Annotated in this window: 49 protein-coding genes and 1 tRNA gene (1 of these 50 running past the window's edge); 30 read left to right on the top strand and 20 right to left on the bottom strand. The window is 48.7% G+C overall.

What is annotated here, in order from left to right; translation table 11 throughout:
* Positions 1-50, top strand: partial view of an AMP-binding protein gene (locus tag ABWW03_RS16930; RefSeq protein ID WP_353410299.1) — the final stretch only. It extends 1534 nt beyond the left edge of the window; only the last 50 of its 1584 coding nucleotides appear in the window; its start codon lies beyond the left edge, outside the window; the stop codon is at positions 48-50.
* Between the two features lie 40 nt (positions 51-90).
* Here the strand turns inward: ABWW03_RS16930 and ABWW03_RS16925 are convergent, their stop codons facing one another.
* A complete protein-coding gene (locus ABWW03_RS16925; RefSeq protein ID WP_353410297.1) occupies positions 91-441 on the bottom strand; it encodes a YggL family protein in 351 nt (116 codons plus the stop codon).
* 251 nt (positions 442-692) lie between these two features.
* Between ABWW03_RS16925 and putP the strand changes: the two genes are divergently transcribed.
* Positions 693-2126, top strand: coding sequence for a sodium/proline symporter PutP (putP, locus tag ABWW03_RS16920; RefSeq protein ID WP_353410295.1), 1434 nt, complete (start codon positions 693-695; stop codon positions 2124-2126).
* A 158-nt stretch (positions 2127-2284) separates the two neighbouring features.
* On the opposite strand, the gene fghA is transcribed toward putP, so the two are convergent.
* The 3 genes from fghA to ABWW03_RS16905 form a co-directional block, all read right to left on the bottom strand.
* Positions 2285-3121: an S-formylglutathione hydrolase gene (fghA, locus tag ABWW03_RS16915; RefSeq protein ID WP_353410293.1), complete on the bottom strand. Its 837-nt coding sequence runs from the start codon at positions 3119-3121 to the stop codon at positions 2285-2287.
* A 12-nt stretch (positions 3122-3133) separates the two neighbouring features.
* The gene (locus tag ABWW03_RS16910) at positions 3134-4240 is read right to left on the bottom strand and encodes an S-(hydroxymethyl)glutathione dehydrogenase/class III alcohol dehydrogenase (RefSeq protein WP_353410291.1); all 1107 of its coding nucleotides are present in this window, start codon (positions 4238-4240) and stop codon (positions 3134-3136) included.
* A 170-nt stretch (positions 4241-4410) separates the two neighbouring features.
* The gene (locus ABWW03_RS16905) at positions 4411-4677 is read right to left on the bottom strand and encodes a c-type cytochrome (RefSeq protein WP_353410289.1); all 267 of its coding nucleotides are present in this window, start codon (positions 4675-4677) and stop codon (positions 4411-4413) included.
* A gap of 535 nt (positions 4678-5212) precedes the next feature.
* Between ABWW03_RS16905 and ABWW03_RS16900 the strand changes: the two genes are divergently transcribed.
* From ABWW03_RS16900 to ABWW03_RS16885, 4 genes are all read left to right on the top strand, one after another.
* Positions 5213-5779, top strand: coding sequence for an RNA polymerase sigma factor (locus ABWW03_RS16900; RefSeq protein WP_353410287.1), 567 nt, complete (start codon positions 5213-5215; stop codon positions 5777-5779).
* A 269-nt stretch (positions 5780-6048) separates the two neighbouring features.
* Positions 6049-7035, top strand: coding sequence for a FecR family protein (locus ABWW03_RS16895; RefSeq protein WP_353410285.1), 987 nt, complete (start codon positions 6049-6051; stop codon positions 7033-7035).
* 178 nt (positions 7036-7213) lie between these two features.
* The gene (locus tag ABWW03_RS16890; protein WP_353410283.1) at positions 7214-10156 is read left to right on the top strand and encodes a TonB-dependent receptor; all 2943 of its coding nucleotides are present in this window, start codon (positions 7214-7216) and stop codon (positions 10154-10156) included.
* A gap of 180 nt (positions 10157-10336) precedes the next feature.
* Positions 10337-10711: a hypothetical protein gene (locus ABWW03_RS16885; protein ID WP_353410281.1), complete on the top strand. Its 375-nt coding sequence runs from the start codon at positions 10337-10339 to the stop codon at positions 10709-10711.
* Positions 10712-10907: 196 nt separating this feature from the next.
* On the opposite strand, the gene ABWW03_RS16880 is transcribed toward ABWW03_RS16885, so the two are convergent.
* Positions 10908-13850 carry a TonB-dependent receptor plug domain-containing protein gene (locus ABWW03_RS16880; protein WP_353410279.1) on the bottom strand — a complete coding sequence of 981 codons (2943 nt, stop codon included), beginning with the start codon at positions 13848-13850 and terminating at the stop codon, positions 10908-10910.
* A 568-nt stretch (positions 13851-14418) separates the two neighbouring features.
* Between ABWW03_RS16880 and ABWW03_RS16875 the strand changes: the two genes are divergently transcribed.
* From ABWW03_RS16875 to ABWW03_RS16855, 5 genes are all read left to right on the top strand, one after another.
* Positions 14419-14712 carry a hypothetical protein gene (locus ABWW03_RS16875; protein ID WP_353410277.1) on the top strand — a complete coding sequence of 98 codons (294 nt, stop codon included), beginning with the start codon at positions 14419-14421 and terminating at the stop codon, positions 14710-14712.
* A gap of 284 nt (positions 14713-14996) precedes the next feature.
* On the top strand, positions 14997-15287 hold the full coding sequence (locus ABWW03_RS16870; protein ID WP_353410275.1) for a hypothetical protein: 291 nt from the start codon (positions 14997-14999) through the stop codon (positions 15285-15287).
* A gap of 252 nt (positions 15288-15539) precedes the next feature.
* The gene (locus ABWW03_RS16865; RefSeq protein WP_353410273.1) at positions 15540-15803 is read left to right on the top strand and encodes a hypothetical protein; all 264 of its coding nucleotides are present in this window, start codon (positions 15540-15542) and stop codon (positions 15801-15803) included.
* A gap of 128 nt (positions 15804-15931) precedes the next feature.
* Complete coding sequence (locus ABWW03_RS16860) at positions 15932-16210, top strand: hypothetical protein (protein WP_353410271.1); 279 nt, start codon at positions 15932-15934, stop codon at positions 16208-16210.
* A 153-nt stretch (positions 16211-16363) separates the two neighbouring features.
* Positions 16364-16648: a hypothetical protein gene (locus tag ABWW03_RS16855; RefSeq protein ID WP_353410269.1), complete on the top strand. Its 285-nt coding sequence runs from the start codon at positions 16364-16366 to the stop codon at positions 16646-16648.
* A 168-nt stretch (positions 16649-16816) separates the two neighbouring features.
* On the opposite strand, the gene ABWW03_RS16850 is transcribed toward ABWW03_RS16855, so the two are convergent.
* Positions 16817-18295 (bottom strand): hypothetical protein, encoded by a 1479-nt coding sequence (locus ABWW03_RS16850; protein WP_353410523.1) that lies wholly within the window; start codon positions 18293-18295, stop codon positions 16817-16819.
* Positions 18296-18633: 338 nt separating this feature from the next.
* Here ABWW03_RS16850 and ABWW03_RS16845 point away from each other — a divergent pair, with 338 nt between their 5' ends.
* The 4 genes from ABWW03_RS16845 (at position 18634) to ABWW03_RS16830 (ending at position 25245) form a co-directional block, all read left to right on the top strand.
* On the top strand, positions 18634-19611 hold the full coding sequence (locus ABWW03_RS16845; RefSeq protein WP_353410267.1) for a dipeptide epimerase: 978 nt from the start codon (positions 18634-18636) through the stop codon (positions 19609-19611).
* A gap of 106 nt (positions 19612-19717) precedes the next feature.
* Positions 19718-20740: a helix-turn-helix transcriptional regulator gene (locus ABWW03_RS16840; protein ID WP_353410265.1), complete on the top strand. Its 1023-nt coding sequence runs from the start codon at positions 19718-19720 to the stop codon at positions 20738-20740.
* A gap of 242 nt (positions 20741-20982) precedes the next feature.
* The gene (locus ABWW03_RS16835; protein WP_353410263.1) at positions 20983-23190 is read left to right on the top strand and encodes a TonB-dependent receptor; all 2208 of its coding nucleotides are present in this window, start codon (positions 20983-20985) and stop codon (positions 23188-23190) included.
* Between the two features lie 150 nt (positions 23191-23340).
* Positions 23341-25245 (top strand): serine hydrolase domain-containing protein, encoded by a 1905-nt coding sequence (locus tag ABWW03_RS16830; RefSeq protein WP_353410261.1) that lies wholly within the window; start codon positions 23341-23343, stop codon positions 25243-25245.
* A gap of 59 nt (positions 25246-25304) precedes the next feature.
* Here the strand turns inward: ABWW03_RS16830 and clpB are convergent, their stop codons facing one another.
* The 3 genes from clpB to rluD all read right to left on the bottom strand — a co-directional run bounded on the left by clpB (position 25305) and on the right by rluD (position 29936).
* Complete coding sequence (gene clpB, locus ABWW03_RS16825) at positions 25305-27938, bottom strand: ATP-dependent chaperone ClpB (protein ID WP_353410259.1); 2634 nt, start codon at positions 27936-27938, stop codon at positions 25305-25307.
* Between the two features lie 158 nt (positions 27939-28096).
* On the bottom strand, positions 28097-28885 hold the full coding sequence (gene pgeF, locus ABWW03_RS16820) for a peptidoglycan editing factor PgeF (RefSeq protein WP_353410257.1): 789 nt from the start codon (positions 28883-28885) through the stop codon (positions 28097-28099).
* 31 nt (positions 28886-28916) lie between these two features.
* The gene (gene rluD / locus ABWW03_RS16815) at positions 28917-29936 is read right to left on the bottom strand and encodes a 23S rRNA pseudouridine(1911/1915/1917) synthase RluD (protein WP_353410255.1); all 1020 of its coding nucleotides are present in this window, start codon (positions 29934-29936) and stop codon (positions 28917-28919) included.
* 390 nt (positions 29937-30326) lie between these two features.
* On the opposite strand from rluD, the gene ABWW03_RS16810 reads away from it, so the two are divergent.
* Positions 30327-31331 (top strand): outer membrane protein assembly factor BamD, encoded by a 1005-nt coding sequence (locus ABWW03_RS16810; protein ID WP_353410253.1) that lies wholly within the window; start codon positions 30327-30329, stop codon positions 31329-31331.
* 96 nt (positions 31332-31427) lie between these two features.
* Here the strand turns inward: ABWW03_RS16810 and ABWW03_RS16805 are convergent, their stop codons facing one another.
* The 4 genes from ABWW03_RS16805 to ABWW03_RS16790 form a co-directional block, all read right to left on the bottom strand.
* Entirely contained in the window at positions 31428-31715 is a 288-nt protein-coding gene (locus ABWW03_RS16805; RefSeq protein WP_353410251.1) for a transcriptional regulator, read from the bottom strand.
* A complete protein-coding gene (locus ABWW03_RS16800) occupies positions 31708-32187 on the bottom strand; it encodes a hypothetical protein (protein WP_353410249.1) in 480 nt (159 codons plus the stop codon). The genes ABWW03_RS16805 and ABWW03_RS16800 overlap by 8 nt, the downstream gene beginning before the upstream one ends.
* Before the next feature lie 285 nt (positions 32188-32472).
* A complete protein-coding gene (locus tag ABWW03_RS16795; protein ID WP_353410247.1) occupies positions 32473-33837 on the bottom strand; it encodes an APC family permease in 1365 nt (454 codons plus the stop codon).
* Positions 33838-34038: 201 nt separating this feature from the next.
* Entirely contained in the window at positions 34039-35400 is a 1362-nt protein-coding gene (locus tag ABWW03_RS16790; RefSeq protein ID WP_353410245.1) for an aspartate aminotransferase family protein, read from the bottom strand.
* A gap of 263 nt (positions 35401-35663) precedes the next feature.
* Here ABWW03_RS16790 and ABWW03_RS16785 point away from each other — a divergent pair, with 263 nt between their 5' ends.
* From ABWW03_RS16785 to ABWW03_RS16775, 3 genes are all read left to right on the top strand, one after another.
* Positions 35664-36566, top strand: coding sequence for a response regulator transcription factor (locus ABWW03_RS16785; protein WP_353410243.1), 903 nt, complete (start codon positions 35664-35666; stop codon positions 36564-36566).
* A 239-nt stretch (positions 36567-36805) separates the two neighbouring features.
* Positions 36806-39124 (top strand): TonB-dependent receptor, encoded by a 2319-nt coding sequence (locus tag ABWW03_RS16780; protein WP_353410241.1) that lies wholly within the window; start codon positions 36806-36808, stop codon positions 39122-39124.
* 68 nt (positions 39125-39192) lie between these two features.
* Positions 39193-40566 carry a glutamine synthetase family protein gene (locus tag ABWW03_RS16775; protein WP_353410239.1) on the top strand — a complete coding sequence of 458 codons (1374 nt, stop codon included), beginning with the start codon at positions 39193-39195 and terminating at the stop codon, positions 40564-40566.
* A gap of 21 nt (positions 40567-40587) precedes the next feature.
* On the opposite strand, the gene ABWW03_RS16770 is transcribed toward ABWW03_RS16775, so the two are convergent.
* A complete protein-coding gene (locus ABWW03_RS16770) occupies positions 40588-40875 on the bottom strand; it encodes a winged helix-turn-helix transcriptional regulator (RefSeq protein ID WP_353410237.1) in 288 nt (95 codons plus the stop codon).
* 114 nt (positions 40876-40989) lie between these two features.
* Here ABWW03_RS16770 and ABWW03_RS16765 point away from each other — a divergent pair, with 114 nt between their 5' ends.
* Complete coding sequence (locus ABWW03_RS16765) at positions 40990-41541, top strand: carboxymuconolactone decarboxylase family protein (RefSeq protein ID WP_353410235.1); 552 nt, start codon at positions 40990-40992, stop codon at positions 41539-41541.
* On the opposite strand, the gene ABWW03_RS16760 is transcribed toward ABWW03_RS16765, so the two are convergent.
* The 4 genes from ABWW03_RS16760 to ABWW03_RS16745 form a co-directional block, all read right to left on the bottom strand.
* Positions 41542-42195, bottom strand: coding sequence for a class I SAM-dependent methyltransferase (locus ABWW03_RS16760; RefSeq protein ID WP_353410233.1), 654 nt, complete (start codon positions 42193-42195; stop codon positions 41542-41544).
* On the bottom strand, positions 42167-44401 hold the full coding sequence (locus tag ABWW03_RS16755) for a putative bifunctional diguanylate cyclase/phosphodiesterase (protein ID WP_353410231.1): 2235 nt from the start codon (positions 44399-44401) through the stop codon (positions 42167-42169). The genes ABWW03_RS16760 and ABWW03_RS16755 overlap by 29 nt, the downstream gene beginning before the upstream one ends.
* 195 nt (positions 44402-44596) lie before the next feature.
* Complete coding sequence (locus ABWW03_RS16750; RefSeq protein ID WP_353410521.1) at positions 44597-46222, bottom strand: peptide MFS transporter; 1626 nt, start codon at positions 46220-46222, stop codon at positions 44597-44599.
* Positions 46223-46416: 194 nt separating this feature from the next.
* Positions 46417-47574 (bottom strand): acyltransferase family protein, encoded by a 1158-nt coding sequence (locus ABWW03_RS16745; RefSeq protein ID WP_353410229.1) that lies wholly within the window; start codon positions 47572-47574, stop codon positions 46417-46419.
* A gap of 193 nt (positions 47575-47767) precedes the next feature.
* Here ABWW03_RS16745 and ychF point away from each other — a divergent pair, with 193 nt between their 5' ends.
* The 5 genes from ychF to ABWW03_RS16720 all read left to right on the top strand — a co-directional run bounded on the left by ychF (position 47768) and on the right by ABWW03_RS16720 (position 52721).
* Positions 47768-48859, top strand: coding sequence for a redox-regulated ATPase YchF (gene ychF, locus ABWW03_RS16740; protein ID WP_353410227.1), 1092 nt, complete (start codon positions 47768-47770; stop codon positions 48857-48859).
* Positions 48860-48862: 3 nt separating this feature from the next.
* The gene (locus ABWW03_RS16735; protein WP_353410225.1) at positions 48863-49804 is read left to right on the top strand and encodes a DMT family transporter; all 942 of its coding nucleotides are present in this window, start codon (positions 48863-48865) and stop codon (positions 49802-49804) included.
* 104 nt (positions 49805-49908) lie between these two features.
* A tRNA-Met gene (locus tag ABWW03_RS16730) sits at positions 49909-49985 on the top strand.
* Between the two features lie 119 nt (positions 49986-50104).
* The gene (locus ABWW03_RS16725) at positions 50105-51820 is read left to right on the top strand and encodes a site-specific integrase (protein WP_353410223.1); all 1716 of its coding nucleotides are present in this window, start codon (positions 50105-50107) and stop codon (positions 51818-51820) included.
* 67 nt (positions 51821-51887) lie between these two features.
* On the top strand, positions 51888-52721 hold the full coding sequence (locus tag ABWW03_RS16720; protein ID WP_353410221.1) for a hypothetical protein: 834 nt from the start codon (positions 51888-51890) through the stop codon (positions 52719-52721).
* Positions 52722-52790: 69 nt separating this feature from the next.
* On the opposite strand, the gene ABWW03_RS16715 is transcribed toward ABWW03_RS16720, so the two are convergent.
* Entirely contained in the window at positions 52791-53285 is a 495-nt protein-coding gene (locus ABWW03_RS16715) for a hypothetical protein (RefSeq protein WP_353410219.1), read from the bottom strand.
* Between the two features lie 216 nt (positions 53286-53501).
* On the opposite strand from ABWW03_RS16715, the gene ABWW03_RS16710 reads away from it, so the two are divergent.
* The 5 genes from ABWW03_RS16710 (at position 53502) to ABWW03_RS16690 (ending at position 57284) form a co-directional block, all read left to right on the top strand.
* A complete protein-coding gene (locus ABWW03_RS16710) occupies positions 53502-53747 on the top strand; it encodes a helix-turn-helix domain-containing protein (RefSeq protein WP_353410217.1) in 246 nt (81 codons plus the stop codon).
* A 176-nt stretch (positions 53748-53923) separates the two neighbouring features.
* Complete coding sequence (locus tag ABWW03_RS16705; RefSeq protein ID WP_353410215.1) at positions 53924-54847, top strand: DNA-processing protein DprA; 924 nt, start codon at positions 53924-53926, stop codon at positions 54845-54847.
* A complete protein-coding gene (locus ABWW03_RS16700; RefSeq protein ID WP_353410213.1) occupies positions 54816-55445 on the top strand; it encodes a hypothetical protein in 630 nt (209 codons plus the stop codon). Before ABWW03_RS16705 ends, ABWW03_RS16700 begins: the two co-directional genes overlap by 32 nt.
* An 11-nt stretch (positions 55446-55456) precedes the next feature.
* Positions 55457-56197: a BRO-N domain-containing protein gene (locus tag ABWW03_RS16695; RefSeq protein ID WP_353410211.1), complete on the top strand. Its 741-nt coding sequence runs from the start codon at positions 55457-55459 to the stop codon at positions 56195-56197.
* A gap of 277 nt (positions 56198-56474) precedes the next feature.
* Positions 56475-57284, top strand: a complete 810-nt coding sequence (locus ABWW03_RS16690; protein WP_353410209.1) for a hypothetical protein — start codon at positions 56475-56477, stop codon at positions 57282-57284.
* A gap of 151 nt (positions 57285-57435) precedes the next feature.
* Here ABWW03_RS16690 and ABWW03_RS16685 read toward each other — a convergent pair.
* A partial coding sequence (locus tag ABWW03_RS16685) for a hypothetical protein (RefSeq protein WP_353410207.1) occupies positions 57436-57671 on the bottom strand: 236 nt, incomplete at its 5' end.

The raw sequence follows: 57671 nt of genomic DNA, 5'->3' as shown, positions 1-57671 counted from the left end.
AAGTACGGAAAGTTGAACTGCGTCAGCAGTATCAGAATCTATTTCAATAATGAATTGGGGTCAGAGCTTTCACTCTGACCCCATCGCTGTCTAGGCCAGCTGACGCTTGCCATAGAACGCATCGATCAGGCTACCCACTTCCACATTTTCCGCAATCGCCTGAGCGTCCAGACTGGCTTTCACGGCGGCAATATCTTCCTCAGTTGCCGAACCATAGCGCTCACCGGACGTCACGATGCCGTAGAAACGACCATCACAGTCGCCCAGATTCACGTACAGATCGCGAGAACCGACCACTTCAACCAGTGCATCAAAGAAATTGTCGTACTCTTCTTGAGACGCTTCCTTGATATCGCAGGCAAATTCAAAGCCTTGAATTGCAAACTCATCCAGGTACAACTTTTTGCGCAAACGGCGATTGCGCTTTTGAGAATCACTCATATTCTAACCTTTTCAGTAAAAACCAAACCCGACATTCAAAATCGCCGCCATTATAACCAAGACCCTCCCAATGTGTTGCTGAATTCCTGAAGGCAACCCTATATTTCACCGTTATCGGCTTGGCCAAGCTTATAAACCGCTTATTTTGACCTCACCGCCCGAAAAATCTCGGGAACTCCCAGATCAAACTGGACTTTTAGGGACTCGACAAGTAAAAAGAGCTCACAATTAAAGCAAAAAGCCATCCTCATATGCTCGAACTCAATTCTGCTGTTATCACCACTTTTGTTCTCTACCTTGCCGTTATCTTGGGCATTGGCATTTACGCCTGGTTACAAACCCGCAATGCCAGCGACTACTTCCTGGGAGGTCGAAACCTGTCCCCGTTTGTCGCCGCCATCAGTGCTGGTGCGTCGGATATGAGCGGTTGGGTACTGCTGGGACTGCCCGGTGCCGCTTATCTGTCCGGATTGGACAATCTATGGATTGCACTCGGCCTCCTGATCGGTGTTGCCGCCAACTGGATGCTCTGTGCCAAACCCTTACGCCAGGCAAGCCAGGAACTGGATGTCGTCACCTTACCCAAGTATTTGCAGAAAAAGTTTGCCCCTCAGGAACGCATACTGCAGGCCATTGCTTCAGTGTTTATTCTGCTGTTCTTTCTCTTTTACGTTGCCGCAGGACTGATTGGCGGCGGCAAATTGTTCGAGGCCGTTTTTGGCCTGGATTACTATTGGGCGGTCATTGTCGGTACCGCTATCGTGATTTTCTATACCTTGTTCGGAGGCTTTCTGGCGGTATCCTGGACGGATGTGTTTCAGGGGTTGCTGATGTCCGCAGCACTGTTGATGGTGCCCATCGCCGTGATGAATCAGGTTGGAGGCATCGATCCCTTCTTCGCCCACATTGAGCATATTAATCCTCACATGCTGAACCCCTGGACCGACAAGAACGGAGACGCCCTCAGCGCCATCGCCATTATCAGCCTTATGGGCTGGGGATTGGGCTATTTCGGACAACCGCATATCCTCGCTCGTTTCAAAGCCATCGCATCAGCTGATCAAGTTAAAAACGCCACTTGGATTGCATTGGTCTGGACCTTTTTTATTTTTGTCGGCGCCATACTGATCGGTCTCGCGGGCAATGTGCAATTTGATCAACCCATTGCCGACAGCGAAAAAATATTTATGGCCTTGGTCAGTGCCCTCTTCCACCCAATTGTGGCGGGTATATTATTAGCGGCCATTCTGGCGGCCATTATGAGCACTGTGGATTCACAATTGCTGGTCAGTTCCTCAGCTCTTGCCGAAGATCTTTATCCCGTAATACGAAAGGAAACCCTGAGTTCGGAACAACGCCTACGCATCGGTCAATATGCGGTCGCGGGCTTATCTATCCTGGCAGTTTTACTGGCAATGGATAAAAACAGTAAAGTGTTGGATGTCGTGTCCTATGCCTGGGCCGGCCTCGGGGCTTCACTTGGCCCTGCTATTTTATTGAGCTTGTACTGGAAAGGTATGAATAAGAACGGCGCGCTGGCCGGAGTAATTGTCGGTGGCGTAACCGTTATTGTTTGGGCGCAATTCAAAGCTGAACTCTGGGGATTGTATGAATTGATTCCAGGTTTCTTCCTCTCGGCCCTGGCAGTTTTACTGGTCAGTAAACTCAGCCCAAGCGATCCTTAAACAGGAAGTTGGGCGGAGTATTAATTCACAGGCCGCCAGGTCAAACCTCAGCGGCCCGGAACTGGAACCGTGAACACATCGTTAGGCAAGGCCAAATACAAAACGGATTCAAAGCCCACGGCGATATCGCCCTTGGGCAAGAAATTTAACGAAAGTATTCAGCGACTCAGATATTCCGAATGAAAGCGCAGATGCGCCTCAATAAAGCTGGCGATAAAGAAGTAGCTGTGATCATAGCCGGCATGCAGAGCATATTCGACATTGACCGATTCCACCTTAGCTGCCGCTAAAAACAGCTCTGGCTTCAGCTGCTCAATCAAGAAAGCATCCGCTTCTCCCTGATCTATTTTAATCGGTAAATCACAGCCTCGCTCCAACAGCAGTGCGGTTGCATCGTATTCTTCCCAGGCTTTCTGATCCACCCCCAGATAACCCGCCAAGGCCTTATGCCCCCACGGACACTGGCTGGGCGCACAAATGGGCGCGAAGGCCGAAACACTGCGATATTGGCTCGGATTTTTGATGGCTATCGTCAACGCGCCATGGCCACCCATTGAATGCCCCATAATGGATGCTCGACTTAAATCCAGTGGGAGCTCAACCAACAGCCTTGGCAATTCGTGGACAATGTAATCGTACATTTTGTAATGCTTATCGAATGGTGATTGAGTGGCGTTCAAGTAAAACCCCGCGCCCAAACCAAAATCGTAAGCGCCACTTGGATCATCCGGCACCTGCTCTCCGCGAGGACTGGTATCCGGGCACACAATGGCCAAGCCCAATTCCGCTGCAATACGTTGAGCACCAGCCTTGGTTACAAAATTTTCATCGGTACAGGTGAGTCCTGATAACCAGAACACCACTGGCACAACTTCTTCTTGAGCTTGTGGCGGGAGATAAACAGAAAATACCATGTCACAATCCAAACAGCTGGACTGGTGTTTATACTGACGCTGCACCCCGGCAAAACTCATTTGCTGATTAAGGAGTTCCATAGCTACGCCTTCCTAGTACAGTATGACCGAACGAATACTTTCACCGTTGTGCATCAAATCAAAAGCCTTATTGATGTCATCCAAGGGCATGGTATGGGTAATCAAATCATCGATATTGATTTTTCCGTCCATATACCAGTCAACAATTTTAGGCACATCGGTTCGCCCTCGGGCACCTCCAAACGCGGTACCTTTCCAAGAACGCCCCGTCACCAATTGAAACGGTCGGGTAGCGATTTCCTGGCCTGCGCCGGCCACACCGATAATAAAAGATTCACCCCAACCTTTGTGACAACACTCCAGCGCCTGCCGCATGGTATTTACATTACCAATACATTCAAAACTGTAATCCGCACCACCGTCGGTTAACTGAACAATGTGATCCACCACATTTTCAACATTCGCCGGATTAATAAAATCGGTCATACCAAACTGAGCGGCCAGCTTGGCTTTTTCAGGATTCATGTCAATACCAATAATTTTATTGGCACCGACTAATTTTGCTCCTTGAATCACATTCAAGCCAATTCCGCCCAAACCAAACACAACTACGTTTGAGCCCGGCTCAACTTTCGCATCAAAAGCAACCGCGCCCACACCGGTTGTCACGCCACAGCCGATGTAGCAAATCTTTTCAAAAGGAGCGTCTTCACGCACTTTTGCCACTGCAATTTCCGGCAATACGGTGTAATTGGAAAATGTAGAACACCCCATATAATGCAAAATGGGTTGACCATCTAAAGAAAAGCGACTGCTGCCGTCTGGCATCAAACCTTGCCCTTGGGTTTCTCGAATGGATTGGCAAAGATTGGTTTTGGGGTGCAAACAAAACTTACACTGGCGACATTCCGGTGTGTATAGAGGAATCACATGATCACCCGGCTTCACACTGCTCACGCCAGGGCCCACATCAACAACCACGCCGGCACCTTCATGACCTAAGATGGCAGGAAACGCACCTTCAGGGTCGTCACCTGATAAGGTAAAAGCATCTGTATGGCAAACACCGGTTGCCTTAATTTCCACCAGGACCTCGCCTGCCTTGGGCCCCTGTAAATCGACATCGACAACCTGCAAATCTTGACCCGCCGCAAAGGCAACCGCTGCTCGTGTTTTCATCGCTGTTTCTTACACCTTTTGTTAAATATGACTAACTGCAAACGCTGACTATAGATGAGTCGACGGGAAATAGCAGCATCGGAGGAAGCAAAAGCAATGGGAGGAGAGAAAGAGGTTTATACAGTGGGAAATGTCACAACAAAAAAGGCGGGTAACCCCGCCTTCAAACATTACTTCAGATTGGCGTAATAAGCCGCCAGATTTGCCATATCGGCATCGGACAATAAGCCCGCCTGCGCCTTCATGACAGGATCAGAGCGCTTACCTGATTTAAAATCCTTCATCTGTTTCAGAAGGTATTGCTCCTTCTGGCCAGCCAAATTCGGATACAGCGGAATCGCACTGATACCGTTGGCTCCGTGGCAGGCTGCGCATATCGCAGCTTTCGCTTTACCCGCCGCTGCATCAGCAGCGTTTGCCAGCGGGGCTATAGACATGGCGGCACCTAATAAACATAGGGCTAATTTCTTCATGGATTACACTCCGTTTTAGTCAAACAAATCACGTTGGCTAATTAATAGCCCTTATAGTTTTTGCCTGCGGCCCTTGCCGAAGCAGGCCACAATCATTAGAGTTTACTCATATTTGTTATCGCGAGCGAAGCCAAATGGTAACACGCGAATTCCCGACTGAGTAAAATCCTCCAAAAGTCAGTGGCGATATGGCAAATACCTCTCATAACTATAGTAAGTTTCTACAATTTAGAAGGATTTGACCCACCTCAAAGGAGAGGGGCTAAAACAGATATTATTATTAGGAAACTTCCGGCAGCAGGTAGTGCCTGGGCTTTCCTTTTGCTATGATGGCCCGATAAGCCAACAATAATACTGCGTACTTTTTTACCATGTAGCGCAAAAATTAAACAGGCCGGCACCGCCACAAGCGGGAAGATAAAAGTATAGAAAGTACCGATTGACCTTGCGCACCGCTAGGCAGTCCTTATTAGTCAAGACCTATATTTGCTAGGGATTAATGAGTAACAACAACAACGGCGATAGCTCAGAAAACAAGTGCCCAGAAAAGAACAAGTCGATTCTTGAGCAGTTGTTTAACGAACATGCCCCGGGCTTGGTTCGATTTCTTGCCCGTAAAACCCGCAACCAAGAAGACGCTGAAGATATTGCTCAGGGTGCTTTCTTGCGCATTCAAAAGCTGGAGAATCTGGACCAGCTGGACAACCCTCGCGCCTATCTTTATCAAACCGCCTCCAATTTGGCCATTGATCAGCTGCGACGAGCCAAGCTCCACCGAGGCTATTTGCAAAGCGAAACTCCTACTGCCCCTGAAATCGAAGAATCCTCCGGCAACTATGTCGACCAGGCGACCCCCGAAAGGCTCCTTTCCGCCAAAGAAGAACTGGTTCAAATTGAAGAAACCATCTCCGACCTCCCCTTTAAGGCCCGTCAGGCTTTCCTGCTTCACCGCAGCAAAGGGCTGGCATATAGCGATATTGCCAAAGAAATGGGGGTATCGGTCAGTTCGGTCGAAAAATACATTTTACTCGCCCTTCGACAGTGCCATCAGGCCCTCAAACACTGAAATCTGCCCCCATTTCTACCGTTAATCCCGCCGTTAATCCGACTCACCGCGAAATTTAAAATTTTTTGAATTAAATGATGCGGAAAGTGTCATATTAACCGTCTAAGCTATGTATAAACCGGAACAATTGGGAATACAAAAAAACGAATGCCAAATTATATTTTGATCATTCGGTAAATTACCAATTTTTCTACCTTGATATTTGAAAACTAGAACCAGTTACGCGACATTCGACCTAAAATATAAGTCTCGTGTTGCAAGGAATAGCCGTGACCCCCGAGCACAGTGGCGCCATAAACAGCGCCTTAGACCCAAAGCTGCTTGATCAAGCCGCTTACTGGATAGTCAGATTACGCTCTGACCGCTGTGCCCTGTCCGACAAACAGAGATTCTCTGATTGGCTGGAAACAGATCCTCAACATGCCGAAGCATTTGATCAAGTTCTCGACACTTGGCAGGCGAGCGCCTTTGCCAGCAACCCCGTTGAACGCCAAACCAAACAAACCACCAATGCTTTCAGCTGGCAGTACCTTGGTGCCGCCGCCGCGACAGTTCTGATGGCGGCCGCGGTCATATTCTGGCAAGCCAACCCCGGCAATGTGTATGAAAACAGCTTTAGCACTGCTCGCGGTGAATTCGCAGAAATTGAGCTTCCAGACGGCTCCAGCATCGAACTGAACACCAATTCAAAGCTGGATGTGTACTTTGATGATGATTCTCGCGAAATCAGCCTGCATCAAGGTGAGGCGTACTTTGATATCAACAGTGACAACGAGCGCCCCTTGAGCGTCGACCTGGGTGACGCCGAAGTCAACGTGATCGGCACCGAATTCAACATTCATAAAAAAGACGACAGCAGCCACATCGTGGTAACTGAAGGTCGCATCCGGGTTTCAGAAAAAACTGGTCATGAGCAGATTGCCGGCAGCAAAGCTCTCGTGAGCGAAGGCCAACAGGTTAACGTCTTCAAACGTACCGGCCTTGGCTTAGTCATGCCCAAGCAAAACAGCCAAACGGTCAACTGGCGCAATAAGACACTGGTATTTCAGGAAACCAAACTGCAGCAGGCCCTCGAGGAGCTCAACCGCTACCTGATTGAACCGGTTGATACCAGTGATGAAAGCCTCCGATATTCCCTGGTTTCAGGTACTTTCAGTTTGGAAGAACCCGATACCACACTGGCGGCCCTTATCGAAACATTTGCCATTCAGCAGGAATTGACTGAAAACGGCAAGACTCGCCTATTTATCAAATAGCGCCACCCATCCCCTCAATAAGCGCTGATACACGCCAAATTTGAGCTATGACTTTAATTCAGTTATAAATGTGATCTTGTTTGTACTTTTGTATACAAAATAGCAGCGCGCCCTAGTACCATTGCACGGAGCCATGAGCCCAAGGCGCAATAATAGCTGAATTAAAGAGCACCTGATTTTGCACAAATATTCATCGCAATGGCCGGCTATTTTTGCTGCCTGCCTGGCTGCAAGCCAACCCATAGGCGCATGGGCAAAGGACTCGCCAAGCGACGCCAGTAACGCGGTGGAGTTCAACGTTCAGCTGGATTTGCCTGCTCAGGATTTGGCCAGGAGCTTGATATACCTCGGCAAAAGCCAAAACATCAGTATTATCTTCCCGACACAACTACTAAACGGCAAACAGGCCCCGGCCGTTAAAGGGGACTATCAACTCGAACAAGCTCTGAAAACCCTCCTACAGGGCAGCGGTATCGAGTACCGAGCACTCAACCCGAAAGTTATCCGTCTAGAAGCGAGCAAGGGCACGCAAAACCCCCAGGAAGCTCCCTTTCGATATGGGTCAATGGAAGAGATTTCCGTCATTGGCCGACCACTTACCGGCAGCCGTCTCAAGCGTCACGACTTATCAGGAAGCGCGCCGGTCGATATCATCTCGGCACCACAAATTGCCGATCTCGGTGTTCAGTCGGTGGGCGACCTCTTGAAATTCATGCCTGCGGTATCCGGGAATTCAACATCGACATCCATTGGTAACGGTGGTGACGGCACAGCAACCGTTACCTTGCGAGGCTTGCCAGCCAGCAATACCCTGGTACTGATCAACGGACACCGCATCGCCAATAGTGGTTTTGCCGGGGACGCCGTCGACCTCAACAGCATCTCGACAGACAGCATCGAACGTATTGAAATTCTTAAAGGTGGCGGCTCAGCCGTGTACGGCTCCGACGCCATCGCCGGGGTGGTGAATATCAACCTCAAAAAAGAGTACAACGGCGCCAACTTTAATCAGTATTACGGCCAGAGCAGCCGGGGTGATTTGAACAGCCTCAACAGCAACTTGAGCCTTGGTAAAGATTTTGATCACGGCAATGCGCTACTGATTCTCTCTCATCAACAACGAGACCCTATATTCAGTCGCGATAGAGCGTTATCGGCCAGTGCTGATGGGCGACCATTTGGCGGAACCGATAATCGCTCGAGTGGCGTTCCCGGCGGGCGATTTACCCTGGCCAACAATGAGGTCTTAACTTTTGACGGCAACGGCGGCTTCCGGCCCGCAACCTCCGAAGACCTGTACAATTTTGCCGAACAAACCTCGGCTGTGTCCGAGTCTTCGCAAGATGCCGCCTATGGATTTATCAACTGGCAACTGCATGAGCGCGTCGAACTGGGCATCGACCTGGCTTATACCCACAGCCAGGCCCAAGCGACCCTGGCCTCCACCCCTATCTTCACGGCATTCAGCCAAGAAGACATAGTCATTTCACAAGACAATGTCTTTAATCCATTTGGCGAAGACATTCACGACGCTCGGTACCGCGTTCTGGAAGCCGGCCCCCGCCTGCAGGACGACGACTCCAAAAGCTATCGCAGCAATATCCAACTGGATGGCAACTGGAATGGCCTCGAATGGTCCACCCAATGGAACTGGAGCCGCAGCGAATCCAGCGAAATACTCACTGGAATTTTCGACGGCAGACGATTGCAACGCGCGCTGGGACCCAGCGAACAATGCCAAAGCCTAGACATCAATAACTGCGTCCCTCTGGACTTATTTTCCGGACAAATTACCCCAGAGCAGCTGGCATTTATCAGCACTCAATCACGAGCCTCCGGCTTCAGCGAGCTCAATGAGTTTTCAGCCACCGTGAGCAGCGACATCGCCATCACACCGGCGGGCGCCAGTCAGGCACTTGGCGGCATTGTCTATCGCACCGAGAAAACCAAGTTTCTATCAGAACAAAACAACAGTTTTTTTGTTGGTGGCGGCGTTCTCGGCAACACTCTCGGTCAACGCCAGGTTAAGGAAGCTTTTTTTGAACTCTTTGTTCCACTGGCCAAACCGCGTCCCTGGCTTAATATGCTGGATGTTGAATTTGCTGTACGCCATTCTTCATTTAGTGATTTCGGCAAAAACACTTCCCCGAAAGCCGGCATTCGCTATCGCCCCATCAGCAACCTGCTGATTCGAGCAAGTTACGCGGAAGGCTTTCGCGCCCCCAGCCTGAAAGAACTTCACGCCGGTGAAACTGCCTCTTTTCTGACACTTAACGACCCCTGCGCCAATATGGCCAATGTCGGCACACTGCCCGGCTGCACGCAGCAGTCCGACCCCAGCCTGAACCAGTTTTTAACGTTGAACGCCGGTAATACCGACTTGAAAGCCGAACTGGCCGACACCAGCACACTGGGCTTCGTTTGGACCCCTTCTGGGTTTGGTAATTTTTACCTGAGCGTTGATTACTTTGACATCAGCCAACGCAACGTCGTTGATGCCAGTGCGCAGTTTGTTATCAACCAGAATGCGGAATTTGGGCGTTTCGAAGAGCTGATAACAAGAGACGAGGCCGGTAATATACGCCAGGTGATCGCACCCAACCTTAATATCGGGCGACGCAACATTGGCGGCCTGGATATCCAAGTGCACTATAAAAACCTGCCATTGCTCGGCGGACATTTTGACGTGTCCCTGAATGCCGCACACATTTACCGCTACAGAGAACAAAGTAGCCCTGATCAACGCACCGAAAACCTGGCTGGCACATTTGCCGATGAAGCCTCAGAAGGCAATGGCGCCCTCCCCAAGTGGAAAGTCAGCACAGGTATTCGCTATAAAAAACAACGCTGGCAAGTGAATTACAACATTCATTACGTTAGCCCGGTCGAAGAAACCCTAATGTTCAGCCAAGCGGTTCGCAAAACCGCAAGCTGGCTCAATCAGAACATTCAACTCAGTTACGATGTGAACAAGAAAATGCGCCTCAGCCTGGGCGTCGACAATGTCTTTGACCAAAGCCCTCCTTTCTTTGACTCAGCCTTCCTAGATAATCACGATGCGCGCACTTATGATATTAAAGGCCGTTACTGGTACACTCGCTTTAACTATCACTTTATGTAAGCGCTTAACGCGACATAAATGAAACCTTTTACAAAGTCCTGCATCCAAAGCTAACAACCCTATTCACGGACCCGCCCTATGACTTCCAAACTTTTACTGACAAGCACGTTATTAGGCTCAATGCTGCTCACAACGACTGGCCCGGTTCAGGCCAATGATTTCCCTGGCATAAAAAAGCTCATGGATGAAGAAGAATTCCAGAAGAGCGGCCTGAACAAACTTAACGCCGGTGAGCTCGAATCCCTGAATAGTTGGCTAATTAAGTACACCGCTCAGGACTCTGCCCTGATACGTCAAAACGTTAAAGCGGTCCAAGAAGAAACCAAAACGGAAATTCGCAGCCGCATCAAAGGTACATTTAAAGGCTGGAAAGGCAATACAAAATTCTATTTGGAAAATGGCCAAGTGTGGGAACAACGCAATCAAAAAGGCGGGACTCGCTGGACAGTTAACATGAACAATCCCGAGGTATTGATTACCACGAATTTCTTCGGCCTGCAGATCCTAACTATTGTTGACGAAGGCAAGAGCACGAAAGTAAAACGCATCCGCTAAGCCCTCAATACTTCTAACGGGTCGCCCTGCGGCCCGCTTCAAATCCCCCTTTACTTCTCGCTTCTCGCTTCTCGCTTCTCGCTTCTCGCTTCTCGCTTCTCGCTTCTCGCTTCTCGCTTCTCAAGTATTTTTAACACCCATAAAAAAAGCCGCAAGCAAGCTTGCGGCTTTTTAACTAGGCTATCTAATCAAGAGATTAGAAAGACATAGTTGCACCCAAGAAGATGTAACGACCCAGAGCGTCGTAAGTACCTGGGAAGGTGTTACCGTTACCAAAGATGGATGGACCACCGTTAGCAAATGGTGGCTCACGATCCAATACGTTCTGAACACCCGCGCGGAAAGTAGTCGCATCGTTCAGCTGATAGATCGCACCCAGATCCCAGTAAGTACGGGCACCCAGATCCAACTGAGTAGAACTCTTAGCTTCAATTTCCGCAGTGTGACGGAAAGTAGAAGACAGGCTCAGATCCCAAGGGGTGTGCCAGGTTACACGCAAGTTGTTCTTGAAATCGTGAGTTGGGGAACCACATGCGCCACCCCAAGTACCTTCACAGCTCTCGATACCCGCACCTGGGTACTCTTCCTGATCGTATTTCAGTACGAAGTTACCATTGTTCATGATAGCTACAGAACCCAGATCAGCAACGTCGAATTCGTATTCGAAAGTGAAGTCCAAACCTTCAGTTTCAATGAAACCGATGTTGATGTTGGTTGCTACAATGTTGTCATTACCCAACCAAAGCGTACCAGATACAGCACCACGGTTAACCAGGCTACAGAACTGGTCGTCACCAGTGTTCAAACACTGATTCAGAGTCGTTTCTGGGCTGATGGAGTCAATCGCATCGGTAATTTCGATGTTGTAGTAATCAACAGTTACAGTCAGACCGTCAGCGAACTCAGGAGTCCAAATGAAGCCGTAAGAAACAGTTTCAGAACTTTCTGGGTTCAGATCAGGGTTACCACCAGACAACTGGTTGTACTGACCGGCTGGAGAATCGGCGATGCTGCCGTACTGACCAGCAGTTACACCAGTGCGCGCACACTGCTCAAGAGTTGCAGTTGGGGTCGCGCCAGCACATGGGTCAGCATCCATATCGTACAGAGTAATGGACTGAGGACGGAACAACTCACGAACGTTAGCGTGACGAACCGCTTTCTGGTAGCTACCACGTACTTTAAAGTCAGTACTTGGTGCCCAACCCAGAGCCACTTTATAAGTGTCAGTGTCTACATCAGTCGAGTAGTCAGAGTAACGGTAACCCAAGTCCAGAGTCAGCTCTTCAGCAAACTCACGACCTTCTACTAGAGGAATAGAAACCTCACCGTAGATTTCTTTAACTTCAAAACCACCAGAAACAGCTGGGATTGGACCACCCTGACCAGCACCATCACCGCTCTGGTAGTTCAAATCCGGGTTGTAGTCTAGGTTATCTTTACGATATTCCAGACCAACCGCAACCTGAATGCCGTTATCAGCTGCAGGCATCTTAATGTCGTAATCACCCAGGTCACCCGCTACGAACGCAGAGATAACTTTCTGATCGGTAGTACCGCGATCAAACAGAGGAATCTGCAAGTAGTTGATTTGAGCTTGAGTTACACCACCAGTTTGGAAAACATTCCAAGGTACACAGTTAGGATCAGAACCGTCTACAACAGAACGACATACAGTGTTGCCATTGGCGTCAGTTACCGCGTCCAACGCGCGACCGATGCGGGTAGTAGACAATTCGTTGTTATAAGTACCCTCGTAAGAAACTTCAGAGTACGAGTAGTACATGTCGTAAGACCAAGTCTCGTTCAGGTCACCGCGCAGACCGAATACACCACGGAAAGAGGTGTGACGGATATCCTGGTTACGGAAACCACCTTCAACGTTACGACGACCGATAAATACGTTCTGGGTCTGGTCACGAGTCAAACCATTGTCACCACATACTGCCTGGAATTGCTGATCAGAAAGCAGCGGGTTACCACATGGCAGAGTGCTGGTTACAAAGAAAGCACCGGAAGGAGCGATCTGAGCATTGGTCTGATCGTCCATGAAGTTCAATTCGGCGTAGAATTCAGCCTTGTCGCTTACTTCGTAACGGGCGAAAACACCAGCTGTGTAGCGCTCATCTGGGCGCTGGTAGAAGTTAGCAGGTGCGTAGTTGTACAACAGACCGTTACGATCTACAAAGTCGTTACCCTGGGTAATGAAGTCGAAGCTGTCACCAGCACCCGCCAGAGGGTTACCGTCAGTGCCCAATACGAAACCACCGTTGCCGTCACCACGCAGTGCAGTACCGAAGTCGGTGAAACGACCGGTAGGCAAAGTAGATGAACCGCCACAAGCGGAAATGCTGTTATTCAATGCACAGTTAGAGTAGTCACGACCTTCCTGTCTTACAGGATCGATTTCACGGTAAGTCGCGTAAGCAGTTACGTTACCTTTACCATCGTCGAAGTTACCACCAATGATCAGAGAGAAATCATCAGTGTGACCGTCGGAAACACTACCAGTAGGAGCGGTGAAGCCGTTAGCGGCGTTCAGGCCCTGCATGTAGGCGTTGTCGTTCTTGTGCTGGTAGAAGCTGTGCTGATAGTTAACTTCAACACCTTCAAAGTCGTCAACCATGATGAAGTTGGCAACACCGGCAACAGCGTCAGAACCGTAGGTAGAAGATGCACCACCAGTCAGCATTTCAACACGCTTAATCAAAGCAGCTGGGATTTGGTTCAAGTCAGAACCAGTACCACCACCAACTGGAGAACCCGCTGGCAGACGACGACCGTTAACCAAAACCAAAGTACGTACAGTACCCAAGTTACGCAAGTTAAGAGTTGCTGTACCGGTTGCACCGTTAGCGTCACCGGAGCTGTTAGACGCAGCTACCTGAGGCAGGTCGTTTAACAAGTCTTCCACACGGGTAATACCGCCAACCTGGATGTCCTCAGCACCGATCTGAGTAACAGGGCTGGAGCTTACCAAGTTCGCTTTTTGAATACGCGAACCGGTTACCATTACCTCTTCAAGCTCTTGTGCAGCGTCGCCAGACTCTTGCGCGTACACAGCGCCAGGCATAATCAGAGCAGCGGCGGAAAAGCCGATAGCGCTCTTAACTGCAGATGAAAGCAGTGTTTTCTTCATGTGTGCATCCCCTCAATGGATTTTTATCTTGATGCTTTTTCTATGATTTGGCGGTAAGAAAACCGCCGTCACGATATAAACGAAGGTATTGGGTGCTCCCTCAAGAAAATATGTAAAAAAATGAAATAATTAGCACTTTAAATAGGAACTTTGCATAAAACTGACAATCCAGTGTGCTTTTTGAACAATTCGACCCATAAAATGGGGGCTTATGCGACGCAAATGCAAAGGAGCGATTAAGATTTGTACGGTCCAAAATTAAATCCTTGAGCCAATAACACATCAAAAAAACAATCATTTCTATCAAATAGCTTCTTGTAATAGTTTTTAGCTAAACATTGTTTGATGCCTGGGCCCTTTGTATAGTGAGCCTTCTGCGAAAGCACGCAAACCGCCTAACCCGCCTCGCAGATTTATATGTGGTCCCGGCCACACGCGTTGCAACGTTACTCGATCTAACAAGATTTACTCATCCTGTTGCTGCACCAGCACTTCGCTGTAAACACAGTTTGTGTCGCAAGCTTACTCAGTGAGTAAAACCAATGATAAAAAATGAGGAACATTCATAATGAAAGCTATCGCAAAATATGGAATCCACTGCCTGACCATCGCGGCTCTCAGCCTGGGAGTAAGCATGAACAGCCATGCGGCTGAAAAAAAAGATACCGCTAAAGATGACGATCGTCGCGTCTGTAAAAAGTATCGCCCCACCGGCACACGCATTACCAAAAAAACCTGTATGAGCAAACGTCAGTGGGACGAACTTAAGCGCCGAGCTCAAGACGCCGCGCGCACCGGACAACGACTGGGCGGCCATCAAAATATCGAAAACCCTTTACACCCTGGCTCAGGCCGCAACTAAGCAACCATTTGCAAGGCAGAAGGTTAACAGCTTCTGCCTTGCAACAGACACCCTTATTATTTTTCGTCTGTTTTCTTTATATTAATGGCGTAAACAGCACGCGTCCCACCTATTAAAAACCCATAGACACAACAGCAACTTAAGTTGGCAAGAATTCAACTTGTATGGATTCAACGCGGATAGGCTTTATATATTGGATAAGACAGCCAAGTGTATTAGCGACCCACATTGGATATGTCCGCAATACTCGAAGCCTGATTCCGCAGCCATCAACAGGAGTAGTTATGTCTTATCGAATTACAAAGTTAGCGAATATTTTGGCGTTCTCTGCCATCTGTTTAAGCATAGGATTATTCAGTCAAGCAGGGATGACCGCTGAAAAAGAAGCCAATACGGATGACGATACTAAAATCGTTTGCCAAAAATACCGTCCTACCGGAACACGAATCACCAAGAAAACCTGCATGTCAAAACGTGGCTGGAAAGAAATTAAACGCCGAGCACAAGACGCCGCGCGCTTGGGACAACGCCTTTCAAATCACTTCAATAAATCCGACCCCCGCAGACAGCAGTAATTTCAATTAATGCTCCTCGCGTCACAAATACTGGGTAGAACCGTAATGTAAAACTTTATATTGCGGTTTATTTTCTTGGCATTTCGACGAATATTGGCTAAGGTTGCAACTTTAGACTGACCTGTGACCTTTACCTACACGCCCATAAGCTGGTAGTTTTGCTCACCGAGTCAGGTTCTAAAGACTAAGTTATTGTTTACATAAACTAAGTCTAATGTAAGCCGTGACAACAATGTTAATAGGAGTTCCATTGTGAAACTGATTAAATCATCTTTAATCCCAATGCTAGCAGTCGCGGCTTTGGCAGTTTCTCCCGTTCAAGCTGCGGATGAAAAAGCTGAAGCTGCAGAGAAAGCCAATAAAAAGATTTGCAAAAAGTATCGCCCAACCGGTACTCGCATTGCCAAGAAAACCTGCATGACCCAAGCTGCTTGGGATGAGCTGAAGCGTCGCGCTCAAGAAGCCGCTCGCAACTCTCAACGCTTGAGCGGCCAGCAAAGCCGCGAGAGTGGTTAATTCACTATTTAGAGTCTTTATCTGCGAAGCCCTACTGGCTTCGCAGACGTCTTAAATTTTTCCCGAAACACGTTTCCTCATTGCAACACATTAGATAATAACTTGGTATTTCATTAAGGAGAGCCACCATGAAGTCAATCAAATTGTCGCTAATCCCTATGCTAGCAATTGCAGCCCTGGCCACGTCCCCTGTTCACGCTGCGGATGAAAGCGCTGAAGCGGCTAAAAAATCCAGCAAGAAGATCTGCAAAAAGTATCGTCCAACTGGTACTCGCATTGCCAAGAAAACTTGTATGACTCAACGTGGTTGGGATGAACTGAAACGTCGCGCTCAAGAAGCTGCTCGTACCTCTCAGCGTTTGAGTGGTCACCAGAACCGTGAAGAAGGTCCAACTGGCGGTTTCTAAGCTTTAACAAAATTTGCCAAGCCAAGAGGCTTGGCAAATTTTCAATTCCAGACAGCTCTCAATACCCATCCAAATACATCTTCCCGCTGTTCCGGGCAATATCTTTTTCGCAATATCGAATAACATCCTGACGGCATACCGAGGAGAACCATTGTGAACTTGAAAAAACTATCTTTGCTATCTGCACTCACCATTGCCGCACTAACGGTGCTTCCTGTACATGCAGAAGAGAAAAAAGCAGAGGCGACACCAGAAAAAACGGAAGCCTCAAAGGATCCAAATAAAAAAATCTGCCAGAAATACCGCCCAACCGGCACCCGTATCATGAAAAAAACCTGCATGACGCAACGTGGCTGGGATGAATTAAAACGTCGAGCTCAAGATGCAGCACGCACCTCTCAACGTCTGAGTGGCCATCAAAACCGTGAAGCCGGTTAACAGCAAGCTCGAATCAGGTTTGCCAAGCCTTTAAAGCTTGGCAAACTCTTCTCTGCCCTCATTCTCAACTAGCTTCAAAATTCCCCTACTATTAGCCGGAATCAATCAGTTGTCATCGCAACCTTGGCTGACATACCGAGATTCAATCGTTCACACACGAACCATTCATTAATATTGATTGCCTAGCTGTTCCTGAAGCTGGCGCAAGCGGCCGGTCAGTTTTTCCTGTCTCTCCTGTGATATACCTTTCCACCAAAGAGGTATCTGCGCAGCTTGATGCTTGTTCACGAAAGCTATCCATTTATTTTCTTGCGCAACAGGAAAACCATTGTCTTTTTTGAGCATGTAGTGATCCAGAAAAGCCAACACAAAGTCATTCTGTAAATCCATCATGCTTTTTCCATCCGGCTTACCCACTAACGCACTTCTGGCCAAACCCGAAAGTAAAATACTGCTATCGGTGAAGGCAAAGTGACGACTGCCTTTAACAATATATTGGTAGCTATCGTGGCCTGATTCGGCACCATCAAAAGCTTGTATGGAAAAGTCGTTAAACATCAATGCAGTATTTACCGGTTGATCGGGCGCTTTATTCTTTAGCTGTTGATGGTGATCCTGATAAAAGTGCAGCAACGGGGCAGAGATCGGCCGATCCAAACCACCCAAGTGAGAGTCAGCACCATCAAGATTAATTTGCGCCACACATCGCTCGCTGTGACGACAAGATCCCATAGCCGCACTGCCTCCGAATGACATTCCAGCAAATGCAATACGTTTGTAATCGCCCTTGGCCACAATTGCCTGGACAGGCCTCGGAATATCCCGTGATACAAGGCTCTTCAATAAAAACAGCTGATCCTTTTGCCAATGCGGAGCACTGCGCAACAATTTCGAATCCTTTACGCTCACAGCCCTTTCAATATAATCCAAAAAATATTCAAACCTTTTCCCAACATCAACTTCCGAATAGGCTTTGCGCCTCAATTCCTGAAGCCCCAACTGATCAGAATTCTGCTCAGGTATCCAGGCCTTGGTAATCGAACCATCATCGTACTCAACAGCGGCTGCATCATAAGGATGATGTAAGGCATAAATCATATAACCATGACTGGCAAGATGCTCTATAAGCACCGTGTTCTGCCATAGATATGAGTACAGGCCATGACTGAAAATTAAAACAGGACGTTTTTCTCCCTTGACAACCCCAAGCCCTTCGATGCTGTGTGTCGATATCGAACTCAGGTGACTGAACACAGCAGGTGGCAATGACATCATTTCTGCAAAACTTGCAAGGCTGCTGCTAACTTCCTCTTCTGTGGCATACGGTCTTGAAATTGTCTCATCGCCTAACTCTCCAGGATACCAAACCCGGACGCTCAAACGCCGATGGCCACAGTCCTCGCCTGAGCAAAACGGATCTTTGCGATTCATATCCTGAAGCTCAAAATCTGAGACCCCGACCCTATAAGGCCCAGTAGGCTTAGGAAGATCATCAACCGGGAACTGCCATGGCAAACACACTGCCAGCCCCAATAGCAGAAGAAACAGAAGCCCGGAACTCACGATGGCGACTTTCTTTCCCCTAAAGCGAGGCGATAAATAGATACCTATTACAGTAGTGACTACCAGAAAGATTGAAAAATACATCAACAAAAAACTGTGCCAACGACCTCCCAAGCTTAAAACAAAGGCCAGGAATGCACTCGAAAATAATGCGGTTTTCCGCCAACGGAATTCTCGCAAGAACCAGGAAATACAAAACACCAACAATAGCAACGCTGCCAATTTTTCACTTAACAACATAAACCAACCCAACTCCTAAGACAGCTTTCCAGTGTAATTCAGCCCCATCACAGAGCAAGCTATAAACATGTCACGACATACGGATCTGTCGAAATGACGAGTTTCTTTGTTCTTTCAACGAGGCGCTTCCACAAGGCTTTATTCATAATTTTCAGCATTCCAAAATGCCAAGAAAAGTGACTATGAATTTTGACTATCGTTTTACCAAACGCGCCTTGCAAAAACCTCTGCATATCAACAAACATCGATTTGAATACGTAGAAACTTTGGAAGTTTCCCTATTCGCCAACACGTTCAGAGGTCGAGGTGAAGCCTGTGGTGTATTTTATCTGGGAGACGATAAACAACATATGGAAGCCCAACTGCTCAGCATTGAAAAGCATATTGCCAAAGGTTTAAACCGCTCTCACCTGCAAACATTGCTGCCCCCTGGAGGAGCACGCAATGCTCTGGATTGTGCACTCTGGGATTTGGAGTGCAAGTCCCATGGCGAGTCTATTTGGCAGCGGCTCCAGTTGCCCCCCAAGCAACTGAATACGGTGTACACGATCGGAATTTCTGACGCTAACACCATGGCCTCACACGCACGCCAGGCATCAAGATTTCCGCAGTTAAAAGTTAAACTGGATCAAGATGAACCAATCGAAAAACTTCGAGCCATTCATCAGGCACGTCCGGACGCTGAATTAATCCTGGACATTAATCAAGGCTGGGATGAAACACAACTTATGGAATACCTGCCTCAACTCGCTCCTCTCGGCGTGGTCTTGCTCGAACAACCGTTGGCGCGAGAAAGAGACACACTGTTAGAAACATTGAACCGGGATATTCCCATTGCGGCCGACGAATCCTGCCTCAATCTTTCAGATTATCAGCAGGTAAAAAACCGTTACGATGTTATCAATATCAAATTGGATAAATGCGGCGGGCTCAGCGAAGGCTTGGAAATTGCTCGTCAGGCAAAAAAAGAAGGTAAACAGCTCATGGTTGGCAATATGATTGGCAGCTCCTTAGCCATGGCCCCAGCCTATGTGATTGGTCAGTTTTGCCAGTTTATTGATCTCGATGGTCCCCTGCTCCTACGGGAGGATTACCAAGACCCGGTCGATATTTCCCAGGACGGTCAATGCGCCTTCCCCAAGCCGTCTCTTTGGGGATGAAAGTGTGGAATTTACGTAATGCCCAACTTATTTGATTATTTGCACATAATTATTGTTCAAACTCAGGTAGGCTCAGCCCTTTGATTTGCAAGCGGTACCATGAGGCATGAAACAGCATATCCGCAGAGAGATCACCGACGCTTTTGCGTCATCAAAGGATCCAAGCCTGCAGGAAATGATCCTGAATAACACACTCGATATTGAAGCCGAAGAATTTTTCCCCGGTGGTCATATCACGCGCTATCACGTTCACAATAAGGCCTTGTATGGTCGACAGGAAATCGTGCAGATCAGCCGCGATTTTTCCGTGATCACCAGTAATATCGAAGCAACCAAAGCTTCCCAAACCAGCTACAGTGGTGCCAATTGGCTTGCATTGCAGCTCTGTGTGGCCGGCGAGTATGAAGTCTCCATCAACAACAACACTCGGCAGATACTCAAGCCGGGAGATTGCCGCCTAGATATATTGAGTAAACGGGGCACACTCAATCGTTTTCAACAAGGCGGCAGTCGCTATCGCAATATCGCCCTATATATGAGCCTGGATGCGTTTAAAGCTCACCTTAATGTCGGACAACACGCCGAACGCATGTTACAACAATTATTGCAGGAAGAGTTGATTCACCCACACGCCAGCAGCACGTTTGAAGCATCCAAGTCATTGATGGTTTCGGCTAATGAATTATCCGAGTTCGGACGCTTTGGAGGTCTTCGTCCTGCGTATATTAAGGCGAAAGCGATTGAATTTATGGTCTACGCAGCCAATTTCGCGCGCTGGCAAGGTCGCGGGGTTGCCGGGTTACGCAGCCGCGCTAAATTGTCACGTAGCGTGGATATTGCCCAAAAAACCAAAGCGATCATCGACAGAGAATACTCCATTGCTCACACCATTGACGAGCTGGCGCAGCGCATCGGAACCAATCGAACAACTCTGAGCCAGGCGTTTCGTAACGAGTTTCGGGAAACTCCCATGCAATACCGCCGACGCCTGAGACTGGAGGTCGCTAAACAAATGCTGCAATACCACGAAGGTTCCGTAGGTGAAGTGGCTGAACATGTCGGTTACGCCGATGCGTCCTGCTTTATTCGAGCCTATCGAGACTATTACGGCATGACTCCGGGCAGCTAAACCATAAAATGTCTCCAATCGCTGCAGCTCTTCGACGATTAGCTACCGATTAGCACATACAAGTCTCGAGCTTATTCTGAACAGTCCGTTTTTTAACAGGACTGTTCAACGCCAGCCCCCTCCTCGCACACTTTATTTTAAAGCAACTAACTTTTACGCTAAGCAAATTTTTTTTAACGATTTTTCTTCATGCTACGCAACCTAAATAAAACAATAGAAATGCAGTCGTACAGGAGAAAAGCATGGTTTCCAAACACGCTCAAATTGTATTGCTGACCGCCAGCACTGTCAGCGCAAGCCCATTCGTTATTGCCCAAAAAGAAGCGACCCAACTCGAAGAAATTATTGTAACCGCCAGTCGCCGCTCAGAGAATCTACAAGATGTTGCCGCTTCGGTGGCGTCGGTTGACCCGCAGTCATTTCAACAAAATGGTTTGAACGAGCTTCAGGACATCATCGAATACACTCCGGGCATTAATTGGGAAGACGGAGGCGGTCGCGGCGTAGGCACCATCACCATGCGCGGTATTCCGCAATCAGGCTCCATACGCACCGTGGGCATTTATGTCGACGACACACCACTGGTCAGCGCCAGTGGGTTCAGCGGCGCAGCGGGCGGCACCATCGATGCATCCCTGATTGATCTCAGTCGCATCGAAGTGGTGAAAGGCCCACAGGGAACCTTATACGGAGCATCGTCTGTTGGCGGTATGATCCGCTATATCAACCGCTCGCCCTCATTACAGGAAGTGCGTGGCGAGTTCAGTGTCGATCTATCACTCAATAAAGGGCCCGGCAGCCACAATGTCATTACCAGTGGGCGCATAAGCGGCCCATTAATTGAAGAATCGCTGGGCGCAACCCTATCGGTCTTCCAAGCAGAAGACAGTGGTTTCACTCAAGTCGTTAATCCGGCCAATGGCGAGCCACTGCGTAAGCGCGCGGACCAAGCTCGAAGCAAAGGCCTATCGCTTAACATGTTGTGGGAACCTATTGACGACGCCAGTGTGAATTTCAAATACCTTCGTCAAACCGGTCAAACCAATCTCCTCAGTAATGTGACGCTCTTGCCCGCAAGTGAAACGCCGGCGTTTGGACAATACACGACGATAAATCAACCTCTGCCTCTGGAAAGCGAAACCGAAACCAGCTCACTCACGATTGAATACGATTTCAACTGGGGCAGCTTAACCTCCAGCAGCAGCTTGACTGATCGCAGCGTCTTCGTCAGCCTCGACCGCAGCGCACAACTCGCACCGGTTAACGATCTGATTTACGGCTTACCACCTGGCAGCACGGAAAGCGTCACCACAACGTCAGCCCAAAACATGCAACGTTTTGTCCAAGAACTTCGTCTAAGCTCTATCGAAAGCCAAACCGTAGAGTGGATTCTGGGTTTGTTTTACATGAACGAAGATGCCGGCAACCGACAACAAGCACAACCGACACCCTTTGTGGGCGCCGGTTTATTTGATGTCAGCTTTCCATCCGCCTATGACGAGTACGCCGCCTTCGGCAACGTTACTTGGTACGCCAATGAGCAATTGGACGTGACACTCGGCATGCGTTACAGCGACCACGAAACTGAAATGGAAAATATCAGTGTTGGGCCACTCACCGGGCCAGGGCAAGATTTACGTCGCTTCTCTGATCAGGCGACGACTTATTTGGCCACCTTACGCTACCGCCCGAACGAAAACCACTCGCTCTATGCCCGAGCTTCCAGCGGTTATCGCCCTGTATCTGCAAATCTGGCTTTGCTCAACCCCGCTACCGGTGAAAACCTGGCTCAACCATTTGTGGATGCCGATGAGATCTGGAGCTATGAACTCGGCATCAAAGGCCTACTTCAGGACATCGACAGCCGCTACGAATTCGCGGTGTGGTACTCCGATTGGGATAATTTTCAAACGAGCTTTGTCTTTAATGGCGTGTCCGTTGGGGCCAATGCCCAAGGAAGCCTGATCTCACAAGGTGCTGAGTTTTCACTGAGCAGTTTAATTGGAGATCGAATGCAGCTCCAACTGGGCCTCAGCTATAGCGATACCGCGCTGAGTGACAATGAACCCACTCTCGGTGCCATTAGCGGTGAACGCTATCCCGGACAAGCACTCTGGTCGGGTTCGGTTCAATTCAGTTATGAGCTTCCAGAATTCAATCACTGGCAAAGTGCACTGACCGTAGGTGTACGTTACGTCGGCGAGAATGACTCTACGTTTTCTCGCTCATCGGTTCAACAAGCCATTCTCGTCGATGCCTACTCTCTCGTGGATAGCAGCCTGAATTTTGAACAGGGCGATCAACAAATCAGTATTTATTTGAACAATTTGCTGGATGAACAGTCCATAGTGAACCGTAACGACAGCCTATCCAGTAATGGCCAGGTTGTCTCATCTGCAATCTTTACCCCACCTCGTACCGTGGGTGTCAGGTATCGCTACCAATTCTAATTTGCACCGAATACATACTCTCCGGTGTTTTACCGGACCCCCGCAAGGGGGTTTTTTTTGCCTGAATATTTTTCACCAAAAAGTGATGAATATCCTGTCATTGATTTCTGAACCACGTAGATTGCCCATACCATAACGCAGGGGCCCCAAATGATTGCGATGATTAAAACCAGACTGTGTCGATTGCTATGTTTGTTGAGTTTGAGTGTACTAAACCACAACAGCTACTCGATTGAACTGAATGATCCTGTACAACTTGAAGCCTATCTGGATGGGCTGATTGAAAGTTCAATGAACAAGCACCACAGCCCTTCTGGCGTTGTCTCTATTTATAAAGATGGTCAACATGTTTTAAGTAAGGGTTACGGCTGGCAAACACTGAGCAACGACAAACACGCTGCGCTGCCCGTCTCTCCTGAACGCAGCATGTTCCGTCCGGGTTCCATATCCAAATTGTTTACCTGGGTTGCCGTTATGCAACAGGTGGAATCCGGCAAGCTGGATCTCGATACGGACGTGAACGCTTACCTTACCCGCTTTCAGGTCGAAAACAGCTGGCCAGGACAGCCCGTGACGCTTCGCCACTTGATGACTCATACGGCGGGTTTTGAGGATGGCGCACTGGGTTACTTAATTCTCGACCAGCCCGAGCTGGTGCTACCGCTCGCTGAGGCACTTGAAAAGTATCAACCGGAACGAGTGAATCCGCCAGGCCAGCACACGGCCTACTCAAACTGGGGAACCGCACTGGCCGGCTTAATCGTCGCCAATGTCAGCGGTGAAACGTTTGAAACTTACATCCAAAAGCACATTTTTGATGTACTGGGCATGCAATACGCCAGCTTTCGTGAACCTCTGCCTCCTTCTTTGGACAGTCACGCCGTACAAGCTTATCAATGGTCTTCTGGTGCCTACAAAGCCAAACCGTATGAACGCATTTCAAGCTTTGCCCCGGCGGGTTCTTCAGCTGTTTCCGCCGATGATGTCATGAAATTTGGCATCGCTCTTTTACAAAAAGGCCAATATCAAGGGCGAAGGATTTTGCGAGAAGAGACTGTGCAACAAATGCTCGACCAAGGTTTTAGCCATGATGATCGCACCCGAGGCATGGGCCTGGGTTTTATCAAGCGTCGCTTTGGGAATGAATCCTTGAAACTCTATGGTCATGAAGGCGCCAGCGCTTACTTCTTTTCTCACTTGGGCATTTCCCAACAAGAGAATCTGGTCGTGTTTGCCTCTTTTTCAGGGGCCGGGGGGCGCATTGTGTATAAAGAGTTTCTGCAGAACTTTTACGCTCGTTTTTTTGCTGACAACAACACGGTCGACACGATCCAAACAAGTCGGCAAGCATTGCAGGAATACCGAGGAAACTATCTGCCCTGGCGTGGCAGCTTTAGCAAAGCCGAAGCCTTGTTGCGCGTTCTCAATGGCAAGACTGTTGAGCTTACTTCCTCCGGAGAAAACGCCTTTCTTCTCTATGAGCAAAAACGCTATGAAATGGTCGATAAAGATTTATTTCAGGAACAAGATGGCTTTTCTCGGATTGCGTTCCAACGCAATCCGGAGAATCAAATCAGTAATATGGTGATAGACGGTCGAGCCTATACTCAGTATTACAAAGCGCCGTTTTTTGAATCCAAAACATTCACCCTTATCGTACTGCTTATCGTCCCACTGTTTGCACTAGTGACACTTATCCACCTGCTCTACCAAAAGGCCCAATACCTGAACGGCCCAGGCAGCAAACCCTTGTATTTTGCCCAGATTGGCTGGGCCATTTCAACTCTCGCTTTCTTTAGCTTGATGACCCTGAGTTTGCTTAGCCTGCCCACAATCGTCAACGGTATTCCGGCTTCACTGACCTTGGCGCTTTGCTTTCCGTTGCTGGGCGCACTGGCATCCGCGGTTCTATTGTCTGCACTGATAAAAACTCCAACATCCACACTTGAAACAAAGACCAAGGTATTCGCGTACAGCAGCTTGTTTATGGGGTTGTTCAGTTTGTATTTCTACCAATACTGGAATCTACTCGGCTTTCAGTATTTTTCCGTCTAACAGTAAAAAACCCCGCAACGCTATGCATTGCGGGGTTTTCAAGCCATTTAGCCTGTTCTTTATTGCGCTTTAAAGGTTAACTTATTTCCAGCCAAACTCGCCACAATAGTTTGTCCGGGTGAAAACTTCCCAGACAAAATATCTTCCGCCAAAGGGTTTTCCACCAATGCCTGAATAGCGCGCTTCAACGGTCTCGCTCCGTAAACCGGGTCAAAACCCGCTTCCGAGATTTTATCCATTACGGCTTGATCCAACTGCAAGCTCAACTCGCGCTCGGCTAAACGTTTACCCAAACTTGCCAACTGAATACTGGCAATCTTCTCAATATGCTCTTTCCCCAGAGGGTGGAAAACCACAGATTCATCAATACGGTTAATCAGCTCTGGGCGGAAATGCTGAGCAACCACTTCCATTACCGCATCCTTCATCGCAGCGTAACGGGTTTCCGTTAAACTGGAATCACCCGCTGGCGCATTAAAATCAATGGCATCGTAAGAACGATCATTAGCCAGATCCTGAATGCGATCGGAACCCATATTCGACGTCATCACTACCACCGTGTTGCGAAAATCTACGGTGCGGCCCTGACCATCCGTCAAACGACCATCTTCCAACACCTGCAACAGAATATTGAATACGTCGGGGTGTGCTTTTTCAATTTCATCCAGCAAGACGACCGAATACGGCTTTCGACGTACAGCCTCGGTCAGATAGCCACCCTCTTCATAACCAACATAGCCAGGAGGTGCACCAATTAATCGGGCTACAGAGTGCTTTTCCATAAACTCCGACATATCGATTCGTACCAAGGCATCTTCAGTATCGAACAAAAAAGTCGCCAAGGCCTTACACAGTTCCGTTTTACCGACACCCGTAGGTCCCAGGAACAAAAAGGAACCGTTTGGTCGATTCGGATCAGATAAACCTGCACGAGAACGGCGTACCGCATTGGATACCGCCACAACCGCTTCGCTCTGCCCGATTACGCGCTTGTGTAACACATCTTCCATTTGCAAGAGTTTTTCACGCTCGCCTTCTAACATTTTGCTGACCGGAATGCCTGTCCACTTAGAGACCACTTCAGCGATTTCCTCGTCCGTCACTTTATTGCGCAGTAACTGCATAGGCGCTTGTTCAGCCGTGTCAGCAGCGGCAATTTGTTTTTCCAGCTGTGGTATCAAACCGTATTGCAACTCAGACATGCGTCCGAGATCGCCCGCCCGGCGTGCGGATTCCAAATCCAATCGCGCTTGTTCAAGTTGGCTTTTGGTTTCCGCCGACCCACTGAGGGCCGACTTTTCGGCGCGCCAGATTTCATCCAGATCGGCGTATTTACGCTCGACTTCAAGGATGTCAGTGTCAAGCAACTGTAACTGCTTACGCGCACTGTCCGATTCGTCTTTTTTCACGGCTTCGCGTTCAATTTTCAACTGTATCAAACGGCGTTCCAATCGATCCATATCCTCAGGTTTTGAATCAATTTCCATCCGAATACGGCTGGCAGCTTCATCAACTAAGTCGATCGCTTTATCCGGTAATTGGCGATCACTGATGTAACGCTGAGACAGTTTAGTGGCCGCAATAATAGCTGCATCGGTAATGTCGACACCATGGTGAACCTCATAACGCTCTTTCAAGCCCCGCAGAATAGCGATGGTGTCTTCTTCGCTGGGTTCATCCACCTGTACTTTTTGGAAGCGGCGTTCAAGTGCCGCATCTTTTTCAATGTACTGACGATACTCATCCAATGTCGTCGCACCCACACAATGGAGTTCTCCGCGTGCCAGAGCCGGCTTCAGCATATTGCCTGCATCCATTGCGCCATCGGTTTTACCTGCACCGACCATCGTGTGCAATTCATCAACAAATAAAATGACTTGGCCTTCTTGTTTGGCCAACTCATTCAATACACTTTTTAAACGCTCTTCAAATTCACCACGATATTTAGCTCCCGCCAGCAGCGAGCCCAAATCCAGAGACAGAAGCTTCTTGTCTTTCAAGCCCTCGGGCACCTCACCATTCACAATGCGCTGGGCAAGGCCTTCTACAATCGCGGTTTTACCCACGCCCGGCTCACCAATTAATACCGGGTTGTTCTTCGTACGACGCTGCAAAACTTGTACGGTGCGACGAATCTCATCGTCCCGACCAATCACAGGATCCAATTTACCCGCCAATGCTCGCTCAGTGAGATCAACCGTATATTTATCCAATGCCTGACGATTGCCTTCAGCCTCCGGGCTGTCCACAGATTCACCTCCGCGAATACTTTTAATGGTGTGTTCCAGATGTTTGATATCACCGTGAGCGTCCAGTAGGGTCGCCAGGGAATTCTTGCCATCTTTCCAGGCCGCTAATAACACAGCTTCACTGGCAATAAACTGATCACCTTGTTGCTGGGCGGTTTTGTCCGCCAAGTTTAACAAGCGCGCCAGTTCGCTCGACAGAGGCACTTCGCCCGTCGGATTGTTCACTTGGGCAAGTGCCTGCAATTTTTTGTCGATGGCCTGATTCAGGCCCGTCATATCAAAACCCGCCTGATTCAAAAGCGGGCGCACTGCGCTGCCTTGTTGTTGCAACATCGCAGACAACAAATGTACAGCATCTAACTGGGTATGATCCCGGCCGACCGCCAGGGATTGCGCCTCGGAAAGCGCGGTTTGTAACTGATTGGTAAGACGATCAAATCGCATAGTCACCTCTATGTGTCCTGCAAGCCATCAGGCCTTGCAAATAATGAGTTGCCTTGATTCCAAGCACAACCCGCACATGGGGCAGCCTGCCCCGTTATATCTATCATGGGGTCGAGCCGTCGCTTTTCAATACGTTTATTTATAGCACGCCAATAACGTTAAGCTTGTTTGCGCCAGATCAAACTCACCATTCGCCCACAACGTGGATCACCCGCTTTGCTGGCGCGGCGATAGGAAAAATAATGTTCAGCCTCTTCAAAGCTGCATTCATTGCCACCAAACACCTCTGTCACACCCAGATGCAATAGCTGGGCTCGAGCAATGGCGGCGAGATCAAGGTGATATTTCAGAGGGTTAAGTTTGGATGGTTCAGACGCCTTGGCCGTGGCGTCCAGTAACTCCGGCGTCGCAGCCACCTCAAAAAACGTTTCCAGCACTTCAACCCCAATTTCGAAATGAGTCTGACTGATTGCCGGTCCGATATACGCCTGCCAGGGGCTGCCTTGGGAGCCTAAGCTTTGTAAGCTTGGGAAATTATCAGACAGAATGCCATGCGCCAATCCACGCCAACCGGCATGCACCGCGGCCACCGCAGAACCATCTTTTCGCCACAGCAAAACAGGTAAGCAATCCGCCGTCATCACCGCACATGCCAGCCCAGGCTGCTCACTGTAACAGGCATCCGCGTTCGGGCTCTGGGCCTGACCGGCGGCAATCATCTGAGAGCTGTGAGTTTGAGTCAGCCACTGAATCTGTTCGGCACCTGCCATCTCATCCAATAACAGGGCTCGGTTTTCGGTCACTCGTGCGGGATCATCGCCAACATGATCAGCAACATTAAAGCTGCTGTATGGCCCAACACTCCGCCCGCCTTCGCGGCGACTCACCAGCAGGCCAATATTGTCCGGCAACGGAATATCCGGGTAGTGCGCAAATGCTGTCGCCATGTTGATCTCCTTGCGTGATGGAACTCCGGCTTTAAATATATGCCGGGCCCTGGGCGTCTTTCAAATCGGCCAACAAATCAACCATATCACTCGGAAGTTCGGCTTCCCACTCCATGTATTCACCACTGAGCGGATGAACCAAACCAAGCTGGGCAGCATGCAAAGCCTGGCGAGGAAAGCCGCGCAATTTTTCGATCAACGACTTATCCAAACCCTTGGGAATTTTGAAACGCCCGGCGTAGGCGGAATCCCCCACCAACGGGTAGCCAATATGGGCCATATGAACACGAATCTGATGGGTACGACCCGTTTCCAGTTTCAAACGAATATGGGTATACGCATCGAAGCGCTGAATAACGCGATAGTGCGTAATGGCTTCTTTACCACCGAAATTAGACACCGCCATTTTAGTGCGTTGCTTAGGATGGCGGCCAATGTTCGCTTCAACCATACCACCACCGGTCATCACGCCTTGGGCAATCGCCTCGTATTCCCGAGACACGCTGCGTTCCTGCAGTTGTGCCACCAGATCCGTATGGGCTTCCAGAGTTTTCGCAACAACCATTAAGCCCGTGGTGTCTTTGTCCAAACGATGGACAATGCCGGCTCTGGGCACATGAATCAAATCCGGGCTGTGGTGCAGCAAAGCATTTAATAATGTTCCAGTATGATTACCCGCGGCGGGATGAACCACCAGGCCCATGGGTTTATTCAGCACCAATATCGCGTCATCTTCATACACGATATCCAGATCAATCGCTTCGGGTTGCCAGCTGCCCTGCTCTTGCAATTCGGCCTGAAGCTCCAGTTGCTCGCCCCCGAGCATCTTGTCACGGGTTTTGGCTTTTGAACCGTTGACGGTCAGTTCACCGCTTTTAATCCAAGCCTGGAGCTTGGAGCGGGAAAAAGACGAAAACAGCTCCGCGGCCACCTGATCCAGGCGGTGTCCACTGGCGGTTTCAGGCACGACGGCCGATTCCTCAACTTTTTTCACTCCGGACTCTTCGCCCAGGTCTTCGATATCTTCCAGTGGAGGGATATTTTCATTCATTCTACTGTCTACCTATGGCTCGCAGGCCAAAATCTGTACGGCACCTAGCACTCAAAACAGCTTAGAGCTCAAATACGGTCAAATCCAGGTTTAAAATGCCTGTTTTTTGCCCAATTTCACGCGAAGCTGTGGCCATTCCTGTGGTCTATTTGCCGTTTTTTAAAGGTCCAACTGCCTGGTGATCGCGGATGCCCTCGGGCTGCACGAATACCTTGGGGTTTGGCCGAGCCTTGTGTTTAAATAGCACCCTTAACGTTAACGCCTGAGGTGCACATGGGTGCCACGGGAAGCTTGATCAACAAGCAATCAATAACTCATATGGGCGGAAACAGGCTATTTTAAACCGTTTCCACAAGAAAAACTAAAACACTCCTGAAGAGAGTTCCAAACATGCAAAACTACCCCTCCATCGGGGCCAAGCTGGTCTTAAGTCTACTATTGGCACTTACCCTTAGCGCTTGTTCTTACTTCCAGGACGAAGAGGATGAAGAGAAGCCACAGTATGACTCTGAGCGTCAATTTTATGAAGCCGCCCAGCGCCAGCTCGATACCAAGCAGTGGGAGCGTGCCACCAAAACACTGCAAGCTCTGGAAGAGAACTTCCCTTTTGGCAAATACGCCGAACAAGCCCAGCTTGAATTGATCTACGCTTACTATAAGAGTTCAGAAACCGAAGCGGCATCCGCTGCAGCAGACCGATTCATTCGCTTGCACCCTCAGCATCGCAATGTGGACTACGCCTATTATATGAAAGGCTTGTCGTCTTTCTCTGAAGGCAAAGGTTTGTTTGAACGCTTCCTGCCCACCGACCTCACCCGTCGCGACCCCGGCAGTGCTCGAGAATCTTTTACGTATTTTTCTCAGCTGATTGCCCGTTTCCCAAACAGTAACTACGCGCCAGATGCGGAAAAGCGCATGATCTACCTGCGTAATCTGTTGGCACGATATGAAATTCACGTAGCGAACTACTACTTTAAACGTGGTGCCTATGTCGCCGCGACCAATCGTGGCCGCTACGTTGTTGAGAACTTCCAGAAAACACCCGCTGTGCCCGATGGACTGGCCGTTACTATTCAGGGCTACCACGCTCTGGGCATGGACGATTTGGCGGAAACCAATCTGGCAATCCTGAAAGAAAATTATCCTGAGCACCCAGCCATTGGCAGCGACGGAGCCTTCAACTACCAATTCCACGCCGATTCCGGTGAGCGCGGTTGGTTGAGCAAAGTGACTTTCGGCTTCCTGGACAAACAAGATCCTCCAGGCTTCGACAGCCGTGCAGTGTACAACCCGGCCTACAAGAGCGACCGCAAAGCTCGCCAGGCAGTAAATGCTCAGGAATCCAGTGGCGATCGTCCTTGGTACCACAAAATTACGTTTGGTATTTTTGAATAAAAAACCTATTCAATGATAAGCACCAATAAAAAAAGCCTGCTTTTACAGGCTTTTTTATTGGCTCTCATTCAGCGTTCAAATAACCTTATTGTTTTCTTAACCCAATCCCGCAACAATTTCTTTCAGTGCTGCCACATGTTCAGCAAACGCTTTTCTTCCGAGACTTGTTAAGGCAATCCAACTGCGCGGACGTGCAAAATCGCTGCGTTTGTTAATACTGATATAGCCAGCCTCTTCCAAGGTTTTTAAATGTTTGGATAACACCGAATCACTTACTTCCAGCTGTTCTTTCAAAAACTTGAATTCCAACTCGGCACTCGTCGACAGTGCCGCACAAATTTGTAGACGGTTAGGAGCGTGAATGACTGTATCCAGTTTACTCATCACCCGCCCCTATTTTGTGCATTTCACCAGCCGGATGCCAATACTGAAAGTAAAACATCAACGCAGCCGAAAGAGCAGCAGCAAGATGGGGCGCCAGTTCAAAACCCTGCAATCGCAACCAACGCCCACCAACAACCAGTGCGCCGAAAGCGATACTCGACACCAGATAAAACAATACCCCACTGCGGTTTTTCGGGATAAGGTTTGCTTTTAAGCCCATCAGTTTCGAACTGTATATCGCCAGTGCTGCCGAGCCCAGAAACAGGCCCAAGCCGATGTACATGCCCAACGCCCACAGATTCTCGTGTTCGGTCATTCCCCATGAAAATACCAGGAGCCCATAGCTGAAACTTGCGAACAAGGACAGCCAAATAGGCAATCGCATGGCCCTTTGCAGATTCTGCTGACTACTTTCGATATCTTTCAGTGCCGCTTTTGCAGCTTGTGCATCAATAGGCTGATCTCTGTCCATCACGTCACTCCGTTTTAATGAATGTTCACCGATTGGATGTCAGTGATGATCTTTCGACACAATCACTTTCCAACATGGAAAGTAACTATAGCGCTAACTTTCCATGTTGGAAAGTTAAATTTTGCACTTTAGCAAACATGAATGTATGAACAATAATCGCCGCCACGCCGAGCAGCCTAAGGAAAAGCCCGAAGGCCTTAAAAACGTATTAAAACAACAGGAAGAACATCAGAAAGGAAAGAGGAAACCGCGACGCCCAGCGGGCATCGCGGCAATCATTAGACGTCAGTGAACCGGCTCCTGCTTCTCGGCGGCACGCACCAGCACCTCACCTAGCAACATCGTAACAATCGTGCCGATCAGTACTGGCCACTGCATCCCCTCAGATGGGACATACACAAACAATACAATCGCCAGCACAATCACGGACAAGCACATGTACGCCAATACGCGTGCTAGCAAAGGCCCACCTGGCACTTTAAAAGGACGAGGCCGATCAGCGTCATCACGGCGTAATGTCAAAAAGGCCAGCATCATACCGATGTAAGTCAGAAGGAAAATAACGGCACTGAACGAAAACAGCGACCAGAACAAATCTTCGTTCGAAGACGCCATCAGTCCATACAATAATAATACCGCCGTACTCACCGCGCCCATCGCAATCGCGGCGCCCATTGGCGTGCCGTAACGAGGATGTTCTTTCGCAAAAATCTTGGGCAGCTCACCATCAATGGCCGCTTCCGCCATGGCACGATTACATCCTAGTGCCCAGGTCACACCGTTCGAGAAAAAAGTGTAGAGCGCGGCAACGCCCAATACCAAAACAAAGGTTGAGCCCAGGCTGGAACCTCCGAACAACATATTCAATGTATCAATGAGGCCTTCCACCAAGTTTACATTTTCCACCGGCACCGCCGCCAACACCGCAAAAGTACCCAGGCTATAAAAGGCCAAAATAATCAGGCCGGAAAACAGAATGGCTTTTGGAATATCGCGAGAAGGGTTTTCCATTTCCTCACTGCTGGCACTCATTAACTCAAAACCCAGCATGCCGTAAATAATGGCCGGGATGTACTCCAGACTGCTGCTCCAATTCGGTGCGATAGTGCTTAAGTTAATGTCATTGGCCATGCCTTCATTTTGCACATGCACTAAGCCACCCACAATTAAGGCCGCGAAAATAATAATTTTTAAAATCGCCCCAAGATTAGGCACCCACTTACCTATATCCAGCGTCATGATGTTAATCAGGACGGCCACCCAGGACAACGCGATGCCCATGCCAATCTGCCAGGCCAAAGACAAATCCGGCGCAAACAGTTGCTTGAACACACCGGCAAACAAAATAAAAATGGCCGGATTCCACAGCGCGGTATTGACCCAATAAGCCCAGGACACTCGCGAGCCCCAGCGCTTACCATAAGCGTTTCGAACCCAGGCATATACGCCACCTTGTTCCGGGTAGCTCGTACCCATCTCGGCGCTGATCAAACCAAACGGTAAGAAGAACACCAAGCCCAGGAACAACCACCAGAAGATACTGGAGACTCCCACGGCCGCCGCTGCCGCCAACGTATCGAGCAGTAAAATGGCCGACACCGTAAACAAGGTTAAGTCGGGTAAACGAAGGGATTTGAGATGACTGCTCATGGAATACCTACATCAATCGCTTGAGTTTCTGCTGTTGCAGATTTTTATTTTAACAATGAGAGGAAGCATTTACCGCTTCTCATCACGTGAGCCCTATTGCCGACGGCTGGAACCGCCAAGGCTTTTTATTCTATTCGTATTTTACGTCAGACAGATAAAAAAAAGCCCCAGGCTGTTTCAGGCTGGGGCTAAAGCACTACATCAAGTTAACTTGCTTAGAGTGATGTCCAAGGCCTTCTTGGCCTTTTCCACCAACTCATCAATCTGTTCCTTGTTCAAGGTTAATGGTGGTGCCACCACCATCATGTCGCCAACCGCTCGCATAACCAGACCACTCTCGGTGCAGGCATCACGACAAATCGCACCAGCCGTGCAATCATCATCGAAACGCTCACGGGTCTCTTTGTTTTTCACCAGCTCAAGCGCCGCCAGGAAACCCACACCGCGGGTTTCGCCCACCAGCGGATGCTCGGCCAACTCAGCCCAACGTTTCTGCAGGTACGGGCCGGTTTCGTCGCGAACGCGCTCGATGTGTTTGCCTTCGCGCAGGGACTTAATGGTTGCGATGGCTGCAGCACAGGCCGCAGGGTGACCAGAGTAGGTAAAGCCGTGGGTAAACTCACCGCCCTTGCTCTTCAGTACATCCGCAACACGATCAGAAACCAGAACACCACCCAGAGGCTGATAACCATTGGTTACGCCCTTCGCAAACGGCATCAGGTCAGGCTCGGCGCCGTAGTAAGAAGAACCGAACCACTCACCCGTGCGACCAAAACCACAGATCACTTCGTCACACACCAGCAGAATGCCCTTCTCTTTACAGATACGGGAAATTTCTGGCCAGTAGGTTTCCGGGGGAACGATCACACCACCAGCACCTTGAATCGGCTCGGCAATAAATGCGGCAACCTTGTCAGCGCCCAACTCATCAATCTTGGCTTCCAACTCACGCGCAACCTGAACACCAAACTCGGCTGGGTCCATGTCGCCGCCTTCACCAAACCAGTACGGCTGCTCAATGTGCTCAATACCAGGCAGAGTCGCGTACTGCTTATGCATACCGTTCATACCACCCAGGCTACCCGCTGCGATGGTGGAACCGTGGTAGCCGTTCTTACGGGCAATGATGGTTTTGCGCTGTGGTTGCTCCTGCAAATCCCAGAAGCGGTGGATCATGCGAATAACGGTGTCGTTCGCTTCTGAACCAGAGTTGGTATAGAACACATTGTTCATATGCTCAGGCGCGATTTCAGTGATCAAGCGTGACAGTTCAATCGAAGGCGGATGACTGCACTGGAAGAAGTTGTTGTAGAACGGCAGCTCCGTCAGCTGCTGCTGTACAGCATCAACAATTTCCTGGCGGCCATAACCCAGGTTGCAACACCACAGGCCAGCCATGCCATCAAGAATCTGATTGCCCTCGCTGTCGTAGATATACACACCTTCGGCCTTAACAATAATCCGGCTGCCTTTATCGGCCAGATCTTTAAAATCAGTAAATGGATGCAAGTGATGTTTGGCATCCAATTCTTGCCACTGGGCGGTACTTCTTGATTCGCTCATTCTCTTCTCCAATTCAACTCGCGGTGACGTGTTAGCCCCCTTAATTCAGGGATGCGGCACCGTGGTGATACAATTCGTGGATTACCTGACTATGGGATCATAAACAAACGCCGTACAACAACACCCCAACTGGGGTAGGTACGGGTCTGCCGAGATTTGACAAGCTCATGGGGCAGCATTAGATTGGATGTGTCCCGGAGCCAATAACAAGCCTTACCGGGCCGCATTAAGCGCATAAATACAACTCATAATACAAGCCACGTATGCCTGACTCAGCTTCTAATCCTGCCGCTCTTCCCGATCTCGCCCAATGGAATCAGGCCCTCGCGGAAATTATAGATCACTGCGGCGAAGAGGCATTCTTCCCTCGCATGGTGGCCATCCTGCAGCAGCATTTAGAAGTGGACCACCCCCAGATCTGGCTGTTCCGCAGGGATCTGGCCCCCGAGGCCATCTATTACGAGATCGCTCGCGAAGAAATTGATGTGCAGATTGATCTCTATATTGATGGTGGTTACCTGCTGGACCCGTTTTACCTCTCAGGCATCAAGAACCAGAAGTCCCCCGGCGTGTATCGCATCACCGAGATCAGTGCCTCTCATTTCAAGCAGAGCGACTACTACCGCAGTTACTATGCCCTCTTGGATACCAGTGATGAAATTGCCTACATTATTGAATTAGATGATGACGCCTGCCTACATATATCCCTGATGCGCAATAAACAGACTCGTGCGTTCAGCGAATCTGAACTGCAGTTTTTGCAGAACATCGAACCCAGTATTCGCAGCCTGTCCCAGCTGCACTCCCGACAAGCCAACCTGGTCAATCGTGAAGGGGAAAAAATTGATGTACGAGGCGTCAACAAAAGCGTACACCGGGCCTTTGATCTGTTCGGTCGCTCCCTGTTAACCGGGCGCGAAAAAGATGTCTTGGGTTTAATGCTGCAAGGACACAACACCAATTTATCGGCCGAAAAGTTGGGTATCTCTCCAGAAACCCTGCGCCGCCATCGCAAAAATATGTATCAGAAACTGGATGTCAGCTCACAAACCGAACTCTTTTCCCTGTTTTTGAATTCCCTTTCCCATTTCGAGCAATCCCCTGGTGAAGACCCACTGGCCAGCTATTTTGCCAAACCAGACGCCCCCACGCGCAGCGACGACTAAGCCGCAGATTCTTCGGTTGAGCACCCACTTTTCCGCCACTTACCACAAAGCGTTTACCCCAAACGGGGCATTGTTTGCTTTACCCACAGCGCTAGGATGAACTAAGGCTGGAAAAGCCAGATAGAAAAGTTCGACCAGCCCGACTATTTTAATAATGCGTTTGCGCAATAAGACCTCGGCCCATGAGCCAGGGTCATAGCAACAATAACACCTATAAAACTCCACCGGAGAGTCTATCCATGAGCAAAACCACGCAATATTTACCCAAGAGCCTTCTGTCTCTGGCCATTGCTGCGAGCAGTATGTCTGCTACGGCGGTGGAGATTGAAGAGGTAGTTGTTACTGCCCAGAAGCGCGAACAAAGCCTGCAAGACGTGCCATTGGCGGTAAACGCCTTTAGCCAAAACTTTATGGAACGCGCTGGCGTTGAAGACGTACGTGACCTGGTTGTCCTGTCACCGGGTTTCAGCGGTGCAACGGAAGACAGTTTTTCCGACGCCATGGCCATGCGCGGCATCAGCACCAATGACTTCGGTGTGGGCGGAGATCCATCCGTTGCCGTTTTTGTTGACGGTGTATGGGCCGGTCGTACTGGTGGCGTCCAGAGTTCTTTCTACGATATGGCTGGCGCTGAAGTGGTGAAAGGCCCACAGGGCACACTGTTCGGCCGTAACGCCATCGCAGGTGCGGTCAGCATCAAAACCCAAAAGCCAGTTGATGAATTTGAAGGCAAGGTGAAAGTTGGCCTGGCCGAATACAATCGTCGCGAAGTGACCGGCACCATCAACGTGCCGCTCAGTGAAAATTGGGCCATGCGCGCCAGTGTTTACGACCTCTCCGAAGACGGCTACCTGGAAAATATTCAAGGCGGCGATGACTTCGGTTTCCACGAGCGTAGCTCCGGTCGTTTTGCCCTTCGCTATATGGGCGACACTGTTGACGCGACCATCACGGCTCAGTATGAAGATCGTGAACAGAACTCTTCTATTTACTGGGACGAAACCCTGGGCCTGCCACGTGACAAAGTCAGCCAGGACCTGAAAGGCAAAGACGCGATTGATGAAGGTGAAATTGCGAACATCACCGCCAACGTTGAAATCGACATCAACGAGAGCATGAGCCTGACCTCCATCACCGGCTGGAAGACGTACAACTTTTATTACGTAGAAGATTACGACGCCCGCCCAACACTGATTGATAATTTCTTCCTCGACACCGATGTCGATTATTTCAGCCAGGAACTGCGCCTGAACTTTGAAGCGAACGACAATCTGGTCGGCTTCTTGGGTGCCAGCTATTACGACGAAAGCATCGATGCCTACACCGGCACCATCGCTGATGAAAATGCTCTGTGTAATGCAATCGGTCGCACCGACGCTCCTGACTTTGACGGTCCGGTCACTGGCGGCTGTGCAGATCCCAACTTCCTGCGCTACTGGCTGGAAGAAGAGCCAACCGCTGATGATATTGCCGAAGCGCGCGACACAGCTTTGGATGGCAAGCGCGAAGACATCTTCAATAGAGTGGAAGCCGATGGCTGGGCCGTATTCGCGGATTTGACCTGGACCCCAACCGAAAACCTCGACATCCTGTACGGCGTTCGTTACACCGAAGACACCAAGCAAATGGGTATTCGTGTGGCAGATTCCGGCGGCTATCTGGGCAACAACTTCAACTTTGAATACTCCATTCCAGACTTTGTTTACGACAAGCAAACCTGGAGTGACACAACTCAGCGTATCGCTGCCAACTATCAGTTAAACGAAGAAATCACCCTGTATGCCAACTATGGCCAAGGCTATAAATCCGGTGGCTTCGCTACCTACGGTGCTATTTTGGTGGACGTTGATGAAGATGGCGTAGCGGATCCAGGCACTCGCCCGGAAGCGTTTGAACCAGAAACCGTTGACAGTTTCGAAGTCGGTATTAAAACCAAGTTGCTGGACAACCGTCTGCAAGCCAACCTGGCCTTGTACTCCTACACCTATGAAGATCTGCAGCTGTCTTATTTCGACAATGGCGCCACCCGAGTTGAAAATCTGGGTGAAGCGGAAGGTACCGGTTTTGAGCTGGACATTCGCTACTTGCCAACCGACAACCTGGATCTGTTCTTCACCGCATCGTATCAAGACACTGAAATTTCAGACGATACCGATGTTGTGGGCACGGCGTGTAACGAAGCGTGTGAAGGCAATCAACTGCCCTTCTCTCCGAAGTTCAGCACCTCAACCGTCGCGACCTATACCGTTCCAATGGACGGCGGCGAAGCTTATGTCACCGTCGAGCATTTCTTCCAGGGTAAGCAGTTCAGTGATCTGGACAACAACAACCAGATCGCCCAGGAAAGCCATCATGAAACCAACCTGCGTTTTGGCTATGACAGCGAAGCAGATTGGAGTGCGATTCTGTGGGTCGAAAACGTCTTCAGTGAAGAGTACTTCGAACGCGGTTGGGCCAATGGTGACCTGAACAACCAATTCGGTTATGGCATTAACAACACCCAAGTGTGGATCTCCAAGCCGCGCACCGTTGGTGTTGAGTTCAGCTACAACTTTTAATTTGTTTTAAACCCGGTCTCGAATGCCGCGGATAGCCGTGGCATTCAGGCCACGCCAAAGGCTTTCATATGAACACAAGCAGTTCGGTAGATCCCCAGTTACAACAAGCCAGGGATTTTCTAGCAGCCAACCCCGACATCCACACCATTGAAGTCTATCTTTGCGACTACAATGGCTTGTTGCGCGGCAAGCTGATTCCCCGAGACAACCTGGAAAAAGTTTTCAAGGGTAATCTCAAGCTGCCCACCACCGCATTAAGTATGGATATCTGGGGCCGCGATCTGGAAGAAATTGTGTTCGCTACCGGTGATGCCGATGGTATGTGCCTGCCAGTGCCAGGAAGTTTGCAACGCATTCCCTGGCGCCCTGGCAGCGCTCAAATGCAAATCACTATGGCCGACATGGATGGCCGTGATGATGACAGCGACCCCCGCAACATTTTGAAGAACACAGCCCATCAGTATGCCGCAAAAGGTTTGCGTCCTGTGGTGGCTGTCGAGATGGAGTTCTTCTTATTAAAATCCGAATTAAATGCCGACGGCAGCCCACAGCACAGCAGCGTGGAAGCCGACGGTTCCCCGAGCTTGGGAGGCCAGCCCTACCACCTCGACAGCATGCAAGAGCAACGCGAGCTTCTCGATGAATTGCGCAGCGCCTGCGAAGCGTTAGATCTGCCCACCGACACCTTCGTGAAAGAGGCCGCACCTTCGCAATATGAAATCAATTTGAACCACTTGCCCGATCCAGTAGCCGCCGCCGATGCAGCGTTTTTGTTAAAGCGCGTCATTCGTGAAGTGTGTCGCAAGCACGGCTACATCGCCTCTTTCATGGCCAAACCTTTTGGTGAAGAAGCTGGCAATGGTATGCATGTGCATTTCAGCTGCCTTGACGATGCCGACAATAATATTTTCAGTGACGGCGGTGACAAAGGCAGCGATGCCCTACGCCAAGCGATTGCAGGCATGGCCACGACCATGAAAGATTGCATGGCCATCTTTGCCCCGAACCTCAATTCCTATCGCCGTTTCCAGGCCGGCTGCCACGCTCCAACGTCGCCGTGCTGGGGGTATGAAAACCGCACCGTTGCACTGCGCGTTCCCGCGGGTGAGGCTGTAGCCCGACGCATAGAACACCGCATTGGTGGTGCCGATTGCAATCCGTACTTGTTACTGACGGCCATTTTGGCGGGTGCCTTAAAAGGCATGAATGAAAAACTGAGTGCCGATGCCCCAATCGAAGGCGATGCCTACAGCCAGGTTGAACCAAGCCTGCCACAATTTTGGCCGGAATCCTTGGGCTTATTCGAGCAATCGACTTTCATTCCTGACACCTTTGGCAAGACCTTCCATCATCGCTACGGCCTGTGTAAACGCCAGGAATTAAATGAATTCCACAGTCGAATCACCCAACTGGAATACAGCAGCTATCTTAAGTGCATTTAAGATCCGCTTCGGGCAGATCGTTTACAAGTAGCGATCTGCCCACTGGTGCAACTGCAACAGCTGTTGCGCCAAGACCTTCCCTGCTGGCGAATACTGAAAACCACTCTCCTCGTGCTCAACAATCCCCAGCTCTCTAAGCTCTTTAAGCCGACGGTTCAAACTGGTTGGAGAAACATCGTCACAGCGGGCCTGTAAATGACGGAAGTTCATCGGCCCATCACGCAACTCCCACAGAATCCTCAACGCCCATTTTTGCCCCAAAGCGTCCAACAAACGCATGATAGGACGTGATGATGTCTTTTCGCTCATAAATTCTCTCGATCAAAGCAATGCTACAAAAAGTGTAGCAATTAACATCAGCATGAGCTAGAGTTGCTACACTTTATGTAGCGTAACAACTCAATCTATTCACGGGAGAACGGTATGGAACATCGACTGAAACCTGTCGACGCCCCTTATTCAGACAATATTGCGGCCTTGTTGAAGCATTACCCCAAGATCGATGGTTATCTTCTGAACCTCTTCAAAGTGTTTGCCAACAGTGAACGCTTTTTAAGTCACAGTGGCCCCAAAAACCTTCTCGATCAGGACAGTCCCCTGAGCCTGAGAGATCGGGAAATCATTATCTTACGCTGTTGTGCCAAGTTGCACTGCGAATACGAATGGGGAATTCACGTTACGGTGTTTGCTGAGCACGCCCAACTCAGCGAGCTGCACATCTACGGCTTATACCATGGCACTGGAGAAGAGGATTGTTGGTCACACCAGGAGTCCGGGCTTATCCAAGCAGTGGATCAGTTAATCGAAACATCTCGAATCGATCACCACAAACACCCGGACTTCATTACACATTGGGATACCCAGCAGCAGTTGGAAATCTTTGCTCTGGTAGCCAATTATCATTTGGTGGCCTTTGTCGCGAACAACGCTGAGCTGGAAGGCGAAGCTTTCGGCGCAAAGTTTCCAACGCCCTGACTAACGCTGACAACGCCAATCCAAGGTTAAGACCCGCTGGCCGCCCCCCAGCCCCAAACTATCGGATTCTTTGATCTGATAAAACCAGTTTTCATCTGGCCGGCAGTCCTTGAGCTCACTGAGAACGGGATTACAAATTCGCAGCAGGTCATCAATGGTATAAAACGTTTTCAAAATACCGTCGACCTCGGAAAATTCCGGCTGCGGTTCGTTCGCAGCAATATCGCCACGGTGATTAAAACGAGCAATGAGCTGGCCTTTTTCCTTCAAGGCGTTTAACAAAGCAATCAGCGTTACCTGGAGGCGATCGCTCGGAATGTAACGTAAAGAGAGATTGGCCAGAATAAGATGGAATCGACGCCCACTCAATTTACGCGCTAAAGATTCGGCATCGGCCACAAACGCCGCTTCAATATTGCCCAGCCGCTTTGCTTTGAGTAAAGCTTGAGAACTGAAGTCGGTGCTGATCACTTGAAAGCCCAGACGTCGCAGCCGTGCGCTGCCCAAACCCAGGCCACAGCCCAAGTCCAACGCCAGCGGAGCATCGGCATGAAGTAACTCCTGGTTGATCTGGTTTTCAAGCCAGGGGTCATAAGCACTGTCTCGATGTGAGTTCAGCGTATTGTCATTGCTGTTCCAGGTATGATTCGACATGGGGCACCGTCGGGCCTATTTCGCCAGGGCGATAGGCATCGCAAAAGTAAATGAATTCCTCAACAGGCATCGGCTTTGCAAGGTAATACCCCTGAATGCAATCGCAATCAAAAACCTTCAGAGCTTGAAGCTGCTCTATGTTTTCCACTCCTTCGGCAATGACTCCAATACCCAGCGCTTTACCCATTTTGATAATCACCTCAACCAGAGTGCGGTCCTGGGCGTTATCCAGAATATCCATCACAAATGAACGATCAATCTTGATAAAGTCGACGGGGTAATTGCGCAAATAATTAATGGCTGAGTAGCCCGTGCCAAAATCATCAATAGCAAAACGGAAACCATTACTGCGCATTTGTTTCAGTTCATCGACGGGCGATTCATTGCCGTCCATAAACAGAGATTCAGTAATTTCAAAAATAATATTGGATGGGTCAATACCGTAACTGGAGACCAACTCTTCCCATTCCCGGTGAGACCCCGAAGGATAGAACTCGCTCACTGAACGGTTAATGGACACCGACAGATCAAAGCCAGCGTTAGTCCAGCGTTTAAAATCCTGACAGACACGCTCCAAAACCCAGCGGCCAATCGATCGAATTGCACCCGTGTTTTCTGCCACACCAATAAATTCATTGGGTGGGATAAACCCATTTTCCGGATGACGCCAGCGAATCAGCGCCTCGCACTTTTCAATGTGCCCATTATTCATATGCATAATGGGCTGGTAATACACATCGAACTCACCCTGCTCCAGGCCGTTCAGAATTTCATTGTGCATCAGCAACTGGTGTTGCGCCTCATCACGCATATCGTCATTGAATAAGGTCACACGGTTGCGGCCCGCTTTTTTAGCCGCGTACATTGCCGTGTCGGAATGGCTCAATATTGCTTCTGCTGTCTGACCATCGTCCGGAAACATCGCGATACCAATACTGCAACTGATGGACAATTTCTGGCCCGCAATATCATAGGGTTGATTCAGATAGGCCAAAATTCGATTGGCCAGTAAATCAACCTGAGTCGCGCTTTCGGAATTTTGCATCAACACCACGAACTCATCACCCGCGAGGCGCGCCACCACATCGCTTTTTCGGACAAAGCCCATCAGGCGACTCGCCAGCTCCTGCAACAATTCATCTCCCGCACGATGTCCCCAAGTGTCATTCACCTGCTTGAAGAAATCGAGATCGATAAACATCAAAGAAAACTTGCGCTGTAAACGATTGTGGGAATTAATGGCCTGCTGCAGTTGGTTGGAGAAAAAATTGCGATTAATCAATCCGGTGAGCGCGTCGTAGTTCGCCCGGTAATTTGCCGATTGCACCGCTTGCTCACGGCGGGCGTAACTGCTGGCCACGATATAAGCAGCCAGTGCAAACAATACCGATACCATCAAGCCCAGAGCCGCTGCCATGGCCAGTCGAAAACCGGCCGCAGCCCAACCACTGTCATCCACATCGACCGCGGCCTGCCAGCGCCCATTGGGCAGATCGATATTCAACTGCACACTGGAGATACTGAACGCATCGGCCTCGCCATAAAACACCAATGCCGGGCTGCCATCATCAGCCAGCCAACGCAGTGCCACCTGTTCAGGCAGATTTGGTGAATCCACCCCCGCACGCGACAGCATGGCGGAATGATCCACCACGCCAATAACTATTCCCAGCAGCGCTTCCTGATAATAAACCGGCAACAACATATACAAACAACGTTTGTCCCCATCTTGATCCGGCCCGGCGATCACCAACTGGCGGCTATCAACCGCCCGACTGACGGCACTTTCAAAGGCGCCCAAATCCCTCATCGGGTGGCCATAGACACGCTCGGCCTGTCGGTTCAGGTGTCCATCCGGAGAAGTGGGAATCCAGCTCAAACCTTTCATATGGGTGCTGTGGGCCATCATGCCCTTGGCCAGCATCTCGAATTTCTCCGCATCCATGCCAGGCTCCAACATTACATTGGTGTGCAAGCCCGACATCATCATACTGTGACTGGTCATCATGCCTTCCAGACGGGCCTTAATCGCCAGCATTTCGGTCAGCGCATTGTATTGCCGGAGGCTTTGGAGACGGTTGGCCTCGTAAAAAAGGAAGATGGTGCAAAGAGAGAGAGAAAGAATAAAAACGGCCGCGGCGGATAAGAGAGGGTGCCGAATAAAAGCCCGAAAAGGGTTACTGTTTGTCGCCGTTTCTTCTGTCATTAAAAGCTCTTATCAACTGCTCACTGCATGTGCCCATGAATACACAGGCAAACCCTAAGGACTTCTAATAGTTATAGACAAAAAAATAGCCCCTTAGTAGGAGCTATTTTAGTTCATTTTTGGCGCCCCCCACTACTTTAGCGGGAATTTTGGCCAAAAGTTTAACGCATCAATCGATTATTGACGCACGGGGTCTTAGTTCACCCCATGCATGCCCTTCTTCAAAATGGGCGAAATAATAATCATAAAGATACCGACGCCAACACCCAGCCACATCAAGAAGGTGTACAACTCGGTGTAAGTACCCACAATCGAGCTAATGTCATTGATGTCAGTACTGCTGGTATCGATGGACGCCATCTTGGCGATACGCTGTGCCACGGTCTCCGCCAGAGCAGTCGCCAGGAACCAAGTACCCATCGCCATGCCTACAATTCGATGCAGAGAAAGCTTAGTTACGGCAGATAGCCCCACGGGTGACAGACACAACTCACCCATCGTATGCAACCAATATGCAAATACTAACCACCACATGCTTATACGGCCTAGCTCATCCGTTGATTCAGCACCCAGCACTAACGCACCAAAGCCCAAACCAGCCAATATAATGCCCATTCCAAACTTAACTGCAGCATTTGGATTCAGCCCACGCTTTGATAATTGCATCCAAATCCATGCAATTGGAATCGCAAAAATGATGATGAACAATGCATTCAGGGAGCCAAATTGACCAGCTGTAAATGTAAAACCAAATGCTTCGCGATCTACGACCCTATCAGCATAAAGAGTCATTGAACCCGCACTTTGCTCAAATAGAGCCCAGAACACGATTGTTGACGCAATAAGCACCAACAGAACCATCATTCTATGTAGATCTTCTTTGGTGCCGTTTCTCATCGTGTACGCAAGCAAACCAACACCAGCGGCTACCAACAGTACCTGCTGCCCTACAAATACTACAGGCTCGTGCTGTACCAACAACCAAACAACCCCCAAACTCAAAATTGAGCCCAAGTATATTGCCCACTCCTTATTAATAGGACCAATTGCAGGTTGCTTCATTACTTCAGGGTCATTTGCCTCTGCTAGACCGTTGAGATATTTCTGTCCCCAAATGAATGTGATTAAGCCGAACAGCATACCGATGCCTGCTAAGCCAAACCCATAGCCCCAACCATAAGTTTCACCAAGCCACGCGCAAGTAAGAGAAGCGATCCATGATCCTAAATTGATTCCCATATAAAAGATGGTAAACCCAGAATCACGTCGCTCATCCCCTTTGGGATAGAGCTGTCCAACAATGGTAGAAATATTGGGTTTCAGAAAACCGACACCAACAACGATAAAAGCCAAAGCTAAATAGAAAACCTTAAGAGCACTTAGGTCCTGAATCTTTACAGTTTCAGTCAATTTAGTACCAGCAGGAATAATTTCTCCATTCGCAAGGGTAATGGCATGCTCTAAAACTACACCAGCGTTATACTGAACAGCTTGGTGCCCTTCGTAAGCCATTAATAAGTGACCAATAACCAACAAGCTACCACCAAAGAGTACTGCCTTACGCATTCCCAAATAGCGATCCGCCAACACCCCCCCAATCACAGGCAATGCATAGACCAAACCTGTATAGGAACCCAGAACTTCCAGTCCCATGTCATCAGTAAATAAGTGGTATTTGGTCAAATAAAGAATCAGCAGATACTTCATGCCGTAGAAAGAGAAGCGTTCCCACATTTCTGTGGCAAAGCAGATATAAAGACCCTTTGGATGGCCAAAGAGGTCCCCGGCCGTGTCCGGCTGGGCAGCAGCAGTTGCAGTCATAACATCGCCTGTTGTTGTAGTGATTATTGGCTTTTGCTGCCGACACCCCCAGGGTCGTTGACGTCCGAAATACCCCCATAAATGGCGACTTTCGAGCAGATGCAGAAAAGCATTAGGGCTGAAACGAGCCAGCATATCAGTACCTCAACAATTCCCGGCAGCAATATGTTCTTACAAGTCAGCCCGCCCAGCCTTTACGCAGCCGCTTGCGTTCTCGCCTTCACCCACCCGATCACCTTCGATTCCAAACAGTGCCACGATAAGGCTGCCAAAAATAGAGACACCACAAACGTCGCCATCGCCAACCACGGGAAACGGTAACCTTCCAGCGAGGCAATAAAACTGTAATCGTTCAGCCACTTCATCACCGGGTAATGCCACAGGTACAAGCCATAGCTGGTGACCCCCAAATAAAACACAGCACGGTTGGCGAACAAGGTGGCAGTACCATTCAAGCGAGCAGCACAGGCCAACACCACGACCGCCGTAATCGCACTGAACAACGGTGTCCAGGTGAAAAAAATCAGGCTGGCGCTCCAATACTGTTGATATTGGCTGTCCATCCAAGCAAACAGCGCCACATAGGCTGGCAATGCCAACAACAACGCCAGCGACAACACCTTCAGGTAGAGCGCTTTCCCATAGCCCTGCTCTACACAATGCACATGCATCAAGGCTGCCAGCACCCCCATACCAAAAGAATCCAACGAGCCCGGCAATTGCAAGGCCCACAGAGACACCTCATCCGGTTGAATCAGCCCGACCACCGCATAACGCCAGAGCAGCATCACCCCCAGGAAAAAGGCGCCGAGCACATATCGCCAGCGCCACCTCAACATAAAGGCCAACAGCGGCAATACAAAATAGAAGGACAGCTCAATAGGCAGTGTCCACCACACCAAATTCAAAGCCGGGTTGCCCACCCCGAGCGGTTGGGGTGCAAACAGCATCAACAGGTATTTCAGCAACTCAGTTTCCTGAATGGGAAGCTGAGAACTCAATAAGACCCCCAAACCCAGCAGCAATGCGAGCTGCACATAATAGGCAGGAAAGACCCGCGCAATCCGGTGAGAAAAATAAGAACGCAAGCGGGGCTCCGAGACCGACATGCCCGCCTGAGCCCGAATGAACGGCAAGGACAATAAAAACGCCGACAGCACAAACAGCACCTGCACCCCCGACCAGCCCAGGGAAAACAACACATGGCAACGAATATCGAACCACCCCACATCGATAATCAACGCCCTGGGAATGGCCTCGCCCCACACATGGAACAGCAAGACCATCATAGCTGCCACCCCTCTGAGGCCCGTCAGCCCCGGCATCGAACCCGCTACGTGTTTTGATTCCAAAACCTCCTCCCAACAGGGTTTGCTACCTCTCCCTTGTCATGATGAACAATAAAAAGGGCACCGAGATGCCCCCATCCATTTAGGCCCGCGTTCGCGTTTAAAGATGTTGCTACGGCCCCAGCTGTAGTAGAATGCCCGCCTATTTTTCCCCGCTCAGGGGCTTCGACACAGATTTCAAGCGAGACAAAACACTATGGGCTTTAATTGCGGCATCGTTGGCCTTCCCAATGTAGGTAAATCCACTCTCTTCAACGCCTTGACCCAGGCGGGCATTGGCGCTGAAAACTTCCCGTTCTGCACCATTGAGCCCAACGCTGGCGTGGTTGCCGTTCCCGATCCGCGCCAGGACAAATTGGCCGAGATCGTGAAGCCTGAAAAAGTCATCGCCACCACCATGGAGTTTGTCGACATCGCTGGCCTGGTTGCCGGTGCCTCCAAAGGTGAAGGCCTGGGTAACCAATTCCTGGCGAACATCCGCGAAACCGACGCCATTGCCCACGTAGTGCGTTGCTTTGAAGATGAAAACGTTATCCACGTAGACGGCAAAATCAGCCCGGCTGCGGATATCGATGTCATCAACACCGAACTGGCCCTCGCCGATTTGGAAAGCTGCGAGAAAGCCCTGCAACGCTTCACCAAAGCCGCCAAAGGCCAGGACAAAGACGCCATCAAAATGAAAGCCTTGATGGAAAAAATCCTGCCGCATCTGAACGAAGCCAAGCCCCTGCGCTCGTTCGGCCTGAACGACGATGAATTACAACAACTCAAACCCCTCAGCCTGCTCACATTGAAGCCCACCATGTATATCGCCAACGTGGACGAAGAAGGCTTTGAGAACAATCCACATCTGGATACCGTCAAAGCCATCGCCGCCGAAGAAAACGCGGTTGTCGTGCCTATTTGCAACAAAATCGAAGCCGAAATCTCCGAGCTGGACGACGACGAAAAAGCGGAATTCCTGGAAGAACTGGGTCAGGAAGAGCCAGGTTTAAACCGCGTCATCCGTGCCGGTTACGACTTACTCGGCCTGCACACTTACTTTACTGCCGGCGTCAAAGAAGTTCGCGCCTGGACCATCCCAGTGGGCGCAACAGCACCACAGGCGGCAGGTAAAATTCACACTGATTTCGAAAAAGGCTTTATTCGCGCCGAAATCGTGAGCTACGACGACTACATCGCCAACAACGGTGAAGCCGGTGCAAAAGACGCAGGCAAATGGCGCCTGGAAGGAAAAGACTACATCGTAGCCGACGGCGACGTTATTCACTTCCGCTTTAACGTATAAGCCATGCATCAGCCCAGCGATCGTTGGCAGCTGGGCTTAGCCCTCAGCCTTTTCACCGCCCTACTCTGGGGCTCACTGCCAGTGGCCATTCAAGGCCTGCTGGCGGCCATGGATACCAACACCATCATCTGGTACCGCATGCTCGTGTCGACCGCCATAGTGGGTGCTTACTACGCCCTGCGCGGCGGTTATCAGTGGCGCAAAATGGCCAAGCCGAAAATCGCTCTGCCCATGCTGGTGGCCATCACCGGCCTGTGCGGCAATTACTACCTATGGGTTCGCGGACTCGACCTTTCCAGCCCGGAAGCCGCCCAATTGACCATTCAAGTGGCTCCCATGCTGCTGCTATTGGCCAGCGTGTGGCTTTATAAAGAAGCCTTCCGTGGCTGGCAGAAAATCGGCGTAGTGATGTTTACCCTGGGCCTGCTGCTGTTTTTCAATCACCGCCTGCCCAGCCTGTTCGGCAGCGAAGGCGACAACCAATACAACCTGGGCGTAGGCATCGTCTTGACCTCGGCCGTATGCTGGGCCATCTACGGCCTCGCGCAAAAACAACTGCTCAAAGAATTCGGCTCACAGGAAGTGCTGCTGACCATCTATATTGTGGGCACCCTGCTCTTCCTGCCACTGGCCAAGCCCGAGCAGCTCTTTGAACTGAATCAAACCCAGCTCTACTGCCTGATCTTCGCCAGCATCAACACCGCCCTGTCCTACGGCGCCTTCGCCATGGCCATGGAACACTGGCAAGCCAGCCGCGTCAGCGCCACCATCACCATTGTGCCGCTCACCAGCCTGTTCTTCGTGCATTTAGCGGCTTGGCTGCTGCCCGATATGATCCAGGCCGAAACCCTGAACTGGCTCAGCTGGATGGGCGCCTTACTGGTCGTAGGCGGTTCCATGACCACCGCCCTGGTCAGACCCAAACAGCCAGTAACAACAAAGTGAAAAAAAGCTGAAAAATTAAGCCCTTAGCCCTTGACAGAGAAACACCAAATAGCCAAAATACGCGCCCTCTGAGACGCACCCAGGTGTGATATTCAGAACTTAGTGGCTAGGTAGCTCAGCTGGTTAGAGCACAGCACTCATAATGCTGGGGTCGGCGGTTCAAGTCCGCCCCTAGCTACCACTATTCTTATAGGTTAGTGAAAACTCACTAAACAGCCCTTACTCAACAAGGGCTCACCTTTCTTCTATCAAATCCCATTTGCACCTACCCCACTGGTATCTAGGGATTTGCTACAAATCATGCTACAAAGACGCTCTTCTGGTATATATTACTTTCGCTGGTCAGTACCCAAAAAACTAAGGGCTATTACCAACCAAACTGAGTTATATAAATCTCTAGGCACCCAACACAAGCTAATAGCCACACAATTGGCTGCCCTAATATCAACGGAGCTGACAAACTTTCTATCCATGTGCACTAAAGAAACACTCGAAGCCTATCACGACGTTCTAAGCATAGAATGGCAAGCTCTGAAAAGAAGAATTGATCAAATTCAACCTCCAAAAACCATAATTCAAGGCCTACTAGGCAATTCTAATTCTATTGAAGAGGTAGAGGAGCTAATTCATCTCTTCAAAATTGGCGCGGCAGCCATGACAACTCAGGGCTACATAAGTGAAGACGACGAATACTCGATCTTTGAAAGAGTTGCATATCCAGACGGGATTCCAGAGCCAATTAAAGTGATAAAAGATAACTCTCCCGACTTCTATCACCGCATGACTAAAGATAGATTTGCGATGAATGCTATTTACCACATTAATAATAGCCCCCAACTGCCCAATCGTTTAACAAAACACTTTCCTCTAAGCATACCTATCGAAGAGCTAGAACAGTCTTATTTACAAGCCACCTCTGAGATCAACAACAGCGATCAAAGTGAAACAAAACTAATACCACAACTCTGGGAACAGTACAGAAGCAGGAAAGTAAACAATGGTGAATGGAATGCTGAGTCCAAGACTTACAAGATGCACGGAACATGGTTTGAGGACTTTTTAGAGCTCCTCCCACAGAATGCTAGTGCAACTTCTCTTACCGTAGAGATTGCTGAAGATATTATTCAGAGCACTAGGTTAATTCCAAAGTATCGTAATCGCCGATTTCCCAATAAAGCTCTAAATGAGATCTTAGGCGAGGGAGAACTGCTATCCGATAAGAGTGTTGATGAAAGAGGAACAGTAATCAATGGCTTTTGCACTTGGCTATGCCGAAACAACTTCATAGATCGTAACCCTTTTGAAGGTCTAAGGTGGGCTCCAAAATCAGGTTCAAACCCCACTCGACACTACGCACTATATACAAAAGAAGACCTCAACGAACTATTCAACTTGCCTAAAGCACGCATTCATTACCTATGGCAATTCTGGATCCCCAAAGTAGCTCTTTATACAGGCGCAAGACAAAATGAAATTGCTCAACTCTTAACTACAGATGTAATTCAGGCTGACAACGGAATATGGTATTTGTCTATCAATGACCAAGGACCCAAAACACTAAAAACCGCAAACGCCATAAGATACGTCCCTATCCACAACGCTCTAATAGAAAACGGCTTTATTCAATACTGGGAAAACCTAAGCTCAGGATCCCTATGGCCCGACCTAAAGCCGAAAGGAGATAGCCTAGGCGCACAAGTCAGTAACTACTGGAGCGAAACACTAAAGAAAAGACATGGCATACCAAGTAACCCAACGGATGAAAGGGGAGGTAAAAAAGTTTTTCATAGCTTTCGCCACAACATTCTCACCGCACTTGTGGATAACGGCCAGAATACAACCACTATTCAAAGAATCGCAGGCCACGAGCCTTCTGTACTAGGAGAAACTGCCACCTATAGCAATAAGTTCTCTGAAGCTAATCTTAAAAATTGCCAAGATGCTATCAACACATACAACCCTGATATCTCTATAAACTGGCAGCAGGACTACTACACTTATAAGAAAGGGAATTAACAACAACCGAAGCATAAAATGAGAGTCACCGCCCTGAAACGCTCACCTTTGATAGGAGTTTAGCTTAATGTGGAAACCCCATGATGATTTACTGGAAACCTTAGTAGATGTCGGTATAGACAAAGACTTATTACAAACGGTCACTCTCGATCTCAGCAGCTCTTTCCACCAGCTACAGCCGATTCAAAAGGTTGCCGTATTCACCTTACTGGCCAGCTCCACTTACAACCACTGGATAGAGGGGCTTGAGAACTATGTAGATGTATCCGAACTGAAGGACCTTCTTCCTCCCATGAAAATTTCCATGACAAAATCATGGAAGCCAAGTCTACAAACTGAACAACTACTCATAGCCGCCACAGGATGCGACAGGGCAGACATTGGAATGGTCAGACTCAAGTTTTTAGACTTAAATTCAGGAGTAAAGAGTAGAAATTGGGATACTAAATTTATCGAATTTATTCTAGGAGATATACTTGGATACCAAGATTCAGAAAATAGTCAACCAGAAAGCAAAAAAGCTAACAGCAAAATTTCAGCTGAAAACTTAGCTATAAATCCACAACAGCAAGCAACAATTAAAGCAATTATTAAGAGATTACTGAGACATCATCATATTTCATATTTTTTTAATATCACAATGAAAGATGACTGGCAACCCTCAAAGTGGGTTGTATCCAAGTTAATTGCAAATGGCGCCCCCAAAAGACACATATTCAATAGTAATTTACTGGCGGCTTTTAGATCTTGGATACAAAGAAAGGGGGACGTAACCTGCAATGCAGATATAGAATACTATTTATATTCGATTCAGAGATTACACAAATATAAAAAGTATCTATTAAAAGACAAAGAAATGTTTGAGGCTCAAATAAAATTCAACTCAACCTTGGAACCTTGATCCCACATATAATATGAAGACTCAAAAACCCTAAATTCGAAATTACAGAGCCCCATTAATACAAAAAAATTACCCCAAGTGCTGATCTACTACGAGTCGCGTTAACTTATTTAACTCAGTGCACTTCCTTAGCTTCTTTAGAGAGGAGAACTTAGATTTTTTCACGAGCTCTTTAAGCAGTATATCCTCTGAAACATCGTCTCCAATAGCAACAGCATCTAGTAAATCAGCCCTAAAGGCCTTAACCAATCTATCCTCAAGGGTATCTAACTGCCGTATATATGACTCTGGCAACTGCCTTCCCTCAACAGTTGAGTTTTTAACAAACCGCACTAGAAACCTCGCATTATCTAAGTGCCTTTCCTCTGAAAGACCAGCTACACCACCTTCCATGTAACGGGCACTACCGTAGCAGGCGTAGTGCAATGAGGCCATGAAGGATAGCTTTTCTAGCTCGAATTCTCTCATATCAGCTCCTTTAGGAGAGACTCCAACATAATCTCCACAGGACACAAGGAGAAATACATAAACGTTTAAGCATAAAATTTTCAGCACCTTCGACATCCTTCAACCCCCTGGACTTAAATAGGCATATCCCAATTGGCGAGTAGGCCGCATGACTAAACTTGTCACATGCCCCCTCTAGCTCAAAAACACATAATCTCAAAATATCAGGCAGAAATGTGCCCCATAATCTACATCATAACAGATTACCTATAGAATGTGTCCCATAGTCTATAGTTTGATAATGGATTATGTAGATCATGAGTAACATTTGGAATGCTACTCATGAGCGGACGTAGACCTAATACAACCCCAGAGTTAGAGCCATTTGGGCTCCACATTAGAGCCCTAAGAAAGGCGGCCAATCTAAGCCAAGAAGAGGTGGCACATAGAGCCGAAATGGACCGAGGATACCTATCAGGAATTGAAAATGGTAAGCGTAACCCAACACTAACTCAGCTTCTAAAGCTAGCGAAAGGGCTAGAAGTCAACCTAGTAGACCTTATAAATTATGGAGAGTAGAGCCTTTGGTAATAGCTACCAATCTTGGGTAATTGAAAAGTACATTTAATATTTTGTATGTTGTACCCCATCTTTCTGAACAGCTACAACACAATACTTGAAAATACAATCTCAATACTGTATAGATAAACAGTAATACACTAAGCTTCATACAACTAGGCTCTACAAGGTTAACTATGCAAAATAGTTCACTTCTCAAAGATCAGTTTCTAAGTCGAATTGTATCTCCCACTAGGGAGATGGCTGCCTATGAAGCTCTCTGGGAGAAAGATAGTGCATCATTCAAGAAACTGGCCGACAAATTTAAATCTTGCGATGACTGCCTACCGTCCGATTTAGTAAGCGAACGGGAAATCGAGCAAGCCTTACTGGATTTAAATGAAATTCTAGAAGAATATAAAGTCGGGAAATTTGGCATAAGAGTAAATCGTCTAAATGAATACCCTGACAAATTGAGGGATGCCAGAAACCCAATCGAAGTGCTTTATTATCAAGGCTTTTGGAACCTCATAGAAACACCTTGCGTTGCTGTTGTAGGCGCCAGAAATGTATCTAGTGATGGAGTTAGGCGTACTCGAAAACTAGTTAAAATGCTTGTAAAAGACGGGTTCACTATTGTCTCCGGCTTGGCAGAGGGTGTCGATAAAACAGCCCACTTGGCAGCAATAGAGTATGGAGGCCAAACAATCGGAGTTATAGGCACACCACTTTCTCATTGTTACCCCAAGACCAATGCACCACTTCAAAGGCTAATTAAAGAGAATTATCTCCTATTAAGCCAAGTTCCATTTAAAAAGTACTTAAGTCAAGATTACAGGATAAATAGGAGCTTTTTTCCAGAACGAAATATAACGATGTCAGCTCTCACCCAAGCGACTATAATTGTTGAAGCATCTGATACCTCAGGCACGTTATACCAAGCCAGAGCCGCAATAGCGCAAGGGAGAAAACTATTTATTTTAGATAGCTGCTTCTTAAACCCGGCGATTACCTGGCCTGAAAAATATTTGAAGAAGGGGGCCATCAGAGTGAAGGACTACGAAGACATACGAAAGGAGCTCGATTTAGATGTACGAGAATCTTACTCAGCTGGATGCTAGTAACTACAACGACCACCACTACCTAGCACCAAGTGACCGCTGTTTCTATTATGGCGAGTACACAGCCCGAAAAGGTTTTGACCACAGCAAGACAAATCAGCTTATTTTAAACTTGAAAATAAGTGTCGAACATAAAAATACTCCTAGATACCACCATAAGAATAGAGCCATGGAACAGATGGCGAGCTGCTTAGCCAAGCAAGGAGACCCAGGGGCAATCACTTTCGTTCCAGTCCCGCCATCCAAATGTAAATCGGACCCATGTTACGACAACCGACTTGTAAGAATTTTGGAGTTATTTGGAACGATTCGAAAAGGCGTTGACTACAGGGAATTAGTAAACCAATCCACGTCAACTAGAGCTTCACATGAAAGCGAAGATCATAGACTCACACCAGATGAGCTAGAGGATTTATACGTAATTGACCAAAGCCTACTGTCAAATCTTCGGCCTACGATTGTCATATTCGATGATATGCTTACGACAGGAAGCCATTTCGTGGCGATGAGAAATGTAATACAAAAGGCCGTTCCAAACGCCATGATCGCAGGGCTATTCATAGCAAGGCGAGTTCCAGATTCAGAAATATTTTTTTAATGGAGAATTGCATGAACGGAGATCTACTACTCCTCCAGTATCCTGAGTCCGAAGAAAAGATTCGTACAAAACTGGTAGACGACGAAATATTATTTTGCCTAGAGGATGTTGTCACTATTCTTTCAGCTAAAAACGTTAACCTTCCTAGCACCTATAAAAAAGGAAATGGACTTCTAGGGCTAATCATGGGGTTAATAGAGGCTTTAGACGAGGATGAGTACAAAACTATTGACGACCATATTTATGTGAAAGAGCCAGGTTTGCTAAGAATCATAATGAGAGACAATAGCCCAGCATCAAAGAAATTTCAAAGGTGGGTGCTTCATGAAGTTCTACCGTCAATAGGAAAATACGGCACATATCCACCCCCTGTCGTAAAAGAAAACTCTGACATCAAACGAGTGGTTCAATCCTTATTAATGGAAATTGAGGAGAGAGAAGCTTTAGAGAGAAAAGTTGGGGAACAATTTCTAAAACATGAAAAGGCACTAAATGCACTATCGGAACAAATTTCCGCTGAAAACAGCCACACAAATGAGACTCACTATAGTGTAGAAGAGTACTGCCAAGCGAGAAACATATCACCTTCGAGCGCCCAAATGCTGCACGGCTGGTGTTTAAAGATCTGCGCTGAAGGTGATGGAGGAGCAAAGAAAAAAGTTGTGTCAGGAACTGTAGTGCTCTCGTTCCCCGAGCACGTGCTCAATCAAGCCCAAAGAGCCATTTATTTCCCCAACTACAACAACTCCTAAAATCAATTACTACCAGTACTGTAAACAATTCGCCCAACTTATTGCGTACTGGTGGATAATTGGAGCCAGATAAGGCCTATACCCTATCAAGGCCATTGATCTCACCTCCTGTTCATTACTTTGTAGTTTTGAACGCTCTCAAAAGACATGTTCAATTGTAACAATACCAAGCAATGAACACCTGTTCAATACAAACCTTACATTTGAACACTACACCTCACTGTACATGACGGATGCCTATTGATAGGGTGCTAGCACTCTGAAAAGGACTTTAGAAATGAAAGATGATACCCCTGCGTTTTTGTACCACTACACTTCAATTGAAAACCTCGCTTTAATTTTGTCCCACAGAACAATTCGCTTTCGCCAATTAAGTACCTTGAACGACCCATTAGAAGGAAAAAATGCTGACTTTGCTTACGCTGAAAAACTTATTTTTTCTTCATCATGGACAGCGTCTGAGCAAGACTCAATTCCCATGTGGAGTCTTTATACTGGCCTGAAAGGGGTTAGGATTAAACTCCCGACCGACCTATTCAATCCCAGAGATGAAATTACATATGGCAAATGGGGTAATGGGCATATTAATACGGCCAGCATTTCCCCTCCCCTAAGAATGCTGATGTTACCTACCGAAGATGGCAACCAGATCAACCACCAGTTTTTACATATTTCAGGGCCAGATGAAGTTAATTATGTTGATAGAGAATCAGTCGGCGAACTCCCTCCCGTACGGACTCAAACTACAGGGGCTGGACATTCATATGAAAATCCAATGGAAGGATTTGATCTGTCCAATATTGGGCTTCATAAGAGCGAAGACTGGTCTTTTGAGCAAGAGTGGAGGTTTCGGATACCAGCAGGCATTCAAGCAAGTATTTCAAGAATGAGCTTGGAAGAGTACTGCGAAATCATGCAGCCAAGCCGCAACTACATCGACCTCCCAATTCGGGCTGAAGCGCTTCAACAAATAGAGATAATGCTAGGACCTAAGACTACGCTAGGGGAGGAAGTCTTAGTACGGAGCCTGATAAATACGATTGTCCCAAGTGGAAAGGTTACAAAAAGTGAAATTCAAATCAGATGAACCTCAGGCCAATATAAGCCATTTTAAGGGGATTTTCTCTTAGCCCATCACACCCCTGCCAACCCCTACAAAGACAGCCTACACAGCCTCTCACCGCCAATAAAATGAATGTTAAATTCACGCCTAGATTTAGAGGGATGGGAGGAGGATGTTAAGCATAATATTCTTTAGGAATAAGGCCTTTCATGATCCAACCGTGCCGCTGTACATTCTCTTGCCCGAAGTGGGCATTCAGATCATGAAGCTTACCCCCACGAATAGAGGCTGTATGCTTTTGTGCCTTCTCTTGATCCCAGGCTCCTGATTTTGTATATACACCCAACCCTCTTCTCCGTGCCCAAGACTCAATCCGTTCTATATCACTATCAACATCATTGGGAGAGGCTG

Origin of the sequence: Pseudoteredinibacter isoporae (genome assembly GCF_040372805.1) — a bacterium.
Lineage (GTDB): Bacteria > Pseudomonadota > Gammaproteobacteria > Pseudomonadales > Cellvibrionaceae > Pseudoteredinibacter > Pseudoteredinibacter isoporae_A.
The sequence above is the reverse complement of the archived record's forward strand: the minus strand, read 5'-3'. Positions and strand labels throughout refer to the sequence as shown.

Excerpts from the sequence above, each read along its gene's own strand:
- ABWW03_RS16925 (WP_353410297.1), bottom strand. The coding sequence starts at position 441 with ATGAGTGATTCTCAAAAGCGCAATCGCCGTTTGCGCAAAAAGTTGTAC.
- putP (WP_353410295.1), top strand. The coding sequence starts at position 693 with ATGCTCGAACTCAATTCTGCTGTTATCACCACTTTTGTTCTCTACCTT.
- fghA (WP_353410293.1), bottom strand. The coding sequence starts at position 3,121 with ATGGAACTCCTTAATCAGCAAATGAGTTTTGCCGGGGTGCAGCGTCAG.
- ABWW03_RS16910 (WP_353410291.1), bottom strand. The coding sequence starts at position 4,240 with ATGAAAACACGAGCAGCGGTTGCCTTTGCGGCGGGTCAAGATTTGCAG.
- ABWW03_RS16905 (WP_353410289.1), bottom strand. The coding sequence starts at position 4,677 with ATGTCTATAGCCCCGCTGGCAAACGCTGCTGATGCAGCGGCGGGTAAA.
- ABWW03_RS16900 (WP_353410287.1), top strand. The coding sequence starts at position 5,213 with ATGAGTAACAACAACAACGGCGATAGCTCAGAAAACAAGTGCCCAGAA.
- ABWW03_RS16885 (WP_353410281.1), top strand. The coding sequence starts at position 10,337 with ATGGATGAAGAAGAATTCCAGAAGAGCGGCCTGAACAAACTTAACGCC.
- ABWW03_RS16880 (WP_353410279.1), bottom strand. The coding sequence starts at position 13,850 with ATGAAGAAAACACTGCTTTCATCTGCAGTTAAGAGCGCTATCGGCTTT.
- ABWW03_RS16875 (WP_353410277.1), top strand. The coding sequence starts at position 14,419 with ATGAAAGCTATCGCAAAATATGGAATCCACTGCCTGACCATCGCGGCT.
- ABWW03_RS16870 (WP_353410275.1), top strand. The coding sequence starts at position 14,997 with ATGTCTTATCGAATTACAAAGTTAGCGAATATTTTGGCGTTCTCTGCC.
- ABWW03_RS16860 (WP_353410271.1), top strand. The coding sequence starts at position 15,932 with ATGAAGTCAATCAAATTGTCGCTAATCCCTATGCTAGCAATTGCAGCC.
- ABWW03_RS16850 (WP_353410523.1), bottom strand. The coding sequence starts at position 18,295 with ATGTATTTTTCAATCTTTCTGGTAGTCACTACTGTAATAGGTATCTAT.
- ABWW03_RS16845 (WP_353410267.1), top strand. The coding sequence starts at position 18,634 with ATGAATTTTGACTATCGTTTTACCAAACGCGCCTTGCAAAAACCTCTG.
- ABWW03_RS16840 (WP_353410265.1), top strand. The coding sequence starts at position 19,718 with ATGAAACAGCATATCCGCAGAGAGATCACCGACGCTTTTGCGTCATCA.
- ABWW03_RS16835 (WP_353410263.1), top strand. The coding sequence starts at position 20,983 with ATGGTTTCCAAACACGCTCAAATTGTATTGCTGACCGCCAGCACTGTC.
- ABWW03_RS16830 (WP_353410261.1), top strand. The coding sequence starts at position 23,341 with ATGATTGCGATGATTAAAACCAGACTGTGTCGATTGCTATGTTTGTTG.
- clpB (WP_353410259.1), bottom strand. The coding sequence starts at position 27,938 with ATGCGATTTGATCGTCTTACCAATCAGTTACAAACCGCGCTTTCCGAG.
- pgeF (WP_353410257.1), bottom strand. The coding sequence starts at position 28,885 with ATGGCGACAGCATTTGCGCACTACCCGGATATTCCGTTGCCGGACAAT.
- rluD (WP_353410255.1), bottom strand. The coding sequence starts at position 29,936 with ATGAATGAAAATATCCCTCCACTGGAAGATATCGAAGACCTGGGCGAA.
- ABWW03_RS16810 (WP_353410253.1), top strand. The coding sequence starts at position 30,327 with ATGCAAAACTACCCCTCCATCGGGGCCAAGCTGGTCTTAAGTCTACTA.
- ABWW03_RS16805 (WP_353410251.1), bottom strand. The coding sequence starts at position 31,715 with ATGAGTAAACTGGATACAGTCATTCACGCTCCTAACCGTCTACAAATT.
- ABWW03_RS16800 (WP_353410249.1), bottom strand. The coding sequence starts at position 32,187 with ATGGACAGAGATCAGCCTATTGATGCACAAGCTGCAAAAGCGGCACTG.
- ABWW03_RS16795 (WP_353410247.1), bottom strand. The coding sequence starts at position 33,837 with ATGAGCAGTCATCTCAAATCCCTTCGTTTACCCGACTTAACCTTGTTT.
- ABWW03_RS16790 (WP_353410245.1), bottom strand. The coding sequence starts at position 35,400 with ATGAGCGAATCAAGAAGTACCGCCCAGTGGCAAGAATTGGATGCCAAA.
- ABWW03_RS16785 (WP_353410243.1), top strand. The coding sequence starts at position 35,664 with ATGCCTGACTCAGCTTCTAATCCTGCCGCTCTTCCCGATCTCGCCCAA.
- ABWW03_RS16780 (WP_353410241.1), top strand. The coding sequence starts at position 36,806 with ATGAGCAAAACCACGCAATATTTACCCAAGAGCCTTCTGTCTCTGGCC.
- ABWW03_RS16775 (WP_353410239.1), top strand. The coding sequence starts at position 39,193 with ATGAACACAAGCAGTTCGGTAGATCCCCAGTTACAACAAGCCAGGGAT.
- ABWW03_RS16770 (WP_353410237.1), bottom strand. The coding sequence starts at position 40,875 with ATGAGCGAAAAGACATCATCACGTCCTATCATGCGTTTGTTGGACGCT.
- ABWW03_RS16765 (WP_353410235.1), top strand. The coding sequence starts at position 40,990 with ATGGAACATCGACTGAAACCTGTCGACGCCCCTTATTCAGACAATATT.
- ABWW03_RS16760 (WP_353410233.1), bottom strand. The coding sequence starts at position 42,195 with ATGTCGAATCATACCTGGAACAGCAATGACAATACGCTGAACTCACAT.
- ABWW03_RS16755 (WP_353410231.1), bottom strand. The coding sequence starts at position 44,401 with ATGACAGAAGAAACGGCGACAAACAGTAACCCTTTTCGGGCTTTTATT.
- ABWW03_RS16750 (WP_353410521.1), bottom strand. The coding sequence starts at position 46,222 with ATGACTGCAACTGCTGCTGCCCAGCCGGACACGGCCGGGGACCTCTTT.
- ychF (WP_353410227.1), top strand. The coding sequence starts at position 47,768 with ATGGGCTTTAATTGCGGCATCGTTGGCCTTCCCAATGTAGGTAAATCC.
- ABWW03_RS16735 (WP_353410225.1), top strand. The coding sequence starts at position 48,863 with ATGCATCAGCCCAGCGATCGTTGGCAGCTGGGCTTAGCCCTCAGCCTT.
- ABWW03_RS16725 (WP_353410223.1), top strand. The coding sequence starts at position 50,105 with ATGCTACAAAGACGCTCTTCTGGTATATATTACTTTCGCTGGTCAGTA.
- ABWW03_RS16720 (WP_353410221.1), top strand. The coding sequence starts at position 51,888 with ATGTGGAAACCCCATGATGATTTACTGGAAACCTTAGTAGATGTCGGT.
- ABWW03_RS16715 (WP_353410219.1), bottom strand. The coding sequence starts at position 53,285 with ATGTCGAAGGTGCTGAAAATTTTATGCTTAAACGTTTATGTATTTCTC.
- ABWW03_RS16710 (WP_353410217.1), top strand. The coding sequence starts at position 53,502 with ATGCTACTCATGAGCGGACGTAGACCTAATACAACCCCAGAGTTAGAG.
- ABWW03_RS16705 (WP_353410215.1), top strand. The coding sequence starts at position 53,924 with ATGCAAAATAGTTCACTTCTCAAAGATCAGTTTCTAAGTCGAATTGTA.
- ABWW03_RS16700 (WP_353410213.1), top strand. The coding sequence starts at position 54,816 with ATGTACGAGAATCTTACTCAGCTGGATGCTAGTAACTACAACGACCAC.
- ABWW03_RS16695 (WP_353410211.1), top strand. The coding sequence starts at position 55,457 with ATGAACGGAGATCTACTACTCCTCCAGTATCCTGAGTCCGAAGAAAAG.
- ABWW03_RS16690 (WP_353410209.1), top strand. The coding sequence starts at position 56,475 with ATGAAAGATGATACCCCTGCGTTTTTGTACCACTACACTTCAATTGAA.